The following is a 57,671-nucleotide window of genomic DNA, read 5'->3' as shown; positions in this document are numbered from 1 at the left end:
GAAACTTTGATGCAATCTGTATTGGCCTTCCTAATCGTGTTGATTATGTCGTTCCTATTATCCGTAGTAGGGATTAGTTCCATTGCGTTTACTGGTAATGAACCAGTATCTGGTATGACAATCTTTATGATCCTTATTAGTGCAGTAGTGTTAACTAGCGTTGGTATGGGTGGTACTACTGGTATCATTGCAATTTTGATGATGGCCGCTTTCTTAGGTACTACAATTGGTGTAGCGGGTAACTTCATGTCAGAACATAAAGTGGCTCATTTGACAGGCGCTACGCCTGCTAAAATGCAGACTTGGCAATTAGTTGGGGTTGTAGTATCCAGTATTGTATCAGTGGGTGTTTTGATTCTTTTAAATAATGCGTATGGCTTCGTTGGTGAAGGAGCCTTAAATGCACCTCAAGCCAATGCTATGGCTGCTATTGTTGAACCGCTTATGACAGGCGGTAGTGCGCCATGGCCACTTTATATCATTGGTGCGGTGTTCGCTGTTTTATTATGGATGGTAGGTGTGCCACCATTGGCCTTTGCCCTTGGTACCTATTTACCAATGGAAATTAATACACCAATCTTACTTGGTGGTTTCATTTCCTATCTTGTAAAACGTAGTGCCAAAGATGAAGCTGAAGGGGAAGCTCGTGTGAATGAAGGCGGTACTGTTGCCTCTGGTTTTGTAGCTGGTGGTGCTATTGGCAGTTTAATTAGTGCTGTACTTCGTATTGCTGGTGTGGATTGGTTCTTAGAAGCTTGGGAACAAACACCTGAAGCAACATATCTAGGTATTGTAATTTATTTAGCGCTTTGCGTATTAATTTACAAAGTAGCGACTCGTAAACGTATAGTTTAGAATATGTATATGCTTTATTAAATTAAAAGTATTATAAGAAAAGGCGTTTGGCAGTTATTGATTGTCAAACGCCTCTTTGATTTTTTGACTAATCAGTAAATAAGCGAACTTTTAGGAAATTTTTTTAAAATAATTGCTTGACATTTTGACGTTTTATGATAACATTATAGCTGTGATTAGCACTCGACATTGATGAGTGCTAACAATGAGGTGTGATTATGGATGAACGTAAACAACGCATCTTACACGCAATCATACAAGACTACATAAAGTCAGCTGAACCAGTAGGATCACGCACACTAGCTAAGAATTATAATTTAGGTGTTAGTCCTGCCACAGTTCGTAATGAAATGGCTGATTTAGAAGACTTAGGTTTTTTGGAACAACCACATACATCAGCAGGTCGTATTCCATCAGCCAAAGGTTATCGTTTTTATGTAGATGCCATGTTGCATTCGAACGGTACAGAGCGCGAAGATGCAGAACAAATTAATCGAATATGGCAACAAAAGCCAGCTAATTTTGAAGATTTCTTTTTAAATGTAGCTAAGCTAATTTCACAGATTAGTCACAACATGAGTTTATTCTTAGCACCAGCTCATGATACATCAGTGCTTAAATTTATTCATGTATTACCTATAGGTGATAATCGGGCGATTATGGTTGTGGTAACCGATCAAGGCGCTTTAGATAATGAGCCTATGTACTTTAAAGAATCTGTTTCTGACGATGTGTTAGCAACAGTGACTATGCGGCTTACCAATGCGTTAAAAGACCTTAGGATTTGTGACTTAACCTTACATAGTTTAGAAGCAACTATTCAATTAATTGAAGGGCCTCGAGCTGTGTTAATGATATTAGCTGAAACATTATATCGAGCGATTGCTAAACGTAAGCTGTTTTATTCAGTAGGTACTACAGAACTTTTAGAACAGCCAGAGTTTAAAGATATAAAGAAAGTACAGCCAATTTTATCTTTATTAGAAGAACAAGATCAATTAAATAAATTATTAGCATCTTCTAAAAAAGACGGTATCGGTATTACCATTGGGAGCGAAAATAAAGCGGAGACCATGAAAGAGTTGAGTGTTATTCAAGCTGACTTTGGTGACAATGATGAGCGAATTGGCACATTAGCTATTTTAGGACCAACTCGTATGGAGTATGGTCGTATTATTGGTATTTTATCGTATATGCAAGATTTTATGCGTGCATTAGCGGAAAATAAAAATAGAAAGTAATGAGGTGATACTCACGATGGGAGCAGACGACATGAAACAAACAGAGGGCCAAGAAACTGTAACAAATGAAGAAGTAACAGCTAATGAACCTGAAGTAACCGTAGAAAGTGCTGAAGATGTAGCTGCTAGTGAAGCTAATGAAGTAAGTGAAGCCGTTAGTGCTGAAGCAGATGCAGTTCAAGAAGCACTGGCAGAAGCAGAAAAACGCTTTGTTCGTTTGCAAGCAGACTTTGATAATTTCAAGCGACGTACCTTGCAGGAAAAAGATCAATTAGCAGGTTTCGTAAAAGCTGATGTTATGAAAGACTTATTTGGCGTTTTAGATAATTTTGAAAGAGCCTTAGCGGCGCCGACTACAGCGGAAACGAAAGCTTTTTTGGATGGCTTTGTAATGATTCACCAAAACTTGATGGCTATGTTAAGTAAACATGGTTTGGCTGTAATTGAAGCTGTGGGGCAACCGTTTGATCCAAATTATCATCAAGCTATTATGCGTGTACCGTCTGATGAATATGAAGATGATATGGTATGCGAAGTGTTGCAAACAGGCTACACTGTAGATGGCAAAACTGTTCGACCAGCTATGGTTAAAGTAGTACATAATGATTAATTCTTAAAAAACGCAAAACTTTAAAATTTATACACTACATTAAAAGAATTAACATGACAATAGATAGAAGTAATAATTAATAGGAGGTCATTTAAAATGGCAAAAGTAATTGGTATTGACTTAGGTACAACAAACTCTGTAGTAGCTGTTATGGAAGGCGGCGAACCAGTAGTTATTACGAACCAAGAAGGTTCTCGTTTAACACCTTCCGTTGTAGGTTTTGCAAAGAATGGGGAACGTTTGGTAGGCCAATTGGCAAAACGTCAGGCTGTATCAAACCCAGATCGCACTATTTCTTCCATTAAACGTCATATGGGTAGCGATTACAAAGTAAAAATTGACGACAAAGATTACACACCACAAGAAATTTCAGCAATGGTTCTGCAAAAATTAAAAGCTGATGCTGAAGCATATCTTGGTGAAAAAGTAACGCAAGCAGTTATTACTGTACCTGCTTACTTTACAGATAGCCAACGTCAGGCAACTAAAGATGCTGGTGCTATTGCTGGTCTTGATGTTCTTCGTATTATCAACGAACCAACAGCAGCGGCTCTTGCTTATGGTGTAGATAAAGACGAAGAAGGCAAAGTGCTTGTATTTGACCTTGGTGGCGGTACTTTTGACGTATCTATCCTTGAACTTGGTGATGGCGTATTTGAAGTAAAAGCTACTAGCGGTAATAACCATTTAGGTGGCGATGACTTTGACCAACGTGTAATGAACTGGTTGATTGAAGAGTTCAAAAAAGATACTGGCATTGACTTGTCTCAAGATAAAATGGCAGATCAACGTTTAAAAGAAGCAGCTGAAAAAGCTAAAATTGAGTTGTCTGGTGTAATGAGCACTAACATTAACTTGCCATTTATTACAGCTGATGCAACTGGTCCTAAACATTTAGATTTAACTTTAACCCGTGCTAAATTTGAAGAATTAACTCATGATCTAGTAGAAGCTACAATTGAACCAACTCGTAAAGCTTTAGCAGACTCTGGTTTAAGTGTTGGCGAAATTGACAAAATCTTATTAGTTGGTGGTTCTTCTCGTATTCCAGCCGTTCAAGAAGCTATCAAACGTGTATTAGGTAAAGAACCTACTAAAAACGTTAATCCTGATGAATGTGTAGCTGTTGGTGCAGCTATCCAAGGTGGCGTACTTGTTGGTGAAGTTAAAGACGTGTTACTTCTTGATGTAACTCCATTGTCTTTAGGTATTGAAACGTTAGGTGGTGTGTTCACTCGTATTATCGATCGTAACACAACTATTCCTACTTCTAAGAGCCAAGTATTCTCTACGGCTGCAGATAATCAACCTTCTGTAGATATTCATGTATTACAAGGTGAACGTGATTTCGCTGCAGATAATAAAACTTTGGGTCGTTTCGAATTAACTGGCATTCCAGCAGCTCCTCGTGGGGTACCTAAAATCGAAGTTACTTTCAATATCGATGCTAACGGTATCGTAAACGTAAAAGCTAAAGATATGGGTACTGGTAAGGAACAAGCGATTACAATTACTTCCTCTGGCGGATTACAACAAGATGAAATTGACCGCATGGTAAAAGAAGCTGAAGCTCATGCTGCGGAAGATAAAGCTAAGAAAGAAGAAATCGAAGTTAAAAACAATGCTGATTCCTTAGTTTACCAAGCTGAAAAAGCAATTAAAGACTTTGAAGGCAAAGCAGATGCTACTACTTTAGAACAAGTAAAAACGGCTAAAGATGCTTTGAAATCTGCAATTGAAGCTGGTAATGTAGAAGACATTAAAGCTAAGAGCGAAGAATTGACAAAACCTTTATATGAATTGTCTACTAAGATGTATGAACAAGCGCAAGCAGCTCAAGATGCTGCTGGTGCGGCTCAAGGCGCTGATGCAGCTGGTGCACAATCTAACGATGATGTGGTAGATGCTGAATATACTGAAGTAAAAGACGATAAAAAAGACTAAGAGGACGGTAACTAATGGCGAAGGATTATTATGACGTCTTAGGGGTCAATAAAAACGCCTCTCAAGATGAAATAAAGAAAGCATTTAGAAAAAAAGCTCGCCAATATCATCCTGACGTAAACCGTGACAATCCAAAAGAGGCCGAAGAGAAATTTAAAGAAGCCAATGAAGCCTATGAAGTATTGTCTGATGAAACTAAACGTTCCCAGTATGACCAGTATGGTCATGAAGCCTTCACGCAAGGTGGAGGCGCTGGGGCCGGTGGTTTCGGCGGCTTTGGCGGTCAAGGTGGTTTTGGCGGATTCGGTGGCCAAGCTGGTGGCTTTGGTGATATTTTTGACATGTTCTTTGGTGGCGGTGGTGGTCAACAAGCCCGTGGTCCTCAAAAAGGGGACGATCTTCGTCATGATGTTGAAATTAGCTTTGAAGATGCCGCCTTTGGTCGCAAGATGACGATTGAAATTCAACGTCATGAAGAATGTGATCATTGTCATGGTACTGGTGGTGAGCCAGGTAGCAAAGTAGATACTTGTACTCGTTGTCATGGTTCTGGACAAGAAACAGTGGTACAAAATACGCCATTTGGTCAGATGCGTTCTGCACGTACTTGTTCAGCTTGTCATGGCTCTGGTAAAAAGATTGAGAAACCATGTAAGACTTGTCATGGCAGTGGTGAAACAGTAGCTCGTCGTAAGATTGAAATTAAAATTCCAGCTGGCGTTGACAGTGGCTCACGTTTGCGTGTAGCGAATGAAGGGGAACCAGGTATTAAAGGTGGCCCTAAAGGTGACTTGTATGTTTACATCTATGTAAAACCTAGTCGTGAATTTGAACGTCAAGGTAATGAAGTTGTGAGTGAAGCTAAGATTACATTTGCTCAAGCTGCTATTGGTGCTACGATTAAGGTTAATACATTAGATGGTAAAGTAGAATTGAAAATCCCTGAAGGTACTCAAACTGGTACTATTTTCCGCTTAAAAGGAAAGGGGATTCCATACTTACGTAATCCAAATCAACGAGGGGATCAACACGTTCGTGTTACTGTGGCAACGCCTAAGAAGTTGACTGATAAACAGCGTGAATTGTTAGTTCAATTTGCAAAAGAAGGCAAAGAAGATGTAACAATTTTGCAGGAGAGTAAGAGCATTTTAGAAAAAATTGGCGACAAAGTAAAAGATGCCTTGAGTCTTGATTAAAGAGGTATATATGAAATGGATTGAAATATCCGTTGCCATTGAAAGAGTAGTCCTTGAAGAAGTGACTACTCTTTTTGATACTATGAGTAGCAACGGTTTTATAGAAGAAGACGTACCGAATGAACCCGATTGGGTACAGATTACCTTATATGGTGATACAGCTAAAAGTGTTGATGAATGGGAACAATGCATTGCCCATGAATTAAAACAAGCCCAGTTTCAGTTTAAAGATTTATATGCGAAAGAAGTAACTGATACAGATTGGTATAATAGTTGGCAACAATATATTGAACCGACTGAAATTTTACCCAATTTAGTGATTCGACCTGCCTGGAAAGAATATATACCAAAAGAGGGTGAACAAGTGATTACGATTGATTCTGATCTTTCTTTTGGAACGGGTGCTCATGAAACAACACAGGCTTGTGCAGAGTTAATGGCAACATATGGCGCTAAGGCAAATACTTGTTTAGATATTGGTACAGGCACAGGCATTTTGCTTTTAGTAGCCCATCAGTTAGGTATTCCTACTTTAATTGGTATTGATATAGACAATAGTGCAGTCGTGCAGGCAGAAATTAATTGTAAAACGAATGGCGTTACTGCACAGCTTATCTGTGGTGATCTGGCTACTGATTTTAAGGGCACTGCTGATTTAATTTTAGCGAATTTGACAGTCGATCCTCTTAAAATGTTATTACCGACGATTAGTGAAAAGTTAGCTCCTAAGGGGACACTGATTATTAGTGGTATCATTGATGAGCGTTACGAAGAGATTAAGCCATATATTGTCGAGCATTGGCAGATTGTGGAAGAAATAGTTAAAGGTAGCTGGCATACATTTGCCTTAACACATAAGTCATAATTGGAGGAACCTCCTGTGCAAGAACTTATTGTTCTTGTGTAGGAGGTTTTTCCCATAGAGAAACATCGATAAACATGGTATACTAATATGTAACTCTATTTGAGGGGGCTATTGACATTGCAAGAAAGGAGTATTTAATGAAGAAGATATTTATTTCCACTCCATTAGATACTGAAATAATAATACCTAAAGAAACAACGCATCATTTACTGACTGTGTTTCGTCATAATGTAGCCAAGCCAATTCGTGTAAGTAATAACGATGGTGGTACGGCTACCTATCGCATTTTAGATGTGGTAGATGGTGAAGCTAGAGCTGAGCGAGTTGGTGATGTAGATACTACATCACCGGGCGATGTGGAAGTAGTGCTGGTACAAGCTTTTTTAAAAGCTGACAAATTAGAATGGGTGCTACAAAAGGCAACGGAACTTAATGTTCACACTGTATATGCTGTCCCTATGAAACATTGTGTAGTTCAATACAAAGCCGATAAATTGCCACAAAAGGTAGAGCGTTGGCAAAAAATTATGAAAGAAGCTTCTCAGCAATGTGGACGGGAACAATTGCCAAAGCTAGAGATTATGCAAAATATAAGTGAAGTGTTAACGGCTGAAGCAAAACGTGGAACACGCTTTTTGGTCGCTTATGAGAATGAAGCAAGTCATACTTTGAAAGAAGCATTGCAACAAGATGACTCACAACGCGTGCTTATCATCATCGGCCCAGAAGGTGGATTAAGTGAAAGCGAAGTTTCTCTAATGATGGACTTAGGTGCTGATGTAGTAACGCTTGGTAGTACCATTTTACGAGCTGAAACGGCAGCTATTAGTGCAGTGAGTATGTTGCAATACGAGTTAAATATGTAAATTGAGAGGAGTTAATCAAAAAAATAATGAAAACAGTAGCATTTACTACCTTAGGTTGTCGCGTTAATCAATATGATACGGACGCTATGCGTGGTTTATTTATACAAAAGGGCTATGAGCCTGTAGATTTTGATGAAAAAGCGGATATTTACGTAATTAATACTTGCTCTGTTACTAATATGGGCGAACGAAAATCACGTCAACTCATTCGCAAAGCTAAACGTACAAATGAAGATGCCTATATTATCGTAACAGGCTGTTATGCGCAGTTAGTACCTGATGCGATTGCAGCTATTGAAGGGGTAAATCTTGTCATTGGCACAAATAATCGTCATCAAGTTGTAGAATTAGTAGAACAATTAGAATCTACAGAAAAACAGATTAGCATTGTTCGTAATATTATGGAACAAGCTACATTTGAAGAAATGCCTTTGTATGGTAATGAAATCGATAAGGCTCGCGCCTTCATGAAAATTCAAGAAGGTTGTAATAATTATTGTACTTTCTGTATCATTCCTTATACTCGAGGGAAATTAAAATCTCGCCGTATTGAAGATATTGTGAAAGAAGCGAAGCGCCTAGTAGCGCACGGTTACCATGAAATTGTATTGACTGGTATTCATTTGGGGAATTATGGTATTGAATTACCAGAAAAACCAAATTTAGCTCAAGTAGTGAAAGCTTTACTTGAAATTCCTGAATTACAGCGTATTCGATTAGGTTCCATTGAATCCGTAGAAGTTTCGGAAGAATTAGTCGATTTAATGGCAAAAGAGCCACGTTTCTGTACGCATTTACATTTGCCATTACAAGCTGGCTCTGATCATATTTTGAAATTGATGAATCGTCATTATACGTTACAAGAGTTTAAGGATTTAATTACTCGGCTTCGTAGTCGTATTCCTAATTTGGCAATTACTACTGACATTATAGCGGGTTTCCCTGGAGAAACGGATGAAGATTTCGAAGAAACCATGAAGACGGTTGAAGAAATTGGGTTCACTCATATTCACGCGTTTCCTTATTCAAAACGGGAAGGCACACCAGCAGCCGTTATGGAAGATCAAGTTCCAGAAGCCGTAAAGAAAACACGGGTAGCACTTTTGAATACTTTGGGGCAAAAAGGCTTAGTTAAATTTGCCGAGTCAATGATAGGCAAGCCAGCTCAAATCTTGATTGAGCGTGAAGAAGATGGCTATTATCTAGGCTTTACTAATGAATATATTCACGGTAAAATAAAGAAAGACGAAAGTTCTTATGAAGTGGGCACAATTATTGGTGGTACGGTAGTAGCCCTTGACGGTGAAACAGTTATCATTGAATAAATGTACACATTGTATTAATTTATTAAGGAGCGATGACACATGAGTGATTGCATTTTTTGTAAAATTATTAATGGTGAAATTCCTTGTAACAAAGTATTAGAAAATGATAAGTTCTTAGCATTTCATGATATTAATCCTGTAACAAAAGTGCATGTCTTAGTGATTCCTAAAAATCACGTAGCTAATATTGCACATTTAACTGATGAAAAAGTTGAATATGTAGAAGGAATTCTACCATTTATTAAAGAAGTAACAAAAGAGTTAGGCTTAGCTGCTGATGGTTATCGTGTAGTATTTAATACTGGTGCAAAAGCTGGACAGACAGTATTCCATTTACATGCTCATATTTTAGGTGGCCAAGAATTAGGATGGCCAGAAATCTAAAAAAATGTATATAAATACAGCGCATAATGACCTTCTAATATTGACAAACATAGTGTCAAATATTATAATATCTTTATGTGCGTATAGTAAATACCTGCACTTCCATCGAATAATTGGAGGGAGGGATATAGATGTCTGAAATTAAAGTCGGTAAAAATGAAACGCTTGAAAGTGCTCTTCGCCGTTTTAAACGCTCCTGCCAAAAAGCGGGTGTTTTGTCTGAAGTAAGAAAACGCGAACACTATGAAAAACCAAGCGTGAAAAGAAAGAAAAAATCTGAGGCTGCACGTAAGCGCAAATTCAGAGCGTAAGATTTATCTTGGAGGCACGGTATGTCCTTAAAAGAACAGTTAAAGGCGGATATGAAAGAAGCCATGAAAGCACGTGAAGCGGGCAAAGTGGCATTAGGCGTTATTCGCATGGTTAACGGAGCAATTAAAAATACGGAAATTAACGAAAAGCGCGAGCTTAGCGATACAGATATACTTGGTATTTTGGCGAAAGAAATGAAAATGCGTCAAGATTCACTGGCTGAGTTTGAAAAAGGTCAGCGTGATGATCTCGTAGATCAGACTAAAGAGGAAATGGAAATATTGAAGAAATATTTACCAGCCCAACTTAGTGAAAACGAGATTCGCACTATCGTAGTAAATGCTATTAACAGCTTAACGGCCCCTGTTAAAATGGGTGATGTTATGGGCAAAGTAATGCCTGAAACAAAAGGTAGAGCTGATGGCAAACTTGTGAATATGATTGTTCGTGAAGAAATTGCAAAGGTTAACGGTTAACCTGTTGTTGACATACTAATGTGAGTATGTTAATATACCTTTAAAGATAATAACTGGTCAATGAAGGCTCCTTGAGCATTGCTAATTCAGCAGTGCTAAGGGGTCTTTTTGCTTATAACAAGGAGGAAGTATTATGTCAAACGAATTATTGTACTATATTCCCGCTGGTCAATATGGTAAAGAAGGGGTATTAGCATTACTAGAGCAACATCCTGAAATTAAATTTGTATCTTTAGTAGGTGTTGATTTGGCTGGTAATGACACAGATGAAAAAATTCCAATTGCTATGTTCTTTGATGATTATGAATCTTTCTTTGAAGGTCGTGCTGTACAGACTGATGGTTCCTCTGTTGTATTGACCGGCATTGCTACATTAAATAATGCTCGTGTAGATATTTGGGGTGATCCAAGTGTTAACTGGTTTGTAGATTATAACTATGAAAACATCGATCCAGCTACTGGATTACCAACAGGAACACTTCGTATTCCTGCTTTCTTAAAACACTGTGATCGTTACGTTGACTCTCGTTCCATCTTAAAAGAAACACTAGATTTTGTAAAAGTAGAATTAATGACTTTACTCAAAAACAATGCAGTTAAAGGCATGGAACATGTAAATGTTGACGATATTGCTGACTTAGTATTTACGACTGCTACAGAATTAGAGTTTTGGGTAAAAACACCATCCAAAGTAGTAAGTACTAAAGAGTTATCCACATCTCAAAAACTACAAGAACAATACTGGCAACGTACACATGGTGCGGTTCGTACCGCTATGGAACAAGCTGTAGAAATGCTTGATGCTTATGGCTTAAATGCTGAAATGGGGCATAAAGAAGTAGGTGGCGTTAAAGGTAAAATTGATGACGAAGGTCATATGGATCATGTATTAGAGCAACTTGAAATCGACTGGAAATATACTAGCAATCCATTGCAAACTGCCGATAATGAATTACAAGCTCGAATCATTGTTCGTGAAGTATTCCGTGAAAACGGACTTGATGTTACTTTCCAAGCAAAACCAATTATTGGCGTAGCTGGTTCTGGAGAACATACTCATTTTGGCTTGATGGCTAAAATGAAAAATGGTAAAATGGTCAATCTTTTCAGCCCGGAAGACATGAAAAAAGCCTTCTTAAGCCCATTAGGTATCGGTGCGATTATGGGTCTTTTGAAAAACTATGAAGTTATCAACCCATTTATTACATCTACAACCGACTCTTTAAACCGTTTAAAACCAGGCTTTGAAGCACCAATCTGTATTGTAACGTCCTTAGGTAATCAACCTGATGAGCCAAGCCGTAACCGTACTATTCTTTGTGGTTTAATTCGTGATATTGATAATCCAATGGCGACTCGTTTTGAACTTCGCTCGCCAAATCCATATACTAATACATATACGGCTATTGCTTTAATTTATTCCGCCGTTTTAGATGGTTTACGTTATGTCATTACATCGGGCAAAACGCCAGACGCTTTATTAGCTGAATTATCTAAAAAGCCAGAAGACAGTGCTGATTATTTAGAAACTGGTCGTGCGTATCGTTCTGAAAAGAATGTATTTGATGATTATACAGAAGAAGAACGAAATAGCATGTATGGTGTTCCACCAGCTACTGTATGGGAAAACATCTTAGGCTATAAAAACAATCCAGTTAAAGTAGACGCTTTGGTTAATGGTGGTGCCTTTGCTAAAGATTTAATGGAATCCTTTATTGCAGGTATTTTAAATCGTTGGAAATTAGAATTAATCAATCGTTTAATTCCTGCCAATATTAATACAATCCGTGCTATGAAACCAATTCATGGGGATGATAGTTTTGATACATCACGCTGGGATGTAATCAATGAAATGCGATATTACCTTGCAAAAGATACAGGCGCAGAAACGTCTTTATTTACTCGTATCTCGCAAGCAATTATTGCTGGTGATTATGATACAGCTTCAAAATTACAAGTTGAAATGAATGAAAAAATGCTCGAATTAGAGGCAAAATACGCAGAATATGCGCGTAATGTTCTTTAATTTGTAGGTTAAGTAAAAAGTAATAGGTTCCCACACTACTCCGAGTTCTAACGAACAAGTCGTAGTTAAGGGAACCTATTACTTTTTTTGCGTTAAACATTATATTAAAATAAAGTCTATTACGCTGAGTATTCTGGTGTATTTTAGGGGAAAGAGAGAGGTTCCCACACTACTCCGAGTTTTGACGAACAAGTCGTAGTTAAGGGAACCTATTACTTTTTTGCGTTAAACGCTATATTAAAATAAAGTCTATTACGCTGAGTATTCTGGTGTATTTTAGGGGGAGGAGAGAGGTTCCCACACTACTCCGAGTTCTAACAAACAAGTCGTAGTTAAGGGAACCTATTACTTTTTTACATTGAACGTTATATTAATATAAAGCGTATTATGCTGAGTATTCTGATGTATTTTAGGGGGAGGAGAGAGGTTCCCACACTACTCTGAGTTCTAACGAACAAGTCGTAGTTAAGGGAACCTATTACTTTTTATTTTCTGTATTAATTCTATATACTTTCTGTATAATATCTATATACTTATTAAAGAGAGAGAGGTATAATAAAGATATAGTTAGGTGAATTGAGGTGATTTTACATGAAAGATTATAAGAAAATAATTATAGATTTAATAGAAAATGCTAATGAAGGTGAATGGTTTGAATTTAAAGAGAATTGGTATGAGCCAAATCAATTAGGGGAATATATATCTGCTTTAGCTAATGCAGCGGCTATGTGCAATAAATCTTATGGTTATTTAATATGGGGGATTAGTGATTATAACCATGACGTAGTTGGGACTACCTTTGATTTTACAATAGCTGTTAATGGTGAGCCTTTAGAGCATTTTTTAGCAAGACAATTAACACCAGATACGGCATTTAGATTTCATGAGATTTCCTTTTTGAATAAGCGATTGGTTATTATGGAAGTACCAAGAGCTACTAAAACTCCTGTTTCATTTAAAAATAACCGATTTATAAGAATCGGATCCAGTAAAGTTAATTTGTTAAAATATCCTGAGAGAGAAGCCACTTTATTTGAAAAATTACGTCGAGATGGAATGTCTTTAAAAAATATGGTTGCTGAATATCAAGATTTACAATTTACTAGCTTGTTTAATTATTATAGCGGAGTAGGTATAAAGCTTAACCTTGATACGTTTGACGTTACGTTGGGATTACGAACAGATGACGGGCAATATAATATGCTTGCTCAATTATTATCAGATAATTCTCATATTCCAATTAGGGTATCAGTATTTTCTGGAAATACTAAAGAAGCACCCTTATATATGGTTAAAGAATTTGGTAATCGTTGTTTATTAGTTTCAGTAACGCAAATTCTTGAATATGGGGATGTATTGAATATTATGCAAGCAGATGAGCGGCGCAGAGTAGCGATTCGCAAAGATGTTCCTTTGTTTAATAGTAATGCTTATAGAGAAGCGATAATTAATGCTTTTGTACATAATAAATGGACTGATGGTAATGCGCCTATGATAAGTGTGCTTTCAGATAGAATTGAAATTTTATCACGAGGTACATTAGCTGCTAAGCAAACTAAAGAAGGCTTTTTCAATGGTGCCTCAGTACCTGTTAATACTGAATTAGCGAATATTTTTTTACAACTTCGTGTAAGCGAACGTTCTGGACGAGGGGTTCCTACCATTATTGATGCATATAGTAGGGATGTATTTACTTTTAGTGAAAATACGATAACTGTAACATTGCCTTTTAATAGAATTTCTACGTATCAAGTGTCAGAGCCTATATCTCTTTATGGAATGAATTCTTATAAAAACCATATTTATAATATAAACTCTGAAAAAGAAGAGTTACTAAAAATTAAGTATAAGCAAGGCATTGAAACTGATGAAGGTAAAAAATTTTTACATACTATATCAGTGTTGCCTCTACTGAATAAAACAAGGTTAGCCATATTAGAGCATATGGCACGAGATCCTTTTATAACACAAAAGCAGTTAACTGAATTATTATCAATTAGTATAGCTACGGTTGCTAATAATATTGCTTTTTTGAAAGCAAATAGCTATGTTACACGTATAGGACCAGATCGAGGTGGTTATTGGCAGGTTTGTCAAAATCCACAGAATGACGTAAAATAAGACTAAGTATTGGGTTCTACAGTATTACGTTTCAGCAATAAATTAAGGAGAGTTTATTGCTAGAGTAATTGGAGGACAACATGAAACAAAATATCTTTCCTACAGCGTTAACGATTGCAGGAACTGATCCATCAGGTGGCGCAGGTATTATGGCTGATTTGAAATCGTTTCAGGCTAGAGATGTATATGGCTTGGCCGTAGTAACGAGTGTAGTAGCACAAAACACTATGGGTGTACGAATGATTCAAAATATAGATTTACCTGTATTAGACGAACAATTGGCTTGTGTATTTGATGACATTCCACCAGCAGCATTGAAAACAGGTATGATAGCTAATGTGGATATGATGCATATTATCCGTAAATATGTAGATGGTTCTGTGCCGTATGTAATGGATCCAGTTATGGTAGCTACCAGTGGTGATCACTTAATTGATCAGCAAGCATGGGATCAATTTAAAGCGGAATTAATGCCAGTGGCTACTTTGGTGACCCCAAATTTATCAGAAGCTGAATATTTGGTAGGCTTTAGCATTGAGACGGAAAGTGAATTGGAAAAAGCGGCACAAGTTATTTTACATGAAATGGGACCTAAGGCTGTTATTATGAAAGGTGGCCATTTTGGTGAAACAGCGAAAGATTATTTATATATAAAAGGTGAGTCATGCATTACTTATGAAAGTCCACGCTTTGATACACCACACACTCATGGTACAGGTTGCACATTTTCAGCAGTAATTACCGCTGAATTAAGTAAAGGAAAGTCATTGCCAGAGGCCGTAGGCATTGGTAAAGAGTTTATAACTAAGGCTATTAAAGAAAATCCTGGTCTAGGAAAAGGACACGGGCCGGTTAATCATACGATTAAGTTATGATTTTCTAATTTATTTAGTTTTCTAGTTTATTTAGTTTTTTAGCTTATTTAGTTAATAGAGTGTTGGGTTGCTACGAGATATAGAAAGAAGACATATTATGAAATATATAGCAGCATTGAGGGAGAAAAATCCTCTGGTTATCTGCTTAACTAACGATGTGGTAAAGAATTTTACTGCAAATGGTTTGCTAGCTGTTGGTGCATCGCCGGCAATGAGTTCTTGTATAGAAGATTTGCGTGATTTATTGCCTCATGCACAGGCCTTATTAGTAAATATTGGCACGGTAAATCCGGAATTAGCAGCTTTTTATAAAAAGGCAGTAGCTCTTGCTAATGAATTAAATGTGCCCGTTGTATTGGATCCTGTTGCTTGCAGCGCAGGGCCATTTCGACGAAACATTGCCCTTGATTTATTATTAGAACATAAAATTACTTTGCTCCGCGGTAATGCGGGTGAAATAGCGTCATTAGTACAGGCGAAACAGGAATTAGACGTGGCTAATGGACGTAATTTTGAAATAACACAGGCTAAAGACATTACGGCGGTAAGCTCTAAAGGCGTAGATAGTGCTGGCGTGGCTAAACCTGGTATGTTAGCGACACAGTGTGCGAAGGCCTTTAATGTACTTACTGTAGTAACGGGTCCCATAGATGGTATTTCCAATGGAGTCAAGACGATTGAAATAACTAATGGGTCTTCTATGATGCCACTTGTAGTGGGGACAGGTTGTTTGTTAGGTGGATTTTTAGCAGCCTTTATTGGCTCTACTTCAACTTCTATGGAATTTAATCTGTCTTCTGACAATGCTACTGATGAAGATTTGTTTTCGCGTACTTTGTGGGGGCTAACTGCGTATTCAGTAGCTGCTGAAATGGCTGCTGAAAATTGTAAGGCTATATATCGACAAGTAGAGCCAGGCAGTTTTCAAATAGAGTTTCTAAATGCCTTATATGGTATTACCGATGATGTTGTAACAAATCGCAAGAACTGGCAAATGGTATTTAACCGCAGCCAGTTAGCAGTATATTTTATTTGTGGCACACAGGATTTTAAAGGAACTCAAAATTCTGAAGAAGCTGCTTTGATTTGTATAGAAACAGCATTGCAAGCAGGCATTACAATGTTTCAGCTTCGTGAAAAAGGTGAGGACTCTTTACAAGGCGAAGCTAAACTGGAGTTTGCTAAAAAGGTACAAACTCTTTGTCAAAATTACCAAGTGCCATTCGTTATGAATGATGATATGGCGTTAGCGGAACAATTAAATGTTGATGGTGTTCATATTGGACAAGAGGATGATTCAATTGAAAGCGTTCGGCAACGATTCTCTAATAAGATTATTGGTTTATCGATTCATTCACCAGAAGAATATAGTCACTCAAGAGTAGATTTGGCTGATTATATTGGGGTAGGACCGGTATATGGCACACAGTCAAAAGGTGATGCTAAAGCACCTATAGGGCCAGAAGGCATTCAAGCCGTACGCAATGTAGATTCAGAGATCCCTATTGTAGCTATTGGTGGGATTACAGCGGAAACGACAGCTATTATTCGAAATCATGGTGCCGATGGTGTATCCGTAATTTCGGCTATTACAAAAGCTAGTAATGTAGTTGAAGTTGTGAAACAATTTAGAGAAGCAATAAAAAAGAGATAAAGATAGTATAAAACACATCCTTGAAGGATTCCGTAGCAGCAAGCAATGCTGAAAATCAATCCTTGAAACAAGAAGTGGCTGGTCAAAAAGCTGAATTACAGGCACAACGTCAAGAATTAGAAGCTCAACGTGAACAAATTAAATTGCTCATGGAACGCTTAGGTATGTAATTGAAGGCTAATTAAATATAAAACTGTCCAGTATGGCAAGTTTGTATATTGACAACGTAATATACTGTTAGTTTAGTAAAATCACATATCATAAAGATAATAAAGGAGACTGTAGAATGCTTCGGCGCTCTACAGTCTCCTTATTATATATGGGGGTTTTCCTAGTTCTTTACTATCAATTGAACAATATATTACCGTCAAATAAAGCATCATCAATGGCAAGTGAATTAGAATACTGCCACATATGTGCAGTAGGCCAATCACAAGTAGTATTATATTGCGCACACCATTGAGGACGGCTTAATTGAGAGGTATCTAGATTGTTAAGCCACCAATCTAAATTGGCATAAATACCTGTGAAGGTATAGCCTGTTTGCCATAAGTGATTGACGAAGGTACTTGCTATATTAGTGATTTCTTGTTTTTGATACCCTTTGACTTCACAAGCCGTTAAGATACTTGGGTCTTCTAGGTCATACCATACGCCCATAGGAAGTTTAGCGAGGGGAAGTCCACAATCTAATAAGGTTTTACTTACATAGTGGGCCTCTAGGGCAGCTAGATCACAATTTGTAGCATAGCTATAATAATAAATACCTATAGATATACCAGCCGCAATAGCAGTGTTAACATGATCATAAAATAAGGAGTCTAAGTGCCCCTGACCATAGCCAAGGCGGATAATGGCAAATATTACGCCTGCTTTTTTGACCGCATTCCAATTTATGGCTCCATTATGCTCGCTAATATCTATGCCTAAGCTATACTTTATACTAGGTCTATTTATGTTACTATTCATGTGAGTTTTCGCCTTCTTTTTAGTGTATATTTCTTACAAATAATGGTTAATCCTGATTTATGTTGTTTATTAATACTATTCATTAAAAAAGACTGTCAAAGCGGTAAGGGCACGATTTTTATGTTGTTGCATTGCTTGACGACTGATACCATGTTGGCGTGCTAATTCTGACAGGGAAATACCTTTCACATAGTATGCGTATAATAAGGCTTGTTGTGGCTTGGGTAAGCGATGAAAGGCTTTAGTAATTCGTGTTTTATTTTCATGTGCTAATACTGTATCCTCAGCACTCACCGTTGGGTCTAGAATATCTTCAAAGGTCATGGCTGTGTCTTCGCCATCTGTAGATATATTCATAATAAATGACTCATGTTGCCATTGACGGCGTAATTTTTTAAAGGCGTTATACTGTCCATACCGAATTCGACTTTGTACAAAGCCTGAAAAGGGAACGGAGCCTTTGGTGTTATATTCTTTAATGGCGCGGATAAATAGTTCCCATAAAAGATTTTCCATATCAGCGGACTCACATTTTACAGCTGTTACATGGGCATATTTGCGAATCAACCCTTTATACTGATGACAAAGTTTAGTTAAAAGCTTTTTTATTGCCTTGTTGTGCTAATGTAATATATTTTGTTTCATAAAATGGTTCTGTCATTATATCTCCTTTATATTAATGACTAATTTTGAATAAAAGGTGATTGCAATCACAATTAACAGTATAGTATTGTGAATATTTTGCTGCAATCGTCTAAATTTTTCCTTTGAACAAAAAATTCTATACCAAAAAATTTATTTTTGCACATATTTAATAGAATTTGCTTAGTAATATAGGAGTTTGATAGCAGGGAGATATAAATAATCTTAATTAAGGATAGAACTTGTTAACTTTACCTTTAGAAACAGGTCTATGGCTATACATATATGTAATAATCACAAAAGGATGGTTCTTTGCAGCATTATATCTAGTTTACTGGTCAACATCTTTGACTTAAATAGCACAGTTGACGTGTTTTTTAATAAAAGTTCCTTTATTTTTACATATTTTATTTCGTTAATAAATATTTTAAGGCCATATTATGAATTACAATTTAAAAAACTTACCATCTATATTAATTTTTGTAAGGAAGTGTTATAAATATGTCTGAATCTATAATTGAGACTGCTAATGATAGAACTCGATTTATTGATGGTGGTAAAGATTTCATAATTCCTCAATATATTCATTTTTTCTTACTTATGTTAGAGGATTTATTGGAAGAATCATTACAAGATAAAGCTATTATTCCTCAGTTGATGGCACCATTTAATAAGGGCTATCTTGAAGTGGTAGCGTATTTAAAAGAGAATTCCTATTCCCGTCGTCATGTAGATGAGGTAGTGGAGATATTTAACCAAGGTTATTTTTTAGTGTTAGAAAGACCCCATAGGCTGACGGCTAAGGGGAAGGTAAAGTTTGAGCTATATGGACATATTATCATTAGTAAATTATGTCACTTAGTTCGTTATGAACAGCGATATTTATTTCATCACACCAGTGCTACTACAATGCTTGCGGTGTATTCCTGGCAAGATTTATTTAAAGTAACAAATCTAAAAATGGATGACTGTACTTGTAAATCAAAGGAAAATCCAGAATTTAGTTGTGGTGATATGTATGTTAATGGTTGTCAATACAGTGTAAAACTTATTCACACAATATTGGTGTCCCTCTATTGTGAAAGTTCGTTTAATTCTCATAATAATATAAAACATCTTATATATCGAGTTTTACAACTTCATGAAGGTATATATAGATTAGACAATTTAGCAGTTTTTATCTCAAAGAAAGTGAAGATTCAGCGAGCACATATTCGGCGTGAATTAATGTATGTGCAATATCAATATAAAATGTTTGAAAAATCCTTAGCAAAGATTTTGACTCGAAGCATAATTAGTACACAATATACGCAAGTGGCACAACAATTAAAAAGTTTGGCGATTAATACTATAGCACTTCAATGGGGCTTATACTTTTTAACTTTACTTTACGGAAGTGCTTATATTGATCAAAGGGGGAATATAAAAATACATAGAAGTAGTGAAACAAAGGGGCATCTGGTTTCACCACTTGCAGAATCCTATAAATGATAGTATAATCAACTATAGAAATAGTAGTCATTACAAGTTTACAAAACTTGTAATTAAGTATTATTTTTACCTTATATATTTTACAAATTAATAAGGATAGTCTTTGAGGCAAGGTGCGAATCGAATAACAGAATTGATTATTCGCATTCAATTCCTGACCGGCGGTGATAGTCCGCAAGCTCTGAAATGGGTTGACTCGGTGTGATTCCGAGACCGACAGTATAGTCTGGATGGGAAAAGACACGGTATGAGTTCGCCTTCTTACGAAATACGAACAATCAAATTATTGTATTAATGATTGTTTGAGGTGTCGCATAGAAAGCGAAGTTTATAACGCAATTTACTCAGGGACTATATGCATATAGTCCCTTTTATGTTAGGAGTTCATAGTATGACAGATGAACAAATAAAAGACCTAGAATTACAAAAGCAAATTGATGAAACCTATATGGCACGGGCTCTAGCGTTAGCGGCACAAGCTACAGGACGGACCCATCCTAATCCTATGGTGGGGGCTGTGGTTGTAAAAGATGGGCAGATTATAGGTGAGGGCTTTCATCATAAAGCTGGCGAGGCTCATGCTGAAGTAAACGCATTGCAACAAGCTGGTGAAGCTGCTAAGGGTGCTACCTTGTATGTAACCTTAGAACCTTGTGCTCATTATGGTAAAACGCCGCCTTGTGCCAAACGAGTGATTGAAGCAGGCCTTCAACGCGTTGTCATTGGTGTGGTTGATCCAAATCCATTAGTAGGTGGCAAAGGCATTCAAATGCTTTTGGACGCTGGTATTGAAGTGACATCGGGTGTGTTAATAGATCAATGCTCCAAATTAATTGAGGGCTTTTTGACCTTTATTAAAACAGGACGTCCTTTTGTTACGTTAAAATCAGCCATGTCTTTAGATGGAAAGATTGCTACACGGACAGGTCATTCACAATGGATTACGAATGAAACGGCACGGCAAGATGGACATCGATTACGAGCTACTCATGATGTGATTTTAACTGGCATTGGTACAGTATTAAGTGACAATCCAAGTTTAAATTGTCGTTTACAAGCCGATAGTAAATTATCAGAAGAAAATATTCAAGAATTAAATGCTACACCATTACATCAGCCTGATGTGGTGATTTTAGATAGTTTAGGACGAACACCAGTAGATGCTAAATTATTTGAACAACCTAATCGTGATGTTTATATTTTTGTTAGTTCGGCTTGTAAAGATTGTCAAATTAAAGCTCTAACTAATAGAGGGGCTAAGGTAATTCCTGTAGAGTCTACCGTAAATGGTCTTGATATAACGTTGATATTAAAACAGCTAGGTGAGTTAGGTTTTACCTCTGTTTTAGTGGAAGGTGGTAGTCATGTGATTGCTTCCTTTGTAGAAGCAAAAGCATTTAACAAAATAGTAACCTATATTGGCAATACGATTATTGGTGGCCAAGCTGCTTTAGGTGCAGTTAATGGACAAGGCATTGATCAATTAGTGGAAGGTGTTCAACTGCGTTTTGAATCAGCTGCTATACTAGATAATAATATTCGGTTAGAAGCATATGTAGAGGAAGGAAGTGACGCTCATGTTTACCGGAATAATTGAAGAAGTCGGTAACGTTGTAAGTGTTCAACGAAATGCTCAGGCTATGCGACTGACGATTGAAGGTCATAAAATTTTCGAAGATATGGAAGTCGGTTGTTCTATTGCTGTTAATGGCGTATGTTTAACTGTGACTGCCTTTTCTGGCACACAATTTGTAGCGGATGTTATGCCTGAATCAGTGAATATGACAACGTTAGCTAAGTTTACTGCAGGGCAAGCCGTTAATTTAGAACGTGCTATGGCTGCCAACGGTCGCTTTGGTGGTCATATGGTAGCTGGCCATGTAGATGGACAGGGCCGAATTCGTAATATTCGTAAACTTGATAATTCGGTTATTTTTACCATTGAAACAACGGCTGATGTGTTAGATTATATTATTTACAAAGGTTCGATTGCCGTTGATGGAGCTAGTTTGACTGTTTCAAAGCGAGAAGCCACTTATTTTGAAATTTCAATTATACCTCATACGATTGCTAATACCATTTTGGCAACGGCTACGATTGGTACTGTGGTGAATTTAGAGACAGATATTGCAGGGCGCTATATTCGCCATTTTATGAATTTGTCTGAGCCTGTTACAGCTGATGGTGTAGCAGGAAGGTCAAATTCTACAAGCGCAAAAAAATCAGAAGCCAAACATTCAGGGCTGTCTAAAGATTGGCTAGCTGCTAAGGGCTTTATATAACCATAGATACCTACTCATTTAGAGGATAAAAGGAGATATTATAATGACAAGAACGTTGAATACGATTGAAGAAGTATTAGCAGATATTAAAATTGGTAAACCAGTAGTTATCGTAGATGATGAAAAACGTGAAAACGAAGGGGATCTCATGATAGCAGCTGAGTTTGCCACTATGGAAAATATAAACTTCATGGTGAAGGAAGCTCGGGGTATTGTATGTACACCTATGAGACGGGAAGATTTAGAACGTTTAAATATTCCTCAAATGGTGACAAAAAATACAGATAATCATGAAACGGCCTTTACTGTATCGGTAGACCATGTTGATACAACTACAGGTGTTTCCCCTTATGAACGGGCATTGACGATTCGTGCTTTGGTTGATGATACAGCGCGTCCAGATGATTTCCGCCGTCCAGGTCATGTGTTCCCACTACAATATAAAGAAGGGGGCGTTTTAGTTCGTCAAGGTCATACCGAGGCTTCTATTGATTTATGTCGTTTAGCAGGTCTTAAAGAGGCGTCCGTTATCTGTGAAATTACTAAAGATGATGGTAGTATGGCTCGCTTAGATGATTTATTAGAGTTTGCTGATAAATATGATTTGAAAATTGCGTCCGTTGCTGAATTGATTGAATATCGTAAATTGCATGAACCAATTATTACATTAGCCGCTGAATCTAAGTTGCCTACAGCTTTTGGTGATTTTCAAATTTTCGTATTTAAAAATTACCTAGACCATAAAGAGCATTTAGCCATTGTTAAAGGGGATGTAAAAGATCAAGACGATGTGTTAGTTCGAGTACATTCTGAATGTTTAACTGGTGATGTATTTGGTTCGCAACGTTGTGATTGTGGTGAGCAGCTTCACAATGCATTACGTACGATTGAAGAAAAAGGTCGTGGTGTAGTCGTGTATATGCGCCAAGAAGGCCGTGGCATTGGTTTGACAAATAAAATTAAAGCCTATGCTTTACAAGAAAAAGGCTTAGATACGGTAGAAGCGAATGTGAAACTTGGTTTCCCACCAGATATGCGTGAATATTCATTAGCGGCCCAAATTATTCGTTTCTTAGGGATTAAAAGTGTTAATTTATTGACTAACAATCCTTTGAAACGTGAAAGTCTAGAACACTGGGGCATTGAAGTTAATAAACGAGTGCCTGTGATTATCAAGGCTAATAATGTAAATGCAGGTTATTTAAAAACTAAAAAAGAAAAAATGGGCCATTTATTATAATGTAGAATAGTTTTTCATGTAGAAACGGACTATTCGAACTAGGAGGAATTACAAATGATTACAGAAGGTAAATTATTAGGTACAGGTAAACGCTTTGCGATTATTGGTTCTCGTTTTAACGAGTTTATTACTTCTAAATTAATTGGTGGCGCTATGGATGCTTTGCTTCGTCACGATGTAAAAGAAGATGATATTAATACAATTTGGGTACCAGGGGCTTTTGAAATTCCTGTAGTAGCTAAAAAAGCAGCTCTTAGCGGTAAATATGATGCAATTATTTGTGTAGGAGCGGTTATTCGTGGATCCACAACACACTATGACTATGTATGTAGTGAAGTTTCTAAAGGCATCGCGCACATTAGCCTTGAAACAGGGGTGCCTGTTATGTTTGGCGTATTAACTACTGAAAATATTGAACAAGCCATTGAGCGTGCTGGCACAAAAGCAGGTAATAAAGGCTTTGATTGTGCTATGGGTGCTATTGAAATGGTTAACTTATTAGAACAAATTTAAGTATAAGAATAAAGGAAGATAAAATTATATGGATAGTATTCGTCGTTATACCACCAAGGAAGGGGTTCGTTTAGCTTTTGCTGTTACTACGGATACCGTAGAAGAAGCAAGAGTTCGTCATGAGTTAAGTCCAGTAGCTACGGCTGCTTTAGGACGTGCCATGACAGGGGCTCTTTTAATGGCTGGTGATTTTAAAAATGAAGAAAATGTTAGTTTACGATTGAATGGTAAGGGGCCATTAGGGGTTGTACATGTAGATGCGTTTAGTGATAATACAGTGCGTGGCTATGTGGATAATCCTCATGTGGAAGTACCTCTTAAATACGAAGGTAAGCTAGATGTAGGAGCTGCTGTTGGTCATGATGGTGAAGTACAAGTGACTCGTTTTACCAAACTTCGCCAAGATTATACGTCTCAAAGTCCTATGCAGTCTGGGGAAGTGGCCGAAGATTTAGCCTATTATTTGTATACGTCGGAGCAAATCCCTGCAACTATTAGTTTAGGTGTTTTAGTGAATACAGATCATACCACTAAAGCAGCTGGTGGTTTCTTAGTGCAGGCGTTGCCAGATGCTACCGATGAAGCATTAGCACAGGTAGAAGCTAATATTAATGACTTAGGGCCTATTTCAAAGTATTTAGAAGCACATCCTGATGGAGCGGGCTTAGTTGACAAAGTATTGGCTGGTTTAACGAAAGAACAAGTATATGAGGGTGAAGTTCATTTCAATTGTACTTGCAGTCGTGAACGTTTTGAGCAAATTTTAGCTACTTTACAGCTTCATGATAAAGAGGAGTTGCTCAAAGATGAGACAACCGAATTAGTTTGTCATTATTGTAATGAAAAATACCACTTCAGTCGTGAAGAGTTAAAAAAAGTATTTGATGAAGCTGCTAAGGCACCGCTTAATTAATCGTATTTTATGATAATCAAGGTTAACCTTGCAAAAACAAATGATTAACTCAATCACTTATAATGTGGTACAATAGAATAAACGAGCCTTAGGGCAGCAGTAACTAAGGTATGGATTCTCCAGGGCTTGCTCTGGAGTTTTCTTTTGTTTTACATTGTATTTGACTATAGTAAATGGTGATAGTTCACAATTTTGTGGCTCACTGTATGTTATGTTTATTAAAGAGGTGACTATAATGGGTGTAATCGCAGTAATTGGTGGTACTGGTGTGTATGATCCATCGATGTTTGAAAATATTGAAGCGAAAACCATGTCCACACCATATGGGGACATTGCTTATACACAGGGCAGTTATAAAGGTAAGCAAGTAGTATTCTTGGCTCGTCATGGCATGAAACATTCGATTCCGCCTCATTTAATTAATTATCGAGCTAATATTTGGGGCCTTAAAAAGCTAGGGGTTACCATGATTATTTCTACCACTGCTGTTGGTTCCTTAAACGAAGACTTTGGACCAGGGCATTTTGTATTGGTTGACCAATTCTTAGATTTTACCAAATCTCGTGTAAGTACCTTCTTTGATGGCGATGGTAAAAAAGTAGTGCATCTTGGTGTAGGTAATCCGTATTCACCAGCATTGCGTAAAGTCGTTGAAGAGGCTGCTAAGAAATTAGATATCACCCTTCATAATGGCGGTACTTACGTATGTACTGAAGGGCCTCGTTTTGAAACACCAGCAGAAATCAAAATGTTCAAAATGCTTGGCGCAGACACAGTAGGTATGACTAATGTGCCTGAAGTTGTATTAGCAGGGGAAGCTGAAATTGCCTATGCCACGATTTCTATGGTTACTAATTATGCCGCAGGGATTTCACCTACTGAATTAACTCATCAAGAAGTATTGGATATTATGGCTGAAATGTCAAATAATTTTAAGGCGTTAATCCTTGAAACAATTGAACGTTTAGACCCCGATCAAGATTTGCCTTGCCATCATCGCTTGGCTGAATACGGTGGGTTCAAAGCTGCGTTAGGCAAAGAAGGGGAATTGCTATGAGTTTACATGAAGCAGTTAACTCATTAAATACATTAAAGAGCCAGTCTATGAAAAGTATTCAGTGGAATGGTGAAACTTTAATTTTGCTAGATCAAACTAAATTACCAACGGAAGAAGTTTATATTGATTGTACTGATTGGCGTCAAGTGGCGGAAGCTATTAAAAAGTTGCGTGTTCGTGGTGCACCAGCTATTGGGGTAGCGGCTGGTTATGGTTTAATCTTAGCAGCCCGTGAAGCCATAGAGTCAGCGGCTGATGAAGTGACTCAACGTGCTAATTTCTTAGATTTTGCGAATACTCTTAAGGAGACCCGTCCAACAGCTATTAATTTGGCGTGGGCGATTGATCGTATCGTGACTAATATTGTATTTCCTTGCGATACTATGGTAGCTGCGTTACCGCTTATTGAAGCTGAAGCTAAAGCTATTGATTTGGAAGACCAACGTCTTAATGAAGCGATGGCTAAAGCAGGGGCTACTTTATTTGAAGGCCAACAAGGCATTCGTATTTTAACCCATTGCAATGCAGGTGCTTTAGCTACTGCCGGTCTTGGTACGGCTTTAGGGGTAGTTCGTGAGCTCCATAATAATGGACAGTTGGAACGAGTATATGCCGATGAGACTAGACCATTACTTCAAGGGGCTCGTTTAACTGCTTTTGAGCTTCACCACGATGGGATTCCTGTTACCTTGTTAACCGATAATATGGCTGCTTATGCCATGCAACAAGGTTTAATTGATGCTGTTATTGTAGGCGCTGACCGAATTACTACAGATGGCGATGTGGCAAATAAGATTGGTACTTATGGTGTCGCTTTAGCCGCTAAGGCTCATAATATTCCTTTTTATGTTGCTGCTCCATATAGTACCTTTGATTTTACTTTACAAAAAGGCTCGGATATTCCTATTGAAATGCGCAGTCCTGAAGAAGTGCTCTGTTTTGGTGGTATTCCTACAGCACCTGCTGATATTGAAGTATTAAATCCTGCTTTTGATGTGACGCCTCATTCCTTAGTTAGTGCTATTATTACGGAAGAAGGGGTATTGACAGCACCATATGATAAAGCAATTGCTAATTTACAGAAAAAGATTGTTAAATAAAATGAAGTATAAAATGAAGTTTCTTGTTTAGTTTATGATAGTTCATAGATTAAACATTTCTATATTATGAAAGAAGAGGTCCCTATGAAATCATTAATTCGTGACATTGCTTTAGCCCCAGAAGGTCGTAAAAAAATTGAATGGGTATCTAATTTTATGCCTGCCCTTAATAGTTTGCGGGAAGAGTTTAAAGCAAGTCATAAGTTTGAAGGTAAAACGGTTGTTGTAAGTGTTCACTTAGAGGCTAAAACAGCATATTTATCAACGGTACTTAAAGAAGCTGGGGCTGAGGTAATCGTGACTGGTTCTAATCCATTATCTACGCAAGATGATGTAGCGGCAGCTTTAGTTGATATGGGACTTACCGTGTATGCTTGGTATGATTGTACGGAAGAAGAATACTTCATGTTCTTAAATAAAGCGCTAGATCACAAACCACACATTATTATTGATGATGGTGGTGACCTTGTTAATTTGTTACATACAACAAGAACAGATGCTAAAGAACGTCTTATTGGTGGTTCGGAAGAAACAACTACGGGTGTCCATCGTTTACACGCATTAGCCAATGAAGGGAAATTAACCTTCCCAATGATTGCGGTTAATGATTCTTACTGTAAATATCTCTTTGATAATCGTTACGGTACAGGGCAATCCGTTTGGGATGGGATTATGCGTACTACTAATTTGACAGTAACGGGCAAAAATGTAGTTGTTGCTGGTTATGGTTGGTGTGGTAAAGGTGTAGCTATGCGTGCCAAAGGCCTTGGCGCTCATGTTATTGTAACAGAAGTGGATCCAATTAAAGCGATTGAAGCTGTTTTTGATGGTTTCAAAGTTATGCCTATGATTGAAGCAGCACCAATTGGTGATATTTTTGTTACAGTTACAGGCTGTAAAGACGTCATTCGCAAAGAGCACTATGAAGTTATGAAAGACAAAGCCATTATGTGTAATGCTGGTCATTTTGACTGTGAAGTAAATGGTGTTGAATTAGCTGAAGTGGCTGTGTCGCATCAAAACGTTCGCAAGAATATTGAAGGGTATACACTTGCTGATGGTCGCATTCTTTATTTACTAGCTGGTGGTCGTCTTGTTAATTTAGCCGCTGGTGATGGGCATCCTGCTGAAATTATGGATTTATCCTTTGCTATGCAGGCCTTAGCGGCAGAATATTTATTAGACCATGGTGCAACTATGGAAAATACGGTTCATATCTTGCCTCATGAATTAGATGAACGCATTGCTAAGGTTAAATTAAATTCTATGGGCTATGATATTGATGCACTTACACAGGAACAATACGACTATTTACATAAAGTACAATAAGGAGATAACATGGCTGATATTGTAATTCGCAACATTGATTGTATTACAGGGGAACGTGCAGAATCTGGGAAAGATATACTAAGAAATGTAACTTTAATTATTAAAGATGGTTACATTGATAGAATTTTGACAGAAGAAGAAAGTAAAACTCCATTTGGACAAGAGCTGATTACTAAAGAATCGGGAAATGCAGCTTATATACTAGATGGTAATGGGCGTGTAGCAGCTCCAGGCTTAGTGAATACACATACTCATATTGCTATGGGTTTATTCCGTAATTATGCAGATGATTTAGAACTCATGGACTGGCTTCAAAATGCTATTTGGCCCGCTGAAGCTAAATTGACTAATGATTTAGTAGAGGTGGGGACTCGTCTTGGTATTGCAGAGATGTTCCGCAGTGGCACAACTTGCTTTAGTGATATGTATTTCTTTATGGAGGATACAGCAAGAGTTGTAAAAGAAACCGGTATTCGTGCTGTTTTATCCCGTGGTATGGCTGGGGTTGCACCAACAGCTGACCAAGCTCTTGTAGAAAGTCGTGAGTTGTTTACTAACTGGCATGGTTTTGACCATGATCGCATTAAAGTTATGTTAGGGCCTCACGCGCCATATACTTGTCCTGATGACTATATGCGTAAAGTTATGGAGTTAAGCCATGATATAGGCGCACAAATTCATATTCACCTTTGTGAAACAAAAGGGGAAGTAGACAATGTAATTAAAGCTACTGGTAAAACACCAATTGCTCATTTCAATGATTTAGGTGTATTTGATACGGGCTGTGTTGCGGCTCATGGCGTTCATTTAACAGAAGACGATTTGGAGATTATGAAGGCTAAGAATGTTCGCGTAGCTCATAATCCACAGTCTAATCTTAAATTAGCTAGTGGTATTGCCGATGTACCAGCCATGTTAGCCAAGGGGATTACAGTTGGTCTTGGTACTGATGGCTCTGCTAGCAATAACAATGCCGATATGCTTGAAGAAGTTCGCTTAGTAGCTACTTTACATAAAGCAACTCATTTTGACCCTAAAGCCATTCCGGCTCATCAAGCCTTAGCACTTGGAACTGTAGAAGGGGCCAAAGTATTAGATTATCAGGATTTGGGGCTCATTAAAGAAGGGTATCGTGCAGATATTTGTTTGTATGATGTAACGGGTATGCATTGGTTACCACGTTATAATGATGTAGCCTCTTTAGTTTATGCAGCTAATTCTTCTGATGTGCAGACAACTATTGTTGCAGGTAAAGTTGTTATGAAAGATCGTGAATTATTGACGATTGACGAAGAACAATTGCGTTATGATGTGATGAATAAAACAAAAGTGTTTGTGAAATAGTAAACAATATGGTAAGGCTGTAACTTAAGCATGAGTCTAAGTTGCAGCCTTTTTATTATGGATTTACTAAAAGAGTAAGAACGAGTATAATAAAGTTGAAATTAATAAATAGTATATACATTCCAACGAAAGGTGGTGTATTTCTATGGCTAAAGCGATTGATGTTGCTAAATTTTTCATTGAATTAGTTAATAATAATCCTAATGAAGACCTTATGACTAATTTACGTCTGAATAAATTATTATATTTTGCACAAGCAGCTAGTTTTAAAAAACTTGGATATGCTCTAATTGATGAGTCTTTTGAAGCTTGGCAATTTGGACCAGTTTTACCAGAAGTCTATGAAAGATATAAACATTTTGGCAGAAATGGAATTCAAAGTGAGCCATTTGATAGAAGTAAATTATCGCGTAAAGAACAATTATATCTTATTGACGTACTTCGTACTTATAATACTATTTCTACTTCAGCTCTAGTTAAAATGAGTCATGAAAGTGATGGGCCGTGGAGAAAAACCTATAAAATTAATACTCACAAAATTATTGATAATGAAATTATAGAAGATTATTTTAAAGATAAAGATATTGTAGAAGATTTTAAACCTTTATTTGCTAATTCACAATTTGTAGGGCATAGAGATACTGCAGATGATGTACTTGTTTTGCCAAAGGACATGGATTATGCCGAATGAATGGGAAGTATGGTGGGCGTTAGTTAAATTTGAAGATTCAAATCAAGCTAAAACAAGACCAGTTATAGTCTTAGAAAATAATCAAGCTTATATTTTATCTTTAAAAGTAACAAGTCATGGTCCTAGGAAAAATTTCAATGGAGAGTTTGATTTAATGAAATGGAATGAAGCTGGTTTGGAGCGTCCTTCAACTGTTCGATTGAGTCAACCATTAAAATTAAAAGAAAAGGACTTTAAATCAAAAATAGGGGATTTAGATGCATTTGATATCTATGCTATTCAACAACTATTAACCTATTATGATTTTGAAAACTATTAATTTATCTTGAAAGTATTTTAGATATTAAACTATTTGTGAAATAAAAAAAGGGCTGTAGCAATGGCTACAGCCCTTTTGGCGTACATATCATCATGTCTACCATAGTAAATACTACAGTAGTACAGGGATAACAAGTAAACTTATATTAGATTAATTTTTTTACAGCATCAACAGCCGCATCAAAGTTAACAGATTGAGTTACTTCTGGTACATATTCAACATAGGCTACTTTGTCATCTTTGTCGATAACTACGATACCACGAGTTAAAAGACGAAGTTCTTCAATCAAGAAACCATAAGCTTCGCCGAAGCTTGCATCTTTATGGTCAGAAAGAGTTACTACATTTTCAACACCAGCAGCACCGCACCAACGTTTTTGAGCGAATGGAAGGTCCATGGAAATAGTTAATACAACTACATCATTGGAAAGTTCAGTTGCTTCTTTGTTGAACCAACGAGTCTGAGCATCACAAACGCCAGTATCTAAGGAAGGAACTACAGAGATAATTTTTACTTTACCTTCGAAGTCTTTCAAAGATTTTGCTGCTAAGCCATTATCTAAAACAGTAAAGTTAGGAGCTGCTTCGCCAACTTTTACTTCTTTACCTACTAATGTCATTGGATTACCTGCGAAAGTGATTACGCCAGTACGTTTTTCCATAATAAATAACCTCCTAAAGATTAATTTCAAAATTTCATTTCTGTTCTTAATAGCGAGTGTATTGTACACTCACTTGACACTATTAAGTATATCATGGTGTTTTGCATAAGTAAAATAAAAATTGATAATTTTCGATGTTATACTTTATATGATACAATAGAAACATAAAATGTAAACTTAAGAGATACAAAAAATATCTGAATGACAACTGGAGATATACATAATGAAAAAACTTACTATTTTTTCACAGTTTTTCAAAGGCTATGGTCCCATTTATTTATTGGGTATAGTCCTATTGATTACGATTAATATTCTATTTCTCTATGTGCCAAGGCTCATTGGGGAATCAATTAACACCTTATATTACGGTAAGGAAGGCCTTACTACTTATATAGGGTACTTTTTTATGTTAGGTATAACGGTTACCATTCTAAAATTTGGATCACGCCATTTACTATTAGGCTCTATTCGTCGTTTTGAATTTTTATTGCGGCGTCGTCTTTTTGATCATGCCTTATATATTCCTACTGCTTATTATGAAAAGAACGGCCCTGGTAAGGTTATGGCTTTGATGACTAATGATGTTACTTCCCTACGAGTTTCACTGGGCCTTGGTGTTATGATTTTAGTGGATGCCATTTTCTTTGGCATTTGTTCGTTCTTTTTAATGGCTAAAGAGATTAGTGTGTCTTTGACTATTATGACGTTATTGCCGATGCCTTTTATTTTATTTGGCATGCTCTATGTAAGTCGGCGCATGCGTCAACGTCAAAAAGAAGCTCAAAATACCTATAGTGATTTAACGGAATTTGCGCAGGAATTATTTTTAGGTATGCCTGTTATTCGGGCATTTAATCGTGAAATGCGCAGTTTATGGCGTTTCCAAAATATTAATAAAATTAACTACGAAAAAAATATGAGAGTGGCTCTATTAGATGCCATTTTAGCACCATTAACTTTTGTAGCCCCTTTTATGTGTCACGCCATAGCTATTTTTGTATGTGGACGGTTAATTATTGCCAATGAAATTTCTGTAGGGGATTTCGTAGCAGTTAATGGGTACTTAAGTTTAATTATTGGCCCTATTATGGGTATAGGCTCGCTACTATCGGTCTTGCAAAAAGGCTTAGCCTCTTTAGATCGAATTTATGATTTTCTTATGATTGAGGAAGAACAATTAACGGAAGATACTCGTGAGTTACCACTGACAACTATGACGATTAGTAACTTATTTTTTACATACCCTGAAACATCGGCTCCTATGTTAGAAAATGTTAATTTAACGATTCAGCCTGGCGAATTTATCGGCATAGTAGGGGGGCCTGGTTCGGGTAAGTCTACGTTATTTAAATTGTTATTACGTCTCCATGATACACCTGCTAATAGTGTATATATTGGGGATGAAGATATAACGAAATTACCGCTTCAAGTATTGCGGCGTAGTATTGCCTATGTGCCACCAGAACCATTTTTATTGGGCACCACCTTGGGTGAAAATATTGCCTTTGGTGAGGCTTCTAATCATACTATCGATTTAACTGAAGCTGCTGAAAGAGCTGCGTTAACACGTGATTTAAGTGAACGCTTAGCGCCGGCGGCTAAACGACTTAAAGAAGGCGGTACTGATTTATCAGGCGGTCAAAAACAAAGAGTTAATATAGCGCGCGGTCTATATAAAAATGCACCATATTTATTATTAGATGATAGTTTTTCGGCGCTCGATACAATTAGTGCTAGATCTATCATTAAAACCTTGCGTCAAGGTCGCCAACAAACTTTATTATTTATTTCACAGCGTCTTGAAGCCTTACGTGAGGCCAATCGTATTGTAGTATTTAAAGAGGGGACCATTGTAGAACAAGGAACTCATGAAGAGTTATTAGCTCTCAATGGTGAATATTGCCGGTTATATGCCCAGCAAATTGATGAGCCCTTGGAAGAAGAGGATATGGTGGCATTAGCAAAGGAGGTGTCTCATGAGTAAGCAACATAGTAGTTCCTATACAGTGCAGGAAGAAGTAGCTCTTACTAAACATGAAGATATCTTATTGTTACGGCGTTTGGGACAGTATATTAGTCCTCATAAATTCTTGCTTATTTGGGCTGCTTTATTTTTACTGTTTGCATTAGGCCTTGAATTAGTTCGCCCTATGCTTATTAAGGGGGTTATTGATACAGCCTTTCCACAACGAGATGTGGGGATTATTTTAGAATATGCAGGCTTGTATTTCTTGACGATTACATTGAGTATCGTCGCTATGTTTGTTCACAATTATACCTTACAACAATTTGGTCAGCGTATTATCTTTGAAATTCGCAATACGGTGTTTGCCAAAATTTTAGCCCGTACGCCGGCCCACTTTGGTGAATTGCCAATTGGTAATTTAGTAACTCGTGTTACCAATGATACCGAATCCTTGCGTACGCTTTATACTGATGTAGTTTTAAAACTTGGCAGTAGTACCTTGATGATTATAGGTATTTTAATTTCCATGTTCTTTTTAAATGCAAAATTGGCAGCTGTCGTGTCTTTATTGGTACCACTTATGGCAGTGTTAATTTTTGTGTATCAAAAGTATGCTCGTAAGGCCTTTCGTGGCGTGCGTACAAAACTGGCTGCTTCCAATACATCTGTTCAAGAAATGCTTAACTTTATTGTTATAATAAAGTCCTATGTTGGGGAAAGTATTATGGCTAAGCAATATGATCGTATTAGTCGTGAGTTTTTACAGGCCGGTTTATTTGAAGTAAAGACCTTTGCCATTTTTAGACCAATAGTAGATGGTATGTTGTTTGTAATTTTTATTGCGATTTTTAGTTTTACTAATTGGTTTGATTCAGTAACTGAGGCGGGAACTGTATTTGCCTTTATTCAGTATATGGATAAATTCTTCCAGCCTTTAAAAGAGATTGCTGAAAAATATAATAATTTACAAAGCGCTTTAGCAGGGGCAGAACGTTTAGTACCTATTATTAATGAAGATGCGGATACAACGATTGAAACTATTACTGTGCCTGATGAATTTGCTACCATTCATACTATTGAGTTTGATCATGTATGGTTTTCCTATGATAATTCTGAAAATTATGCACTCAAGGATATTTCAATTACTATTCAAGGCGGCCAGTTCATTGGTATTGTTGGCCCTTCTGGCGGGGGCAAGTCAACGCTCATGGCTTTGCTTATGGGGTTCTACCGCCCTACTAAAGGGACTATTCGTATTAATGGCTATGATACGGCTCAATATGCACCGGCTGTTTTACGTGAGGTAATGGGCTATGTATTTCAGGATAGTCATTTATTTAAAGGTACGATTCGTGAAAATTTATCCCTCTATGATGATGCTATACCAGAAAGTGCTCTTATAACAGCTGCTCAAAAGGCTCATTTACATACTATGATTGAACGGTTGCCTCAGGGCTATGATACACCGGTAGGGTATTTAGGATCCTTATTATCAACTGGTCAGAAACAATTGTTAGCCATGGCTAGAGTATTGGTGCGAGATCGTCAAGTTTTAATTTTTGACGAAGCTACGGCACATATTGATAGTCATACGGAACAACTAATTCAACAATCCATTGAAACGATTCGTGGTGAAAAGACAATCATCAGTATAGCTCATCGCTTGTCTACTATTCGCAGTGCTAACCAGATATATTTGATTAAGCAAGGAGAAATTGTTGAGTCTGGTACTTATGAATCTCTCATTGCCCAAAAAGGTTCTTTCTTTGCCCTTTGGGAAGCACGGTCAGTTGTGATATAATTATTTAAGATATAGAGTTTTTTGAACTTTGAAAGTTTAACTAATACCGCACAGGCAATCATACATTTGCTGTGCGGTATTCATTACTATTGTGGAGGGATATATGGAACGTATTACATCAAAAGAAAATAAGGTTTTGAAATACGCCCAATCCTTGCAACGAAAAAAATATCGCAAACTACATGGCGAATATTTGGCAGAAGGTTTGCGCACTGTAGCAGATATGATTGCTACTGGATTAGTGACTACTGTTTTTATTAGTGATGAATATGCAGTTACTAGTGAAACATATGAGATAGCTGAACAAGCAGCGACTCAAGGAAGTATGGTGTATCAGGTAAAGGCAGCCTTACTAAAAAGTATTGAAAGTACGGTGCATGGACAGGGGATTATTGCGATTGTAAAGAAGCAAACACATCAGTTAACAGAGTCTTCTTTTGGTAATGGCCTTTATGTCTTGTTAGATGAAATTCAAGATCCTGGTAATTTAGGCACCATTATTCGCACCGCTGTTGCTGCTGGTGTAAAGGGCTTATTTTTAACTAAAGGTAGTGTAGATCCGTATAATGAAAAAACGGTTCGCAGTACTATGAGTGCTATAACTAAATTGCCTATTTATGAGAATGTTTCTATTGACGAACTCATGCCAATAATTAAAATGAATCAGATCGCTGTGTATGCTACAGCTTTAGAGCAGGCATCACCTATTTATGATGTTTCCTTTGCACCATCAACATTGCTTTTATTAGGTAACGAAGCTAATGGACTTAGTGAGCCGTGGTTTCAAATAGCGCAAGAGCGCATTACTATTCCTATGTATGGCCCTATTGAGTCTTTAAATTTGGCCATAGCAAGTGCGTTGTGCATGTATGCAGTGAGAGAGAGTTGGTTACATGAGTAAATCTATTAGTGAATTATTAGAGGCCTATAAAGAAGGAAATCTTTCCTTAGAGTCCTGTGAAAAACACATAAATGAGATTATAAGCTGTGAAATTCGTAATGAAGCTAGAGTATCAAGTTTACAAGAAGCTGTTATTGATTTAGATCGTGCTAATCGTCAAGGATTTCCAGAGGTAGTGTATTGCGAAGGTAAAACAGATGAACAATGCATTACTATTTTTAAGGAATTAAATCATCACTATGGTACTTACATGGGGACTCGTGGTCGAAAAAGTATTTATGAAGCTCTTTGCGCTGAGATTCCCGATTTACAATTTGATGAGACGAGCGGTATTTTATATTGCCGAAGAGATTGGCAGTTGCACAATGAAGCACGGTCAATTGCCGTAGTTACAGCTGGTACTAGCGATATACCAGTAGCAGAAGAAGCAGCTTTAACGGCTGAACTTATGGGAAATGAAGTAGTCCGTATCTATGATGTTGGTGTAGCGGGGATTCATAGACTATTTCATCGCCTTGAAGATATTCAAGCCGCCAATGTTGTCATCGTAGTAGCTGGTATGGAAGGGGCCTTAGCAAGTGTTGTAGGTGGTTTAGTGACTAAGCCAATTATTGCAGTGCCTACCAGCATTGGCTATGGAGCTAATTTTAAAGGCCTTGCGGCTTTATTATCTATGCTCAATTCTTGTGCTGCTGGGGTTGGTGTTGTGAATATTGATAATGGCTTTGGCGCAGGACGTTTGGCCCATGTTATTAATAGTCAGCGGTAAGGGAAGGAGTGGCTATGGAAACTAAGGAGGCAAGTAAGGAGATTGATTTAATACAAATCGAAGCGAATATAGATAATATGAATCCAGAGTTTTATAGTCCCTTACTGGATATCTTATTACAAGCTGGTGCTAATGATGCATGGTTAACACCGATTATTATGAAAAAAGGTCGCCCAGCTATTTTGTTAAGTGTATTAGCTAATCATAGTCAGTTGGATGAACTAAGTGAAATAATTTTTCAAAATACCACAACGATTGGCTTTCGCTTTTTTCCTGTTAATCGTATTATTTGTGAACGGGAATTTAGTGAGTTTCTTTATGAAGGGCAACAGATTCATATTAAGCGATCGTATTATAAAGGGCAGTTAGTCAATACTTCGTTAGAGTATGAAGATTTAAAGCAAGCATCTCACGTATTACAAATTCCTTTAAAGGATTTACAGCAGAAAGTTTGGCAAGCTTTGCCGAAAGAACTTTAAATTTTGTGGTTATTTTGCAAGTATTCTTAAAATTATAGTATATTCACAAAATAACACTATACACTACCAATAGACATATGTTAAAATAACATATATCCTCTTTATATGAACAAGGATTAAAAGAATAGAAGGTGCGTATGATTCGATTAATAGTTAATGCCGACGATTTTGGCTTACATGAAGCTGTCAACGAAGGTATCATTAAAGGGCATACCGAGGGGATTATTACAAGTACATCATTATTAGCAAATGGGGAGGCTTTTGATCAAGCTGTAACTCTTGCAAAAACTGTTCCTCAGTTAGGTATTGGTGTACATACAGCCTTAGTAGGTGGTTTAAAGCCTCTATGTGACCCTGAGGAAGTACCTACTTTGTTAGAAAATGGACGCTTTCTCAACTCCTATCCAGACTTTATAAAAAAAGCTATGACGGGAGCCATTAACTTTGAAGAAGTGTATAAGGAATTAGACAAACAATTTGAAAAAGTTGTTTCCTCTGGTTTACCTATTACTCATGCGGATGGTCATCAACATCTTCATGTGTTACCACAAATAACACCGATTATGGTTACGCTATTGCGGCGTTATGGGATTAAAAAAATGAGAATTCCTGCAGAAGATCGTTTTTTCCGTAATGGCATAACGCAATGGGAACGTCTTGCTGGTAAGGTAGGGTTAGCTGAAGTGGCTGATAAAGCCTATACATTATCCAGTAAAATGGGGATTTGGTCGCCCCGTTATTTTTGGGGGATGATGAGTGGTGGTCAGTTAACTGAAGACCGATTGATGGAAATTCTTCAGCGTATTGCTACGACACGTGGTAGTCATGAAATTATGACTCATCCAGGTAATAATGATAGACTTCTTAATTCATTATACCCATGGAATTATCATTGGGAAGGCGAATTAGCCGCAATGTGTGCAGAACCAGTAAAACAATTTATTCAGTTCCACCAAATTCAGCTAGTTAATTATGGTGAGTGTGAATGAATAAAGTTTTAAAACGAGGCCTAATATTAGGTTTGGTGCTGGTAGTTATTTCAGGACTCACCATTTACTTTACTATTGATTTAGATTCTTTAGCTACGCTTGAAACATTCAATCTCAGTTCTTTGCTTTTGGCTTTGGTAGCCTTAGCAGTAGGAATGTATTTTGATGGTTTGCGATTACAACGGCTCGTGCATATCGGTGGTTATGATTTACCGATTATTGCCATTTTGCGAGTAATTTTTGGCAACTATTTTATGGCCATGTTAACTCCCGGGGCTAGCGGTGGTGCTGTAGCTCAAGTGCTAATTCTTAAAAGTTATGGTGTGCCAGTCATGAAAGGGGCTCCCATTGTACTGATTCGTACTGTATTTTCAATTTTGTTTTTAATTGTAATGTTACCAGTTATCTTTTTACATAGTTCCATTACAATTCCCTATATTAGTCGTGAAGCGTTACTAGAAATATCTTTATTTTTAGTCGTTTGCACAATTGTTGGTCTCTATGTATTGCGGACCAATTTAATGAAGCGTTTTGTCTATATGTTGGCAGAACGATTCAAAAAAGGCAATCCTAAAGCGTGGTTAGCTAAACTGACTGAACTTAATGAAGGGTTTTCATTGTTATATGCAAAACCATTACAATCATTATTAGTTTTTATCGAATCAGGGCTTAGTTTATTAGCTTTATATGCGATTGCTCCAGCACTGATGTGCGCCTTTACTTGGGATATACCGATTGTGGAAGTCCTCAGTCGGATGATATTATTAAATTTAATTCTGTATTTTGCGCCAACACCTGGTGGTACTGGCGTGGCAGAGGGATTATTTATTTATTTGTTTACTTCATTCTTGCCCGTAGGGACTGTTGGCATCGTTGCTGTCGGTTGGCGAGTAATTGCCGAGTATTTGCCGTTTTTTATAGGTATGTATTCCGTATTTACATTATATGGCCGACAATTCGTAGCTGGCGCAGCGGCAATTGAAGGAGAAAATGGAGGTAAGAACATTGGCTAAGTTAAAGAAAGACAAATTCTATTTGGTACAAGAAGATATTCTTCCAGAAGCAATTAAAAAGACAATTAAAGTAAAAGAAATTTTAAAATTAGGGGAAGCTAAAACAATTAATGAAGCTGTAGAACGTATGGATTTAAGTCGTTCTGCTTATTATAAATATAAAGATTATGTATTCCCATTCTATGAAATTGCACAGGGTAAAATCGTATCAATTACTATTTCTATGTCTAATGAAGCTGGTATGTTATCTAGTATTTTGCGCACCATTGCTGAAAGTAATGGTAGCATTTTAACAATTAATCAGGATATTCCATTACAAGGGATTGCGAATGTAACGATTGCCTTTGAAACTAAGGATTTATCCACCCCATTAGAAGAATGCTTGAATAATATCCGTTCTATTCGTGGGATTTTACGTGTAGAAATTTTAGGCCAAGCTTAATCACGTTAACTTAGAGTATATTGTTAGACAGTAATTATACATATAGGTGTAGCCCCGACTTATATTAATAGGCCGGGGCACTCCTATAAAGAGAGAGGGATAGTATGGAACCAATTAAAGTAGCCTTATTAGGTTTCGGCACAGTAGGACAAGGGACTTTTGAACTACTTGTAAAAAATGCTGATTTAATTGCTAATCGAGTAGGCGCGCCTGTTGAAGTAGCTAAAATCTATGTGCGCAATAAAGAAAAATATAGTCATGTAGCGTTACCAGCTAATACAGTTTTTGTTGAACAAGTGGATGAGGTATTAGATGATGCTACCATTCAAGTGGTAGTAGAAGTTATGGGGGGCACCACCTTTGCTTGCGAATGTATCGAAAAAGCGCTCACTAAAGGTAAAAGTGTAGTTACCGCTAATAAAGACTTATTAGCTGAAGCTGGCCCTTATCTTTTAGACTTAGCAGCTAAGCACAACGTTGATTTACGCTATGAAGCAAGCGTTTTAGGGGGCATTCCGATTATTCGTACTCTCTATGAATCGTTAGCAGGGAATCGAATTACGGAAATCGTAGGAATTTTGAATGGTACGACGAATTTTATTTTGTCCAATATGACTGAAAAAGGAGCTGGCTATCAGGAAGTACTAGCTGAAGCGCAAGCCTTAGGGTATGCGGAAGCAGACCCAACTGCTGACGTTGAAGGTCTTGATGCAGCTCGTAAATTAGCTATTTTATCATCCATTGCCTTCAATCGACGTATTTTCTTCGAAGATGTATCGGTTGAGGGGATCACTAAGATTGATGCTACCGATATCGCTTTTGGTAAAGAATTTGGCTATACCATTAAATTATTGGGGATTGCTAAAGAGACTAAAAAAGGGTTGTCCTTAAATGTACATCCTTCGTTCATTTCGAGTAATCATCCATTAGCTTCAGTACGTGGTTCTTATAATGCTTTATATGTAAAAGGTAATGGCATTGATGATGCTATGTTCTACGGTCGGGGTGCGGGGAGCTTACCAACTGGTAGTTCTATTGTAGGCGATATTATGGAAGTGGCTAAAAATATTCGCACTAATCATTTAGGGGCCTTAGCGCCATTCTATTTTTCCGAGAAAAATCTGTATTCTTCTGGCAAAATTGAATCGTCCTACTATATCCGTATTTTAGTAGATAACTCTACAGGTGTATTGGCTAAAGTAGCAACTAAATTAGCAGAACAACGAATTTCGGTGCAAGCTGTTACACAGCGTAACGAAAGTGAAACAACATCGACTATTGCGATTGTTACTTCTTCTTGTCCACGTTCTTATATTGTAAATGTAATTAATGCCTTTAATAATTTGCGTGTAGTTCGTGAAGTTGGCAGTGTTATTCCTATTATGGCAGATTAGGAGGCAAGGAATGGAATCTATTGTTGTACAAGTGCCAGCCACAAGTGCTAACTGTGGTCCTGGTTTTGATTCATTAGGCCTTGCTTTAGAATTATATAATACATTTTCTTTCACGCCTGATGAAATGGCTACTACTAATACGTATACCTTTGCCGGTTTTGATGCCAATTTATTAGCTAAAGAAGATCAGACTCATAATTTAGTTGGCTTTGCGATGGCGCAAGTATTTAAAAAAGCTAACGTAAAGCCTTTATATGGCACAATTCATAGTGAAGCTGCTATTCCGCCATCAAGAGGTCTTGGCAGTAGTTCTACAGCTATTGTAGCGGGCCTAATGTTAGCTAATGCAACGTTAAGTTCACCTTTGAGCACGCATGATTTACTAATACTTGCTAATGAAATTGAAGGTCATCCTGACAATGTAGCACCAGCTTTATTAGGAAATTTAGTATGTTCTGTGAATCATGAAAGTGGTTTATTATATACTACTGTTGACTTGCCAGAGGAATTGGTATTTGCTGTAGTTGTACCGGAAGTAACTGTGGCAACAGAGTATGCACGCAGCGTTTTACCTAAAGAAATTGCTCATAAGGAAGCTGTAGCTAATGTAAGTCACGCTACTTTGTTTGTTACGGCTTTATTGCAACATAAGTTGGAGTATTTAAGCGTTGCTCTAGAAGATTATCTTCATGTACCTTATCGTAAAGCCTTAATTCCTCATTGTGAGGAAGTCTTTGCGGCTGCTTTAGCTAATGGTGCGTATGGTGCGACTATTAGTGGTTCTGGTTCAACGTTAATTGCCTATTGTCCTAGATCATCTGCTGAACTCGTAAAAGATGCTATGGCACAAGTATTTACCGAAAATGGCATTGCGTCCCATGCGTATGTAGTAGAAGCTGATACAGAGGGTGCTAAGTATGTAAATTGCCAAAATTAGGCAATTACTATATAATTATAGTGTGAATAGATATTTTTCAAAATTGTTGATATAATACTATTCATCGGGGCGTAGCTCAGCTTGGTAGAGCGCTACCTTGGGGTGGTAGAGGTCGCAAGTTCAAATCTTGTCGTTCCGACCATGTGTGTATGAAGGATACATTGAAGAAAGAGGCAAGTATAAATTATGAATAATGTAAAGACAGCTGTTTTACTGGCATTAATGACTGGCTTATTGATGGTAATCGGACAGTTGGTCGCTGGCAGGACTGGTCTTTTGACGATGTTTATTATTTCTATGGGGATGAACTTGTTCAGTTATTGGAATAGTGACAAGCTTGTTCTCAGCATGTATAATGCACGTCAAATATCGGCGACAGATAATCCCGAGTTATATAATATGGTAGCAAGTTTAGCTAAGCGTGGTAATTTACCAATGCCAAAGGTATATATTATTGAATCTAAGGTACCTAATGCTTTTGCTACTGGGCGCAATCCTGAACATGGGGCTGTGGCGGTTACTACAGGCATTATGGAGCTGTTGACTGATGATGAAATTGAAGGGGTATTAGCGCATGAATTAACCCATATTAAGCATCGTGATACTTTAATTAGTACCATTGCGGCAAGTATAGCTGGGGTTATTACTATGATTGCTAATATGATGCAATTTTTTGCTATCTTTGGTCGCAGTGACGATCGTGAAGGGGCTAATCCTATTGCTATGTTGGCAACGATTATTTTAGCACCTATTGCAGCAGCTTTAATTCAAATGGCTATTTCTAGATCAAGAGAATATTTAGCTGATGAAGGTGGGGCTGAAATGAGTGGCAAACCATTATCGTTAGCATCAGCGTTAGGCAAAATTGATTATTATGCTAAGTATGGTGCACTGCCAACTAGTGAATCACAAGTAGGTACAACGGCTCATATGTTCATTATCAATCCATTAAGCAATGTAAAGGACTTTACTAGTTCTTTATTTAGTACTCATCCAAGTACAGTATCTCGTATTGAAAAGTTAAAAGAATTAGCTGCGCGTATGCGCTAGGAGGGAATCATGGAACACACGTTAGTACTCGTAAAACCTGATGGAGTAAAGAAAAAACTTTGTGGTGAAATTTTAGCTCGTTATGAGCGCAAAGGCTTAACAATTAGTGCCCTAAAATTAATGCAAGTACCGTGTGAGTTAGCGGCCGAACATTATGCAGAGCATAAAGAAAAACCGTTTTTCCAAGAATTAATCGATTTTATTACGTCTGGTCCTGTACTAGCTATGGTGTTGAGTGGTGAAAACGCTGTAGCTGCTGTACGTCAGTTGAATGGGGCTACCGATCCATTAAAAGCAAATCCTGGTTCAATTCGTGGGGACTATGGCTTGGCTATTGATGAAAATGTAGTACATGCTTCTGATGCTGTTGATACAGCAAAACGTGAAATTGCGTTGTGGTTCCCTGAATTTTAATTATTTATATTACAAGAGGTGATAGTATGAACGCAAAGGTATATACTAAAACAGGTGATAAAGGTTCAACTTCTTTGTATACTGGTGAACGTCTTTCTAAAGCGTCACTTCGCGTAGAGGCTTATGGTACGATTGATGAGCTTCAAGCGGTGTTGGGCGTTGCTCGTGCTTTCTCTGAGCATGATGACATTCAGCAAGTAATTTATGGAATCCAAAAAGAATTATGGCAATTAATGGCTGATGTAGCTAGCTTAGGTCAAGAACCAACCATTACCGATGCTCATATTGAAAATCTTGAAAAAATTATCGATAGCTATGATGCTAAAATGGAGCCACTTACTAAATTCATCGTTCCTGGTGATAAGAAAAGTTCGGCTTTATTGCATCAATGTCGTACTGTAACGCGTCGTGCAGAGCGAGCTTTATGGCGAGCTGCTGAATCAGGTGAAGCAATCCACGATGTAAATATTCGTTATTTAAATCGTTTATCTGATTGTTGCTATATGTTAGCTCGTGCTGAGTTTGAACTATAATAGGCCATCTCTATGTATTCATTGTGTTCTTGTGTTTCACGTAGTTGAAGTGGCAGTAACTTCATACTTGCTGGACGCGTGAATACGGAATATGGTCAACCATATAAAAAAGCTATGTTACCGAATTATTCGCGTAACATAGCTTTTATTATTGACTAAAATTAGTTGTATTGTATCTTATTGAACCTTTATTCTGGTTTTAAGTCAATAGTACCTGTATTGAGTACATCTTCAGGGCTTGGATAATAGAAAAATACAGTGCTAATTTCATATTGGAATTTTTCACGGATTTTAGCCGCTAGAATAGTTTCAAATTCAATTAAATTTTCTGGTTCAATAGTGCCATCTTCAATGAGCACTAGTAATTGTGGTTCTACTGCAGGGGCGTTATCAGGTAATACTTCAGGCGGTAGGGGAATATTTACGATGACACGAGCTGTAGCAGCATATTGCTCATTTTGGTCAGTAATGACAGCTCGATAGGTATTCTCCCATAAAGTGGCCATTAGTTTAACATAAAAATTTTTCATTTCCATAAAATAAACACTCCTTTTTTATTCTCCCTAGATTTCCTAAACGGTGTATAATGGGAGATATGGGTATTGATATGAAGTTATTGTATACTTATAGCGACCCAAAAAGCAAGTAGTGTCTATTAATTAACAGTAGGAGTATAGCGGTTCATGACAGATGAAAAGAGTAAAATCATCCTATGCACTGGTGGCGCTCGTAGCGGTAAGAGCGAATTTGCGGAACAGTTAGTATTATCATTACCAGGAACGAAGGGATATGTTGCAACGAGTCAAATTTTTGACGATGAAATGGAAGATCGGGTAGCTAAGCATAAAGCACGCCGTGGTTTAATATGGCACAATTATGAAATTCCCTATGATCTGCCCGCTTCATGGCCAAAGGTTTTAGAACAATGCGATGTCATTTTGGTAGACTGTTTAACAATGTATGCTACCAATGCCATGCTCAAATCAGAACCTCACACGCAAGCTGCGTGTAATGAAATAGCAGAGGCCTTAGTAGGTCAAGTCGAAACAATTCTTTCACAAAGTCGTGAAGCTCAAAAAACAGTTGTATTTGTGACTAATGAATTAGGTTTAGGCATTGTACCGGAAAATCGATTAGCTCGTTTTTTCCGTGATATAGCAGGCCTACTTAATCAAGCCGTAGCCAAAGCAGCTGATGAGGTGTATTTTACCATTAGTGGTATTACAACAGAACTTAAATCCAAGGAGGTTCATATATAATGGCTAAGAAAATCATGTTTCAAGGAACAAGCTCTAATGTTGGTAAAAGTATTTTGACAACGGCACTGTGCCGTATTTTTTATCGTAGAGGGTTAAAGACAGTTCCTTTTAAAGCGCAAAATATGGCCTTAAATTCTTATGTAACGCGCTGGGGCGATGAAATCGGTCGTGCTCAGGTAGCACAAGCGGAAGCGGCAGGAATTGACCCTATTGTGCAGATGAACCCAGTGCTATTGAAGCCTACAGGTAATCAATCTTCACAAGTAGTATTAATGGGAAAACCTGTAGGGGTTTATAGTGCTAAAGAATATCATACACAATATTCTTTAACGGCCCTTGATAAGGTGAAAGAAAGTCTCCAATTTTTAGATGAAAATTTTGACATGATTGTCATTGAAGGGGCTGGCAGTCCTGCTGAAGTGAATCTTAAAGCCAATGATATTGTAAATATGCGTGTAGCTAAGATGACAAATTGTCCAGTTATGCTTATTGCTGATATTGATCGTGGTGGCGCTATTGCCTCTATTGTAGGTACTTTAGAATTATTAGAACCAGAAGAACGTAACCTTGTAAAAGGGATTGTGATTAACAAATTCCGTGGTGATATTAATTTATTAAAACCTGCTTTAGATTTTATTGAAGAACGAACTGGTCGTAAAGTAGTAGGGGTTATTCCTGCTATTGAAAACCTTGATATTGATGAAGAAGATTCGGTAGCGCTTGAAAGTAAACATACTACTATTAATCGTGATATTACGATTGCTGTTATGCAGACTCCTAAGATTTCTAACTTTACTGATTTTGATGCGTTAGCTTATGAGCCGGATGTAGCAGTTCGCTTTGTAAAACCTGGCGATGCCATTGGGGACCCAGATTTAATTATTTTACCAGGGTCAAAAAATACATTGGCTGATTTGAAGTATCTACAGGATCGTGGGTATGATAAAGATATTCAAGCTTTAGTCGCAAAGGGAACTCCAGTGCTTGGCGTATGTGGTGGCTACCAAATGTTAGGTGAAAAGCTACATGATCCAGATGGTGTTGAAGGAGATATTCCAGAATTAAACGGCCTAGGTTTATTGCCAACTGAAACAACTATGACTGGTACTAAAATGACACATCAAGTTACATTTAATACAACAAAGTTAGCATTTTTAGGTATGAATTATAGTGGCGAAGGACTACGCGGCTATGAAATTCATATGGGCGATACGCGAGGTGTTGGTGCTGTAGCTGAGTGCTTTAATATTACTTCAAGAAGTGAGCAACCAGTAAATGTAATGGATGGGTTTACTAATGAATCAGGCCAAGTTATGGGTACCTATATTCATGGTATTTTAGATAATGATAGTTTGCGCCGTCATTTAATCAATGCGTTACGCACTAAAAAAGGATTGGCACCACTTGATGAAGTATTCCATTATTTTGAACACAAAGATGCAGCCTATAACCGCTTAGCGGATATTGTAGAAAAGCATTTAGATATGGATTATATTGATAGTTTATTAGAGGAACAAGCCTAATGGAGTGGTTTGTAAATAATGCCTACTTTTTTATTCCTGTGTGGGCCTTTTTATTAGATTGCTTGTTAGGTGATCCTAAAAGTCAATATCACCCAGTTGTATTGATTGGTAAGGTTATATCTTTTTATGAAAATTTGTTATATGGTCAAACAGATTCGTCTAGAAAGAAAATAGCATATGGTGCTTTAACTGTATGTTTAACACTTCTTACGGTCACTGGAATTGGTTTTATAGTGCTTCTTATTGCTGGTACTATTCATCCATGGATTGCATATATAGTGGAAATTATTATTGTATATATTACAATTAGCCCTCGGTCACTGGCTGAAGCAGGTCTTGAATTGGCTCGTTTGTTACAGCAAAAAAACTTGCCAGAAGCACGACGCAAAGTGGGCTGGATTGTAGGACGTGACACCTCGGAATTAGATGAAAGTGAGATTACACGTGCTACTATTGAAACAGTGGCTGAAAATACTGTAGATGGCATTATATCGCCTTTGCTTTTCTTTGCTGTTTTTGGACCATTAGGCGCTTTATTTTATCGTACAGCCAATACAATGGATTCCATGTTAGGCTATAAAAATGAACGCTATCTTTATTTTGGTAGGGTAGCAGCTCTTTTTGATGATCTTGTTAACTGGATTCCTGCCCGAATTACGTTATTCCTATATATTGCAACCGCTTATATTTTGCGCCATGACTGGCGTAATGCTTGGCATATAGCGAAACGAGATGCGGCTAAACATCCTAGTCCTAATGGTGGCTATGCAGAAGCACCCGTAGCAGGTGCGTTGCATATTCGTTTAGGTGGCTATAACAAGTATGGTGATACCATGACATTTCGGGAATATATGGGTAATCCTGATGTGCCTATGAGAGGAATTCATATCCAACAGACTATTGGTATGATGTATGTATGTTCTTTATTAGGGGTTGTTTTAGCAGCCTTAATTTCTAGAATCTTGGTGATAGTATGAAGTCATTTTTTATTGGCTTACAATTTTTGACTCGCCTTAAAATTGTGAATCAGACAGAATGGGATATTCATGATTTTGGCAAAAGTGTAATTTCTTTTCCTTTAGTAGGTTTGGTTATTGGGGCCTTTATGGCAGTATTATATTGGCTATTAGCTGATGTATTACCTATTCAATTACTTGCTTTATTATTGGTTATTTTTGAATTTTTATTTACTGGTGGCCTCCATGCTGATGGATTTATGGACACTTGTGATGGCTTATTTTCTGGTCGCGATCGAGAACGTAAGCTAGAAATTATGAAAGACAGTAGAGTAGGTTCTAATGGCGTAGTAGGCTTTGTATTCCTTACTTTGTTAAAATGGCAATTATTAGCCCATGTAAGTCCACAATTTTTATGCGCCTTGTTACTGTTCTTACCTATTATTAGCCGATATACATTGGTGTTAAGTATACGTTTATTCCCATATGCAAGACCTGAAGGGATGGGGAAGGCCTTTGCCGTTTATTCACCAAAGAGTACTCTTTGGTGGTCTACTTTATTTGTACTTTTACCAGCTCTTTATTTTCATTGGGAGTATGCTACTTTTTTAGGAATTGGTATTATTCTTAATATAATATTAAATACTTATATTTCTAAACATTTAGGCGGTGTGACTGGTGATACTTACGGGTTCGTTATTGAAACTACGGAAGTATTATTAGTTTTAGCTGCTATTGCAATGGGATTCGGGTTTTTACAATAAAAACAGTTTACAAGAGTTTTACTGATTATTTACTGTGTGATTTTATATTTTTTTGTATATTAGTATGGAGGAACGACAGGTGTCATATTATGTGCGAGCACCAGGGACGTGCGGTGAATTTTTGCAAGGTTCCATTGATGGTCAACCATTTTTGGTTACCTGTCCAATCAATCGCTATTCGTATGCTCTTAGTGAGGTCAAACAACCATTACGGCCTTATTTTTGTTCATTGCAACCAAAGGCTGCCTTAGCGGCGCAACAAGTAAAACGGTTATTGATGAATGAACGTCCTTTTGATTCCGTAATGTGGAGCCAAGAAACGCCAGGGCCTACAGTCTATGTACGATCAGATATTGTTCAGGGGAAAGGCATGGCTTCGAGTAGTGCTGATATTAGTGTAGCTGCTATGGCTACTGCATTAGCTCATGGGCGACCTTTGACTTTGGAAGAGTTAAAAGATATTTGTCTTAGTATCGAACCGAGTGATGCATCCTTTTATCCTGGTGTTGTTCAATTTGATTATATATCTGGTGTTATTACAGAGCCATTGGGGCAGTGTCCGCCTATGAAAATCATGATTTTTGATGAAGGTGGCGAAATTGATACGGTAGCTTTTAATGCTCAAGTTGGTTTGCATGATTTGATTGCTGAAAAAGAGCCTTATATTTTAGAATCATTGGCTTTATTTAAAGAGGGCTTAGCACAGCATAACGTGTCGCTTATTGGTCAAGCTGCTACCTTAAGTGCCTTTGCTAATCAGCGTATTCTATATAAGCCTTTGCTCTATGAATTTCATGAAATAGGAAATCATTTTAATAGCGTTGGGACTATTATTGCCCATAGTGGTACTATAATGGGATTACTTTTTCCGTCAGATGGTTCACCGTTAGCTGATTGTCGAGCGGCAGTGCAGCAAGCGTTACCAACATTACATTATTTAGATACGGTTGAGACAACGAATGAAGGTATTACGTTTATGAAACGCTAGGGAGGTGCTAACTTATGAAAAATATACATGGTGGTAATATTTATAAAATAGCTGCAGCCCATGGCGTTAATCCCCAAGATATTGTTGATTTTAGTGCCAATATTAATCCGCAAGGATTAAGTCCTAAGGGAAAAGAAGCTCTTTTAGGGCATGTGGAGGAAGTTATTCACTATCCAGATCCTAATAATGAGGCTTTATTAGAGGTAGCTGCCAAATTATTAGCCGTGCCAAAAGATAATATTTTATTTGGTAATGGGGCCGCTCAGTTGCTATATGCTTTAATGGAGTTACAGAGAATCGCGCAAGTATTGGTTCCAGCTCCTGGTTTTTCAGAATATGCGTTAGCTGCTATGGCCCAGAATATTAAAGTTCAATCGTATTCATTACGATTGGAAGAGTCACCTACCTATCATTTTGAGGTTCCTTACGATGTATTGCGTGAATATTTAGTGGCAGCAAAAGAAAATAATACTCAAACACTGCTTTGTTTGGGTAATCCTAATAATCCAGATGGTAGTTTACAGATGGTTAGTGAAGTAATTGAGTTAGCTAAATTAGCTGAAGAATCCGGTAGTTTATTACTGGTGGATGAATCATTTATTGAATTTACCAATGAAAGTCATAGTTTGCGGCCTTATATTGAAGAAAATCCCAATATCCTAGTTCTTCATTCATTTACAAAGTTTTATGCCATTCCTGGTTTACGTTTAGGTGCTTTGTTAGGACAGCCTCAAATTTTAAACGCTATAAAACAATTTATTCCTGCTTGGTCAGTGAACCATTTAGCGGCACAGTATGGTATAGGGGCTCTTCAAGACGAAGTATATCGTCAGAAAAGTCGCGCTGTAGTGGCAAGAGAAAAGGAATGGCTTTATGGCGCTATAAAAGCCTTTCACTTTTTAACCGTTTTACCACCAAGTGTTAATTTTATGCTATTGCATTGGCAACCAGAGTCTCCAAGTTTGCAGGACTTTATGGAATTTTTAGAGACAAAAAATCTATTAATTCGTAGTTGTGAGGCCTATGAAGGTTTGGGAACTGGTTGGTTTCGTATAGCAGTTAAAGATAGAGCTAATAATGAATTATTAATCTCATATGTAAAGGAGTTCGCCCATGCACACAATTTATTTAGTACGTCACGGTCAAACTGAATGGAATAGTACAGGTTTTTATCAAGGTTATACTAATGTTCCTTTAAATGAAACTGGTATTGCTCAGGCAGAAGCGGTTGCCAAAGAATTAGCCTCTGTTCATTTTGATACGATTATTGCCAGTGACTTAGATCGAGCTCGCATTACGGCTGAGACAATTTTAGGGGAGCGCCAAATCCCATTCCGTACCGATGAGCGCTTACGAGAAATTAATTTTGGCGATTGGGAAGGTTTAACGTATGATCAAATTGAAGCTAAATGGCCACAAGCTGTTTACACAATGTATCGTAGCCCTGATAAAGTGAAAATCTCTAATGGTGAATCGTTTCAAGATGTGCAACTTCGAGCTTGGGAAGCTTTACGGGAAGAAATGAGTCAAGTAGGTGAAGATAAAACGATTCTAGTTGTTGCTCATGGCGGTACTAATCGTACACTGATTTGTAAAATGTTAAATTTACCACTTCATTTTGCTTGGAATTTTAGTCAAGGGAACACATCGATTAGTCGTATAGAATTCTATGGCTTAACAGAAGATGATCATAACACATTAAGTTTATTAAACTATACGAAACATTTAGAAAGTTTAACTATAAAGTAGTAGGTTGAAGCATGCGTTTACGTTTAGATAAATTTCTTGTTAATAAAGCGTTGGGTAGTCGTAAAGAAGTTCATGGCTTAATTAAGCAAGGTTTAGTTACTGTTGATGGAATAGTTGCTACTAAAAAAGACCAAGCCATTAATATTCCAGAACAGGTTATTGCTGTAAATGGTGAAGTTATCGATAGTCGTCAGAATTATTATGTCAAGCTCAATAAACCAGCTGGCTATGTATGTGCCGTAGAAGATGCACGTCATCCCACAGTAATGGAACTATTGCCACCTGAATTTTTAACCATGGGTGTTGTTCCAGTGGGACGATTAGATAAGGATACAGAAGGCTTATTATTGTTATCTAATGATGGTGTGTGGGCTCATCGTATTATAAATGGTAAAAAACATATTTCTAAATTGTATTATATTGAATATGCCGGTGAACTCACTGACACTGGTTTGGCACGTATACAAGAAGGTATTGTTCTAGGCGATGGCACAGTATGTAAACCAGCTATTCTCGAGGTATTAGAGCCAGGTAAAGCTCAAATCAGTATTGAAGAAGGTAAATATCATCAAGTAAAACGGATGATAGGGGCTGCTGGTGGTGAGGTTACTTATTTACGGCGTCTATCAGTAGGTCATTTAACTTTAGCTGGAATTGAAAATTTAGGTGATTTTGCATATCTTGATGAGGAAGACGTGGAAAAACTATAGTCAAAATACGTAATTTATGGTATCATGAAATGAAAAAATTTATAGCAAGGGAGTCTTATCATGAATGGCTTATTACGCCTACAGGATTATTTGACTGCGCACCAGTATGATGGCATACTCTTGCTTAGCCAGACCAATCTTAGGTATTTTGCTGGTTTTACAGGTACTACGGCAGTAGGCTTTGTAACACCTAAACAAGCGTATATAATTACAGATAGTCGCTATACAGAACAGGCACAGCAACAATGCGAAGGCTATGAAGTAATTCAGTATACTTCGTCAGTATGGGACAGTATTACAACAATATGCAAGGAGCAACAAATTTCCTTAGCTGTATGTGCTTTTGAAGGGAACTATGTGCCAGTAGATACATACCAAACCTTTTCAGAAGTGCTTACTGATAGTCAGTTTGCGTCAGTGAATTTAACTTCATTACGGGCCGTGAAACGACCGGATGAGTTGGCTTTAATGCGCAAGGCGGCTCAGATTGCTGATGAAGCTTTTGCTGCTATGCTACCTCAATTAAAAGTAGGTATGACTGAACAAGAAGTGCGTGTTATTTTAGAAATTGAAATGATGCGTCGTGGTTCTGAAGAACCATCTTTTGAAACCATTGTAGCCTCAGGACATCGCTCTAGCATGCCGCATGGTGTTGCGTCTAATAAAGTGATTGAAAGGGGCGACTTTGTTACCTTTGATTTTGGGGCCGTTTATAAAGGGTATCATTCAGATATGACTCGTACGATTGTTATGGGTGAGGCTTCAGAAATACAACGTAATTTATACGACGTAGTTCTTACGGCCCAACTACTGGGATTAGCGGCTGTTAAAGCTGGTGTGACTGGTAAGGTTGTAGATGCTGCTTGTCGTGATAGTATTTATAAGGCTGGCTATGAAGGCTATTTTAATCATGGCACAGGTCATGGTGTTGGTCTTGATATTCATGAAGAGCCAGTGGCCTCACCAAAATCTAATACAGTATTAGAATCTAATATGATTGTTACTGTAGAGCCAGGGGTATATTTGCCTGGTGAAATGGGTCTTCGCATTGAAGACAGTGTTATTGTTACTGACGAGGGTTATGAACTATTGACTCATACCTCGAAAGAATTAATAGAAGTAAAAGGTTAAACGGAGGGATTTAAATGATTTCTAGTAATGATTTTCGTCCGGGCGTAACAGTTGAGCTCGATGGCAACGTGTGGCAAGTAGTTGACTTCCAACACGTAAAACCAGGGAAAGGGGCTGCTTTCGTTCGTTGTAAATTGAAAAATTTGCAAACTGGCGCTGTAGTTGAACGTACATTCAATGCTGGTGAAAAAGTACCTAAAGCTCATGTAGACCGTCGTCGTATGCAATATTTATACGAAGCTGATGGTGCCTATACCTTCATGGATAGCGAAACATATGATCAAGTTGAACTAACTCTTGAACAATTAGGTGAAGCTAAGAATTTCTTACTTGAAAATATGGAAGTAAGCATTATGTTCTTCCAAGGTATTGTAATTGGTCTTGATTTGCCAGTAGCCGTAGAACTTCGTGTAGTTGAAACTGATCCTGGTATCCGTGGTGATACTGCCACTGGTGGTAACAAACCAGCTACGCTTGAAACTGGCTATGTAGTTAAAGTACCGATGTTCATCGAAGTTGACGATGTGCTTCGCGTTGATACTCGCACTGGTCAGTACATTGAACGTGCGTAATTTCATTTAAATTTAAAAGCATTTGTCTTTAACGCACTATGTGAGAGGCAAATGCTTTTATGCTATGACAGAAAGGCTGGCGTACTATGAGTGAAGAGACTACATTCTTTGAAGGAAAAACCAAAATTAGTGACACTGTGTATGGTACTATTGCTCTATTAAAGGCATTAGAGATTAAAGGAGTTGCCTCTATGAGTACGACTGCTGGTGATGATTTTGCCAATTTTATTGGTATGAAAAGCCAGTGGGAAGGAGTTAAATTACAACATGTATCCGATACGTCAATTTCGCTAGATTTATATTTAGTAGCTCGGTATGGATATCGTATTCCTGATGTGGCCTTACGCGTTCAAGAAAATGTAAAGACTGGAATTGAAACGTTAACGGGAACTACCGTAGAGGGTGTTAATATTTTTATTCAAGATATTGCGTTTGATAGTGCCTTAGGCACAACTACTACTGATGGAAGGAGTGATACTTAGTGGATAATAAAAATAAACAGGTTGAAGTATCAGATGAGGTTATTTTACAAATTACCAATCATGCACTCACACTAATCCCTGGCTATCATTCCTTAAATAGTAATTTTTATTATGGCATGGTGGATGGTATTGCTCGTAATTTTGGGCAAAAACGCTTACCAGGTGTAAATGTAAAACATCGTAAAGAAGGTCTGGAAGTTAATATTTATATTAATGTCCTTTACGGATATCCTTTAATGACGATGGCAGAGCAAATTCGTCAACAAATTCGCAAAGATTTAAAAGAAAAGGCTGCCATAGATAAAGTACGTATTGACGTACATTTTGAACATATTATTGATCCAAATCAAAAGTTCGAGGAGACAAGCAATGAAACAAAATCGTAATCGTCGCCAAGCACGATTGTATGCATTTCAAAGTTTATATGCAAAAGAATTTCATAATGTAGAAGATACTATTTCAGTTCCTGTAGCGGAAGAAGTACATACAACACAAGGCATGGATGTAGCCTATGCAGAAGCTATTATTCAAGGTGTAGAAGCCAATAAGACGACTATTGATAAACTATTACAAAGCTATTCACCAAAGCGTAAAATCTCTCAGTTAGGAGCGGTGGAACGCAATGTATTGCGTTTAGCAACATGGGAACTTATCCTGTCTAATGAAGCTATTGACCCTCGCATTATTATTAATGAAGCCATTCAATTAACTAAAGACTATGGTGCAGAAAAAAGTTATAAATTTGTAAATGCAGTACTTGATACAATTGCTAAAAATAAAACAACTGTATCTACCTCTACAGAGGCCTAAGAGGCTATTATGAAAGTATTTTTAGGGATAGATACTAGTTGTTATACAACGTCTTGTGCACTTGTAAGCGAAGATGGCAAGTTAATAGGGGAAGCACGTAAACTATTAGAGGTGAAACCTGGCGCCCGTGGGCTTCAGCAATCGCAAATGGTATTCCAACATACCCGTGCTTTACCTAGTTTAATTGAGCAATTACCTCAGGACTATACCCTAGCTGGCATTGGTGTGAGTGCGTTTCCTAGACGGGAAGCTAATTCATATATGCCAGCTTTTCTTGTGGGGCATGGTTTAGGTAGAAGTTTGAGTCATATGCATAATGTTCCTTTATTTGAATTTTCTCATCAAGAAAATCATATTTTAGCAGCTTTGCGTGTACTACAGACAATTCCTTCCGAACCATTTTTTAGTCTCCATGTATCAGGGGGCACGACAGAACTTTTATATTGTGTGCCTCATGAAGGTCATTTTTTTACGGCTCAACTAGTTAATGGTGCTATAGATTTACATGGCGGACAATTCGTAGATCGTGTTGGAGTTGCTTTAGGATTACCGTTTCCTGCTGGACCAAAGCTAGAGTTATTAGCCAAAACGCTTTGTACTAATCCAGCTAATTTAGCAGAAACAGTAAAAACCTTAGTTAAGGAAGAACGGTTTAAACCATTGCCTGTAGCGGTCAAAAAGGGAGCTTTAAGCTTTGGCGGCCCTTGCAGTGAAGCTATGCGTCGTCTTGAACGCTTAAAAAATAAGGATCATCAAGGTGATGTGGTTTCAGAAGATATACAAGCACAAATGAGCTTAGCTGTGTTTCATTGTATTTGTGAATCATTAACCAAAATGCTTACCTATGAGTGGTCTCAGCGACCAGCTAATCGTTTAATTGCTGTTGGTGGAGTTATGGCTAACAGCTATTTGCGAGAAGCTTTACTCGCTTTTGGGCAGAAACAGGAGGTAACACTAGAGTTTGCACCACCTCAATATAGTTCAGATAATGCGACGGGTGTAGCTTATGGCGCCGCTTTATTAGGAAAGTAGAGGTCTTTATGGATGTTTTTTCTGTAGCTCGTTTAAATTCATTAATTAAACGGGTATTAGAGCGTGAATATATTTTAAAAAATTGTTATGTTGCTGGCACTATTTCAAATTTAAAACGACATAGTACGGGGCATTATTATTTTTCCCTTAAAGATGAAGATGCTTCTGTAGACGTGGCTCTTTGGGCTGGAACGGCTCAGAAAAAGAATTTAGTAGGTGCTTTAGAAAATGGTCTTTTTGTTACCATGCGAGCAACTATTAATTTTTATGAAAAAACAGGTCGTTTAAGCTTAATTTGTAATGATATGGAAATAGGCCAAAAGAGTCCTTACCAATTAGCGTACGAAGCTTTAAAAAAAGAATTAACTGCTTTAGGGTATTTAGATGATCTTCATAAACAACCATTGCCAGTCATGCCTACTTGTATAGGTCTTGTTACCTCTGAATCTGGCGCTGTACTGCATGATATTTTACATGTAGCGAAGCAACGTAATCCATGGGTTCACTTTAAATTATTTGCTGTACCAGTGCAAGGGGATAAAGCAGGTCCTATTATTGCCAAAGGCATTGAACGGGCAGATCGAGATAAAGAGGTAGAATTAATTATTGTTGGTCGTGGTGGTGGCTCTATGGAAGATTTATGGTGCTTTAATGATAGAGCTGTTGTAGAAGCTGTTTATCATTGTAAAACACCAATTGTTTCAGCCGTAGGTCATGAGACGGACTATACCTTATGCGATTTTGCTGCTGATGTTCGAGGCGTTACGCCTAGTCATGCTGCTGAATTAACTGTATACCCTGTAACTTTACTGTGGCAACAACTCAAAGACAAAGAAGAGTATTTGCACCAATTTATGAAGCAAATGATAGAGTCGAAGAAGCAAGATTTACAAGCAATTTTTAATCGTAAGTTAGGGATTCCAGCTCTTACGCTTATTCATAAAGAAAGTGCTAAATTAACAGCTTTACAACATGAATTACAGACTAGCCTTACTAAAGGCTTAGGGAAAAAGCAAAATGATATTGTGCTATTAGCACAACAACTAGAGTTACTAAATCCGCTTCACCTATTAGTAAAAGGGTATACAAAAGTTGAGCATAAGGGTTTACCAATTCGATCTACGAAAGAATTGAACCCTGGTAATCATATAGATATAACCATGCAAGATGGTACATTAGAAGCTGTAATAGAGGAGATTCATAGCAATGGCTAATACATTAAAAAACTACGAAAAGAAATATGCAGCCTTAGAAGAAATTGTTCGAACATTGGATGCTAATGAATTATCAGTCAATGAATTGCTAACACAATATAAAAAAGGCTTAACTTTGGTAAAAGAATGCTCTGATATGCTACAAAGTGTAGAAGGCGAAGTGCGTCAGATTATTGAAGAAGTACGAATTGGCGATGAAATGTAGAAATAATCTATGTATAAATTAGAATAAATGATGTATAATAATTAGATAGAGAGTATTTTTATAATTTCTATCTATTAATACATAAAATGTTATCTACTGGTGCATACCTATAGGGTAGGAGGAACTATGCTAACAGAATATTTAAAAGCCAGTAAAGCTTGGACAGAATCGTATTTGGCCTCCCTATTAGAGTCGCCCAATGCAGAGTATGCTAAGTTATACGAAGCTATGCGTTATAGTTTACTAATGGGGGGCAAACGAATCCGTCCGATTTTAACAAAAGCGGT

The 57,671-nt window shown here is 37.4% G+C and carries 62 protein-coding genes, 1 tRNA gene and 1 riboswitch (2 of these 64 cut by a window edge); of the genes, 59 read left to right on the top strand and 4 right to left on the bottom strand.

Features of this window, described 5'->3' with window-relative positions; genetic code table 11:
• The 16 genes from NFR27_RS02785 to NFR27_RS02710 form a co-directional block, all read left to right on the top strand.
• Positions 1-855, top strand: the end of a protein-coding gene (locus NFR27_RS02785) for an OPT family oligopeptide transporter (protein WP_251440254.1). 1,074 nt of this gene lie to the left of the window's left edge; only the last 855 of its 1,929 coding nucleotides appear in the window; its start codon lies off the left edge, out of view; its stop codon occupies positions 853-855.
• Between the two features lie 218 nt (positions 856-1,073).
• Complete coding sequence (hrcA, locus tag NFR27_RS02780) at positions 1,074-2,096, top strand: heat-inducible transcriptional repressor HrcA (protein WP_251440257.1); 1,023 nt, start codon at positions 1,074-1,076, stop codon at positions 2,094-2,096.
• 31 nt (positions 2,097-2,127) lie between these two features.
• The gene (grpE, locus tag NFR27_RS02775; RefSeq protein WP_251440260.1) at positions 2,128-2,706 is read left to right on the top strand and encodes a nucleotide exchange factor GrpE; all 579 of its coding nucleotides are present in this window, start codon (positions 2,128-2,130) and stop codon (positions 2,704-2,706) included.
• Between the two features lie 96 nt (positions 2,707-2,802).
• A complete protein-coding gene (gene dnaK, locus NFR27_RS02770) occupies positions 2,803-4,650 on the top strand; it encodes a molecular chaperone DnaK (protein ID WP_251440263.1) in 1,848 nt (615 codons plus the stop codon).
• A 14-nt stretch (positions 4,651-4,664) separates the two neighbouring features.
• The gene (gene dnaJ, locus NFR27_RS02765; RefSeq protein WP_251440266.1) at positions 4,665-5,846 is read left to right on the top strand and encodes a molecular chaperone DnaJ; all 1,182 of its coding nucleotides are present in this window, start codon (positions 4,665-4,667) and stop codon (positions 5,844-5,846) included.
• 10 nt (positions 5,847-5,856) lie between these two features.
• Positions 5,857-6,711 (top strand): 50S ribosomal protein L11 methyltransferase, encoded by an 855-nt coding sequence (locus tag NFR27_RS02760; protein WP_251440269.1) that lies wholly within the window; start codon positions 5,857-5,859, stop codon positions 6,709-6,711.
• A gap of 137 nt (positions 6,712-6,848) precedes the next feature.
• Entirely contained in the window at positions 6,849-7,577 is a 729-nt protein-coding gene (locus NFR27_RS02755) for an RsmE family RNA methyltransferase (RefSeq protein WP_251440272.1), read from the top strand.
• Between the two features lie 26 nt (positions 7,578-7,603).
• Entirely contained in the window at positions 7,604-8,902 is a 1,299-nt protein-coding gene (gene mtaB, locus NFR27_RS02750; protein ID WP_251453937.1) for a tRNA (N(6)-L-threonylcarbamoyladenosine(37)-C(2))-methylthiotransferase MtaB, read from the top strand.
• Between the two features lie 39 nt (positions 8,903-8,941).
• Positions 8,942-9,286 carry a histidine triad nucleotide-binding protein gene (locus tag NFR27_RS02745; RefSeq protein ID WP_251440276.1) on the top strand — a complete coding sequence of 115 codons (345 nt, stop codon included), beginning with the start codon at positions 8,942-8,944 and terminating at the stop codon, positions 9,284-9,286.
• 131 nt (positions 9,287-9,417) lie between these two features.
• On the top strand, positions 9,418-9,597 hold the full coding sequence (gene rpsU, locus NFR27_RS02740) for a 30S ribosomal protein S21 (protein ID WP_004695751.1): 180 nt from the start codon (positions 9,418-9,420) through the stop codon (positions 9,595-9,597).
• A gap of 21 nt (positions 9,598-9,618) precedes the next feature.
• Complete coding sequence (locus NFR27_RS02735) at positions 9,619-10,074, top strand: GatB/YqeY domain-containing protein (protein ID WP_251440278.1); 456 nt, start codon at positions 9,619-9,621, stop codon at positions 10,072-10,074.
• Between the two features lie 133 nt (positions 10,075-10,207).
• Positions 10,208-12,100 (top strand): type I glutamate--ammonia ligase, encoded by a 1,893-nt coding sequence (locus NFR27_RS02730; protein ID WP_251440280.1) that lies wholly within the window; start codon positions 10,208-10,210, stop codon positions 12,098-12,100.
• A 591-nt stretch (positions 12,101-12,691) separates the two neighbouring features.
• Positions 12,692-14,221, top strand: a complete 1,530-nt coding sequence (locus tag NFR27_RS02725) for an RNA-binding domain-containing protein (protein WP_251440282.1) — start codon at positions 12,692-12,694, stop codon at positions 14,219-14,221.
• A gap of 80 nt (positions 14,222-14,301) precedes the next feature.
• The gene (gene thiD, locus NFR27_RS02720; RefSeq protein WP_251440284.1) at positions 14,302-15,096 is read left to right on the top strand and encodes a bifunctional hydroxymethylpyrimidine kinase/phosphomethylpyrimidine kinase; all 795 of its coding nucleotides are present in this window, start codon (positions 14,302-14,304) and stop codon (positions 15,094-15,096) included.
• 97 nt (positions 15,097-15,193) lie between these two features.
• On the top strand, positions 15,194-16,750 hold the full coding sequence (gene thiE / locus NFR27_RS02715; RefSeq protein ID WP_251440286.1) for a thiamine phosphate synthase: 1,557 nt from the start codon (positions 15,194-15,196) through the stop codon (positions 16,748-16,750).
• A gap of 20 nt (positions 16,751-16,770) precedes the next feature.
• Positions 16,771-16,920, top strand: a complete 150-nt coding sequence (locus tag NFR27_RS02710; RefSeq protein ID WP_251440288.1) for a hypothetical protein — start codon at positions 16,771-16,773, stop codon at positions 16,918-16,920.
• A 175-nt stretch (positions 16,921-17,095) separates the two neighbouring features.
• On the opposite strand, the gene NFR27_RS02705 is transcribed toward NFR27_RS02710, so the two are convergent.
• Positions 17,096-17,719: a GH25 family lysozyme gene (locus tag NFR27_RS02705; protein WP_251440292.1), complete on the bottom strand. Its 624-nt coding sequence runs from the start codon at positions 17,717-17,719 to the stop codon at positions 17,096-17,098.
• Between the two features lie 75 nt (positions 17,720-17,794).
• A complete protein-coding gene (locus NFR27_RS02700) occupies positions 17,795-18,328 on the bottom strand; it encodes a sigma-70 family RNA polymerase sigma factor (RefSeq protein WP_277612519.1) in 534 nt (177 codons plus the stop codon).
• Between the two features lie 534 nt (positions 18,329-18,862).
• On the opposite strand from NFR27_RS02700, the gene NFR27_RS02695 reads away from it, so the two are divergent.
• From NFR27_RS02695 to NFR27_RS02640, 12 genes are all read left to right on the top strand, one after another.
• Entirely contained in the window at positions 18,863-19,852 is a 990-nt protein-coding gene (locus NFR27_RS02695; RefSeq protein ID WP_251440297.1) for a hypothetical protein, read from the top strand.
• Between the two features lie 95 nt (positions 19,853-19,947).
• Positions 19,948-20,098, top strand: a riboswitch (FMN riboswitch).
• Between the two features lie 145 nt (positions 20,099-20,243).
• Positions 20,244-21,449, top strand: a complete 1,206-nt coding sequence (gene ribD, locus NFR27_RS02690; protein ID WP_251440298.1) for a bifunctional diaminohydroxyphosphoribosylaminopyrimidine deaminase/5-amino-6-(5-phosphoribosylamino)uracil reductase RibD — start codon at positions 20,244-20,246, stop codon at positions 21,447-21,449.
• Entirely contained in the window at positions 21,430-22,134 is a 705-nt protein-coding gene (gene ribE, locus NFR27_RS02685; protein ID WP_251440300.1) for a riboflavin synthase, read from the top strand. The genes ribD and ribE overlap by 20 nt, the downstream gene beginning before the upstream one ends.
• A gap of 43 nt (positions 22,135-22,177) precedes the next feature.
• Positions 22,178-23,374 (top strand): bifunctional 3,4-dihydroxy-2-butanone-4-phosphate synthase/GTP cyclohydrolase II, encoded by a 1,197-nt coding sequence (locus NFR27_RS02680; protein WP_251453933.1) that lies wholly within the window; start codon positions 22,178-22,180, stop codon positions 23,372-23,374.
• A gap of 54 nt (positions 23,375-23,428) precedes the next feature.
• Positions 23,429-23,887 carry a 6,7-dimethyl-8-ribityllumazine synthase gene (ribH, locus tag NFR27_RS02675; protein WP_162099949.1) on the top strand — a complete coding sequence of 153 codons (459 nt, stop codon included), beginning with the start codon at positions 23,429-23,431 and terminating at the stop codon, positions 23,885-23,887.
• A 28-nt stretch (positions 23,888-23,915) separates the two neighbouring features.
• A complete protein-coding gene (gene hslO, locus NFR27_RS02670; RefSeq protein ID WP_251440304.1) occupies positions 23,916-24,800 on the top strand; it encodes an Hsp33 family molecular chaperone HslO in 885 nt (294 codons plus the stop codon).
• Between the two features lie 235 nt (positions 24,801-25,035).
• Positions 25,036-25,857 (top strand): S-methyl-5'-thioadenosine phosphorylase, encoded by an 822-nt coding sequence (gene mtnP, locus NFR27_RS02665; protein ID WP_251440306.1) that lies wholly within the window; start codon positions 25,036-25,038, stop codon positions 25,855-25,857.
• 47 nt (positions 25,858-25,904) lie between these two features.
• A complete protein-coding gene (gene mtnA / locus NFR27_RS02660) occupies positions 25,905-26,957 on the top strand; it encodes an S-methyl-5-thioribose-1-phosphate isomerase (RefSeq protein WP_251440787.1) in 1,053 nt (350 codons plus the stop codon).
• Between the two features lie 84 nt (positions 26,958-27,041).
• On the top strand, positions 27,042-28,286 hold the full coding sequence (locus NFR27_RS02655) for an adenosylhomocysteinase (protein ID WP_251440308.1): 1,245 nt from the start codon (positions 27,042-27,044) through the stop codon (positions 28,284-28,286).
• A 9-nt stretch (positions 28,287-28,295) separates the two neighbouring features.
• A complete protein-coding gene (locus NFR27_RS02650; RefSeq protein WP_251440310.1) occupies positions 28,296-29,630 on the top strand; it encodes an amidohydrolase in 1,335 nt (444 codons plus the stop codon).
• A gap of 145 nt (positions 29,631-29,775) precedes the next feature.
• Positions 29,776-30,321 (top strand): Panacea domain-containing protein, encoded by a 546-nt coding sequence (locus NFR27_RS02645; RefSeq protein WP_251440312.1) that lies wholly within the window; start codon positions 29,776-29,778, stop codon positions 30,319-30,321.
• Entirely contained in the window at positions 30,311-30,640 is a 330-nt protein-coding gene (locus tag NFR27_RS02640; RefSeq protein ID WP_251440314.1) for a type II toxin-antitoxin system PemK/MazF family toxin, read from the top strand. The genes NFR27_RS02645 and NFR27_RS02640 overlap by 11 nt, the downstream gene beginning before the upstream one ends.
• 145 nt (positions 30,641-30,785) lie before the next feature.
• On the opposite strand, the gene tpx is transcribed toward NFR27_RS02640, so the two are convergent.
• On the bottom strand, positions 30,786-31,301 hold the full coding sequence (tpx, locus tag NFR27_RS02635; RefSeq protein WP_251440316.1) for a thiol peroxidase: 516 nt from the start codon (positions 31,299-31,301) through the stop codon (positions 30,786-30,788).
• Positions 31,302-31,524: 223 nt separating this feature from the next.
• Between tpx and NFR27_RS02630 the strand changes: the two genes are divergently transcribed.
• The 14 genes from NFR27_RS02630 (at position 31,525) to NFR27_RS02565 (ending at position 43,989) form a co-directional block, all read left to right on the top strand.
• Entirely contained in the window at positions 31,525-33,285 is a 1,761-nt protein-coding gene (locus tag NFR27_RS02630) for an ABC transporter ATP-binding protein (RefSeq protein WP_251440318.1), read from the top strand.
• A complete protein-coding gene (locus NFR27_RS02625; RefSeq protein ID WP_251440321.1) occupies positions 33,278-35,068 on the top strand; it encodes an ABC transporter ATP-binding protein in 1,791 nt (596 codons plus the stop codon). The genes NFR27_RS02630 and NFR27_RS02625 overlap by 8 nt, the downstream gene beginning before the upstream one ends.
• Positions 35,069-35,171: 103 nt before the next feature.
• A complete protein-coding gene (locus tag NFR27_RS02620) occupies positions 35,172-35,969 on the top strand; it encodes a TrmH family RNA methyltransferase (RefSeq protein ID WP_251440324.1) in 798 nt (265 codons plus the stop codon).
• Positions 35,962-36,738, top strand: coding sequence for a nickel pincer cofactor biosynthesis protein LarB (larB, locus tag NFR27_RS02615; protein WP_251440327.1), 777 nt, complete (start codon positions 35,962-35,964; stop codon positions 36,736-36,738). Before NFR27_RS02620 ends, larB begins: the two co-directional genes overlap by 8 nt.
• 14 nt (positions 36,739-36,752) lie before the next feature.
• Entirely contained in the window at positions 36,753-37,217 is a 465-nt protein-coding gene (gene larC2, locus NFR27_RS02610) for a nickel pincer cofactor biosynthesis protein LarC2 (RefSeq protein ID WP_251440330.1), read from the top strand.
• Between the two features lie 137 nt (positions 37,218-37,354).
• Entirely contained in the window at positions 37,355-38,206 is an 852-nt protein-coding gene (locus tag NFR27_RS02605; RefSeq protein ID WP_251440333.1) for a ChbG/HpnK family deacetylase, read from the top strand.
• On the top strand, positions 38,203-39,219 hold the full coding sequence (locus NFR27_RS02600; protein WP_251440334.1) for a lysylphosphatidylglycerol synthase transmembrane domain-containing protein: 1,017 nt from the start codon (positions 38,203-38,205) through the stop codon (positions 39,217-39,219). Before NFR27_RS02605 ends, NFR27_RS02600 begins: the two co-directional genes overlap by 4 nt.
• Entirely contained in the window at positions 39,212-39,661 is a 450-nt protein-coding gene (locus NFR27_RS02595; protein WP_251440337.1) for an ACT domain-containing protein, read from the top strand. The genes NFR27_RS02600 and NFR27_RS02595 overlap by 8 nt, the downstream gene beginning before the upstream one ends.
• Positions 39,662-39,765: 104 nt before the next feature.
• Positions 39,766-41,055, top strand: coding sequence for a homoserine dehydrogenase (locus tag NFR27_RS02590; RefSeq protein WP_251453929.1), 1,290 nt, complete (start codon positions 39,766-39,768; stop codon positions 41,053-41,055).
• A gap of 10 nt (positions 41,056-41,065) precedes the next feature.
• Entirely contained in the window at positions 41,066-41,992 is a 927-nt protein-coding gene (thrB, locus tag NFR27_RS02585) for a homoserine kinase (RefSeq protein ID WP_251440343.1), read from the top strand.
• 65 nt (positions 41,993-42,057) lie between these two features.
• A tRNA-Pro gene (locus tag NFR27_RS02580) sits at positions 42,058-42,134 on the top strand.
• A 44-nt stretch (positions 42,135-42,178) separates the two neighbouring features.
• The gene (gene htpX / locus NFR27_RS02575; protein ID WP_251440345.1) at positions 42,179-43,042 is read left to right on the top strand and encodes a zinc metalloprotease HtpX; all 864 of its coding nucleotides are present in this window, start codon (positions 42,179-42,181) and stop codon (positions 43,040-43,042) included.
• A gap of 9 nt (positions 43,043-43,051) precedes the next feature.
• Positions 43,052-43,456: a nucleoside-diphosphate kinase gene (gene ndk / locus NFR27_RS02570; RefSeq protein WP_251440349.1), complete on the top strand. Its 405-nt coding sequence runs from the start codon at positions 43,052-43,054 to the stop codon at positions 43,454-43,456.
• Between the two features lie 26 nt (positions 43,457-43,482).
• Positions 43,483-43,989 (top strand): cob(I)yrinic acid a,c-diamide adenosyltransferase, encoded by a 507-nt coding sequence (locus tag NFR27_RS02565; protein ID WP_251440352.1) that lies wholly within the window; start codon positions 43,483-43,485, stop codon positions 43,987-43,989.
• Between the two features lie 188 nt (positions 43,990-44,177).
• Here NFR27_RS02565 and NFR27_RS02560 read toward each other — a convergent pair whose 3' ends face one another.
• Complete coding sequence (locus NFR27_RS02560) at positions 44,178-44,525, bottom strand: hypothetical protein (protein WP_251440356.1); 348 nt, start codon at positions 44,523-44,525, stop codon at positions 44,178-44,180.
• Between the two features lie 147 nt (positions 44,526-44,672).
• On the opposite strand from NFR27_RS02560, the gene cobU reads away from it, so the two are divergent.
• The 17 genes from cobU to NFR27_RS02475 all read left to right on the top strand — a co-directional run.
• On the top strand, positions 44,673-45,248 hold the full coding sequence (gene cobU, locus NFR27_RS02555; protein WP_251440359.1) for a bifunctional adenosylcobinamide kinase/adenosylcobinamide-phosphate guanylyltransferase: 576 nt from the start codon (positions 44,673-44,675) through the stop codon (positions 45,246-45,248).
• Complete coding sequence (locus NFR27_RS02550; protein WP_251440362.1) at positions 45,248-46,771, top strand: cobyric acid synthase; 1,524 nt, start codon at positions 45,248-45,250, stop codon at positions 46,769-46,771. Before cobU ends, NFR27_RS02550 begins: the two co-directional genes overlap by 1 nt.
• Positions 46,771-47,748 carry an adenosylcobinamide-phosphate synthase CbiB gene (gene cbiB, locus NFR27_RS02545; protein ID WP_251440365.1) on the top strand — a complete coding sequence of 326 codons (978 nt, stop codon included), beginning with the start codon at positions 46,771-46,773 and terminating at the stop codon, positions 47,746-47,748. The genes NFR27_RS02550 and cbiB overlap by 1 nt, the downstream gene beginning before the upstream one ends.
• Positions 47,745-48,491, top strand: a complete 747-nt coding sequence (cobS, locus tag NFR27_RS02540; RefSeq protein WP_251440367.1) for an adenosylcobinamide-GDP ribazoletransferase — start codon at positions 47,745-47,747, stop codon at positions 48,489-48,491. Before cbiB ends, cobS begins: the two co-directional genes overlap by 4 nt.
• Before the next feature lie 79 nt (positions 48,492-48,570).
• Positions 48,571-49,479, top strand: a complete 909-nt coding sequence (locus tag NFR27_RS02535) for a GHMP family kinase ATP-binding protein (RefSeq protein ID WP_251453926.1) — start codon at positions 48,571-48,573, stop codon at positions 49,477-49,479.
• A gap of 14 nt (positions 49,480-49,493) precedes the next feature.
• Positions 49,494-50,630: a pyridoxal phosphate-dependent aminotransferase gene (locus NFR27_RS02530; protein WP_251440372.1), complete on the top strand. Its 1,137-nt coding sequence runs from the start codon at positions 49,494-49,496 to the stop codon at positions 50,628-50,630.
• The gene (gene cobC / locus NFR27_RS02525; RefSeq protein ID WP_251440373.1) at positions 50,593-51,228 is read left to right on the top strand and encodes an alpha-ribazole phosphatase; all 636 of its coding nucleotides are present in this window, start codon (positions 50,593-50,595) and stop codon (positions 51,226-51,228) included. The genes NFR27_RS02530 and cobC overlap by 38 nt, the downstream gene beginning before the upstream one ends.
• Before the next feature lie 11 nt (positions 51,229-51,239).
• On the top strand, positions 51,240-51,938 hold the full coding sequence (locus NFR27_RS02520) for a pseudouridine synthase (RefSeq protein WP_251440375.1): 699 nt from the start codon (positions 51,240-51,242) through the stop codon (positions 51,936-51,938).
• Positions 51,939-51,998: 60 nt separating this feature from the next.
• Positions 51,999-53,069 (top strand): M24 family metallopeptidase, encoded by a 1,071-nt coding sequence (locus NFR27_RS02515; RefSeq protein WP_251440377.1) that lies wholly within the window; start codon positions 51,999-52,001, stop codon positions 53,067-53,069.
• A gap of 14 nt (positions 53,070-53,083) precedes the next feature.
• Entirely contained in the window at positions 53,084-53,641 is a 558-nt protein-coding gene (efp, locus tag NFR27_RS02510) for an elongation factor P (protein ID WP_251440380.1), read from the top strand.
• Between the two features lie 86 nt (positions 53,642-53,727).
• Positions 53,728-54,123 carry an Asp23/Gls24 family envelope stress response protein gene (locus NFR27_RS02505; RefSeq protein ID WP_251440382.1) on the top strand — a complete coding sequence of 132 codons (396 nt, stop codon included), beginning with the start codon at positions 53,728-53,730 and terminating at the stop codon, positions 54,121-54,123.
• Positions 54,123-54,509, top strand: a complete 387-nt coding sequence (locus tag NFR27_RS02500) for an Asp23/Gls24 family envelope stress response protein (RefSeq protein ID WP_251440385.1) — start codon at positions 54,123-54,125, stop codon at positions 54,507-54,509. The genes NFR27_RS02505 and NFR27_RS02500 overlap by 1 nt, the downstream gene beginning before the upstream one ends.
• Positions 54,493-54,933 carry a transcription antitermination factor NusB gene (gene nusB / locus NFR27_RS02495; RefSeq protein WP_251440387.1) on the top strand — a complete coding sequence of 147 codons (441 nt, stop codon included), beginning with the start codon at positions 54,493-54,495 and terminating at the stop codon, positions 54,931-54,933. The genes NFR27_RS02500 and nusB overlap by 17 nt, the downstream gene beginning before the upstream one ends.
• A gap of 9 nt (positions 54,934-54,942) precedes the next feature.
• Positions 54,943-55,965: a tRNA (adenosine(37)-N6)-threonylcarbamoyltransferase complex transferase subunit TsaD gene (locus NFR27_RS02490; protein ID WP_251440389.1), complete on the top strand. Its 1,023-nt coding sequence runs from the start codon at positions 54,943-54,945 to the stop codon at positions 55,963-55,965.
• Positions 55,966-55,973: 8 nt separating this feature from the next.
• Complete coding sequence (gene xseA / locus NFR27_RS02485) at positions 55,974-57,179, top strand: exodeoxyribonuclease VII large subunit (RefSeq protein WP_251440391.1); 1,206 nt, start codon at positions 55,974-55,976, stop codon at positions 57,177-57,179.
• Positions 57,172-57,384 carry an exodeoxyribonuclease VII small subunit gene (xseB, locus tag NFR27_RS02480; protein ID WP_251440393.1) on the top strand — a complete coding sequence of 71 codons (213 nt, stop codon included), beginning with the start codon at positions 57,172-57,174 and terminating at the stop codon, positions 57,382-57,384. Before xseA ends, xseB begins: the two co-directional genes overlap by 8 nt.
• Before the next feature lie 126 nt (positions 57,385-57,510).
• Positions 57,511-57,671, top strand: the 5' end (the start) of a protein-coding gene (locus NFR27_RS02475) for a polyprenyl synthetase family protein (RefSeq protein WP_251440394.1). Its footprint extends 718 nt past the window's final position; only the first 161 of its 879 coding nucleotides appear in the window; the start codon lies at positions 57,511-57,513; its stop codon lies off the right edge, out of view.

This window comes from Veillonella intestinalis, assembly GCF_943192895.1.
GTDB lineage: Bacteria > Bacillota > Negativicutes > Veillonellales > Veillonellaceae > Veillonella_A > Veillonella_A intestinalis.
The sequence above is the reverse complement of the archived record's forward strand: the minus strand, read 5'-3'. Positions and strand labels throughout refer to the sequence as shown.

Bases quoted from the DNA above. Each gene is read 5' to 3' on its own strand.
- hrcA (WP_251440257.1), top strand. From the start codon at position 1,074: ATGGATGAACGTAAACAACGCATCTTACACGCAATCATACAAGACTAC.
- grpE (WP_251440260.1), top strand. From the start codon at position 2,128: ATGAAACAAACAGAGGGCCAAGAAACTGTAACAAATGAAGAAGTAACA.
- dnaK (WP_251440263.1), top strand. From the start codon at position 2,803: ATGGCAAAAGTAATTGGTATTGACTTAGGTACAACAAACTCTGTAGTA.
- dnaJ (WP_251440266.1), top strand. From the start codon at position 4,665: ATGGCGAAGGATTATTATGACGTCTTAGGGGTCAATAAAAACGCCTCT.
- NFR27_RS02760 (WP_251440269.1), top strand. From the start codon at position 5,857: ATGAAATGGATTGAAATATCCGTTGCCATTGAAAGAGTAGTCCTTGAA.
- NFR27_RS02755 (WP_251440272.1), top strand. From the start codon at position 6,849: ATGAAGAAGATATTTATTTCCACTCCATTAGATACTGAAATAATAATA.
- mtaB (WP_251453937.1), top strand. From the start codon at position 7,604: ATGAAAACAGTAGCATTTACTACCTTAGGTTGTCGCGTTAATCAATAT.
- NFR27_RS02745 (WP_251440276.1), top strand. From the start codon at position 8,942: ATGAGTGATTGCATTTTTTGTAAAATTATTAATGGTGAAATTCCTTGT.
- rpsU (WP_004695751.1), top strand. From the start codon at position 9,418: ATGTCTGAAATTAAAGTCGGTAAAAATGAAACGCTTGAAAGTGCTCTT.
- NFR27_RS02735 (WP_251440278.1), top strand. From the start codon at position 9,619: ATGTCCTTAAAAGAACAGTTAAAGGCGGATATGAAAGAAGCCATGAAA.
- NFR27_RS02730 (WP_251440280.1), top strand. From the start codon at position 10,208: ATGTCAAACGAATTATTGTACTATATTCCCGCTGGTCAATATGGTAAA.
- NFR27_RS02725 (WP_251440282.1), top strand. From the start codon at position 12,692: ATGAAAGATTATAAGAAAATAATTATAGATTTAATAGAAAATGCTAAT.
- thiD (WP_251440284.1), top strand. From the start codon at position 14,302: ATGAAACAAAATATCTTTCCTACAGCGTTAACGATTGCAGGAACTGAT.
- thiE (WP_251440286.1), top strand. From the start codon at position 15,194: ATGAAATATATAGCAGCATTGAGGGAGAAAAATCCTCTGGTTATCTGC.
- NFR27_RS02705 (WP_251440292.1), bottom strand. From the start codon at position 17,719: ATGAATAGTAACATAAATAGACCTAGTATAAAGTATAGCTTAGGCATA.
- NFR27_RS02695 (WP_251440297.1), top strand. From the start codon at position 18,863: ATGTCTGAATCTATAATTGAGACTGCTAATGATAGAACTCGATTTATT.
- ribD (WP_251440298.1), top strand. From the start codon at position 20,244: ATGACAGATGAACAAATAAAAGACCTAGAATTACAAAAGCAAATTGAT.
- ribE (WP_251440300.1), top strand. From the start codon at position 21,430: ATGTTTACCGGAATAATTGAAGAAGTCGGTAACGTTGTAAGTGTTCAA.
- NFR27_RS02680 (WP_251453933.1), top strand. From the start codon at position 22,178: ATGACAAGAACGTTGAATACGATTGAAGAAGTATTAGCAGATATTAAA.
- ribH (WP_162099949.1), top strand. From the start codon at position 23,429: ATGATTACAGAAGGTAAATTATTAGGTACAGGTAAACGCTTTGCGATT.
- hslO (WP_251440304.1), top strand. From the start codon at position 23,916: ATGGATAGTATTCGTCGTTATACCACCAAGGAAGGGGTTCGTTTAGCT.
- mtnP (WP_251440306.1), top strand. From the start codon at position 25,036: ATGGGTGTAATCGCAGTAATTGGTGGTACTGGTGTGTATGATCCATCG.
- mtnA (WP_251440787.1), top strand. From the start codon at position 25,905: ATGAAAAGTATTCAGTGGAATGGTGAAACTTTAATTTTGCTAGATCAA.
- NFR27_RS02655 (WP_251440308.1), top strand. From the start codon at position 27,042: ATGAAATCATTAATTCGTGACATTGCTTTAGCCCCAGAAGGTCGTAAA.
- NFR27_RS02650 (WP_251440310.1), top strand. From the start codon at position 28,296: ATGGCTGATATTGTAATTCGCAACATTGATTGTATTACAGGGGAACGT.
- NFR27_RS02645 (WP_251440312.1), top strand. From the start codon at position 29,776: ATGGCTAAAGCGATTGATGTTGCTAAATTTTTCATTGAATTAGTTAAT.
- NFR27_RS02640 (WP_251440314.1), top strand. From the start codon at position 30,311: ATGCCGAATGAATGGGAAGTATGGTGGGCGTTAGTTAAATTTGAAGAT.
- tpx (WP_251440316.1), bottom strand. From the start codon at position 31,301: ATGGAAAAACGTACTGGCGTAATCACTTTCGCAGGTAATCCAATGACA.
- NFR27_RS02630 (WP_251440318.1), top strand. From the start codon at position 31,525: ATGAAAAAACTTACTATTTTTTCACAGTTTTTCAAAGGCTATGGTCCC.
- NFR27_RS02625 (WP_251440321.1), top strand. From the start codon at position 33,278: ATGAGTAAGCAACATAGTAGTTCCTATACAGTGCAGGAAGAAGTAGCT.
- NFR27_RS02620 (WP_251440324.1), top strand. From the start codon at position 35,172: ATGGAACGTATTACATCAAAAGAAAATAAGGTTTTGAAATACGCCCAA.
- larB (WP_251440327.1), top strand. From the start codon at position 35,962: ATGAGTAAATCTATTAGTGAATTATTAGAGGCCTATAAAGAAGGAAAT.
- larC2 (WP_251440330.1), top strand. From the start codon at position 36,753: ATGGAAACTAAGGAGGCAAGTAAGGAGATTGATTTAATACAAATCGAA.
- NFR27_RS02605 (WP_251440333.1), top strand. From the start codon at position 37,355: ATGATTCGATTAATAGTTAATGCCGACGATTTTGGCTTACATGAAGCT.
- NFR27_RS02600 (WP_251440334.1), top strand. From the start codon at position 38,203: ATGAATAAAGTTTTAAAACGAGGCCTAATATTAGGTTTGGTGCTGGTA.
- NFR27_RS02590 (WP_251453929.1), top strand. From the start codon at position 39,766: ATGGAACCAATTAAAGTAGCCTTATTAGGTTTCGGCACAGTAGGACAA.
- thrB (WP_251440343.1), top strand. From the start codon at position 41,066: ATGGAATCTATTGTTGTACAAGTGCCAGCCACAAGTGCTAACTGTGGT.
- htpX (WP_251440345.1), top strand. From the start codon at position 42,179: ATGAATAATGTAAAGACAGCTGTTTTACTGGCATTAATGACTGGCTTA.
- ndk (WP_251440349.1), top strand. From the start codon at position 43,052: ATGGAACACACGTTAGTACTCGTAAAACCTGATGGAGTAAAGAAAAAA.
- NFR27_RS02565 (WP_251440352.1), top strand. From the start codon at position 43,483: ATGAACGCAAAGGTATATACTAAAACAGGTGATAAAGGTTCAACTTCT.
- NFR27_RS02560 (WP_251440356.1), bottom strand. From the start codon at position 44,525: ATGGAAATGAAAAATTTTTATGTTAAACTAATGGCCACTTTATGGGAG.
- cobU (WP_251440359.1), top strand. From the start codon at position 44,673: ATGACAGATGAAAAGAGTAAAATCATCCTATGCACTGGTGGCGCTCGT.
- NFR27_RS02550 (WP_251440362.1), top strand. From the start codon at position 45,248: ATGGCTAAGAAAATCATGTTTCAAGGAACAAGCTCTAATGTTGGTAAA.
- cbiB (WP_251440365.1), top strand. From the start codon at position 46,771: ATGGAGTGGTTTGTAAATAATGCCTACTTTTTTATTCCTGTGTGGGCC.
- cobS (WP_251440367.1), top strand. From the start codon at position 47,745: ATGAAGTCATTTTTTATTGGCTTACAATTTTTGACTCGCCTTAAAATT.
- NFR27_RS02530 (WP_251440372.1), top strand. From the start codon at position 49,494: ATGAAAAATATACATGGTGGTAATATTTATAAAATAGCTGCAGCCCAT.
- cobC (WP_251440373.1), top strand. From the start codon at position 50,593: ATGCACACAATTTATTTAGTACGTCACGGTCAAACTGAATGGAATAGT.
- NFR27_RS02520 (WP_251440375.1), top strand. From the start codon at position 51,240: ATGCGTTTACGTTTAGATAAATTTCTTGTTAATAAAGCGTTGGGTAGT.
- NFR27_RS02515 (WP_251440377.1), top strand. From the start codon at position 51,999: ATGAATGGCTTATTACGCCTACAGGATTATTTGACTGCGCACCAGTAT.
- efp (WP_251440380.1), top strand. From the start codon at position 53,084: ATGATTTCTAGTAATGATTTTCGTCCGGGCGTAACAGTTGAGCTCGAT.
- NFR27_RS02505 (WP_251440382.1), top strand. From the start codon at position 53,728: ATGAGTGAAGAGACTACATTCTTTGAAGGAAAAACCAAAATTAGTGAC.
- nusB (WP_251440387.1), top strand. From the start codon at position 54,493: ATGAAACAAAATCGTAATCGTCGCCAAGCACGATTGTATGCATTTCAA.
- NFR27_RS02490 (WP_251440389.1), top strand. From the start codon at position 54,943: ATGAAAGTATTTTTAGGGATAGATACTAGTTGTTATACAACGTCTTGT.
- xseA (WP_251440391.1), top strand. From the start codon at position 55,974: ATGGATGTTTTTTCTGTAGCTCGTTTAAATTCATTAATTAAACGGGTA.
- xseB (WP_251440393.1), top strand. From the start codon at position 57,172: ATGGCTAATACATTAAAAAACTACGAAAAGAAATATGCAGCCTTAGAA.